At 38.0% G+C, this 57,671-nt stretch carries 43 protein-coding genes and 4 tRNA genes (2 of these 47 only partly in view); 27 read left to right on the top strand and 20 right to left on the bottom strand.

The window, feature by feature from the left end; all coding sequences use genetic code 11:
- From PKC55_RS05240 to PKC55_RS05225, 4 genes are all read left to right on the top strand, one after another.
- On the top strand, positions 1–1,075 hold the 3' portion of the coding sequence (locus PKC55_RS05240; RefSeq protein WP_291127615.1) for a Gfo/Idh/MocA family oxidoreductase. The gene continues 182 nt to the left of window position 1, outside the view; the window shows 1,075 of its 1,257 coding nt (coding positions 183–1,257); the start codon falls outside the window, past its left edge; the stop codon is at positions 1,073–1,075.
- A gap of 38 nt (positions 1,076–1,113) precedes the next feature.
- Positions 1,114–4,539 carry a DUF1080 domain-containing protein gene (locus PKC55_RS05235; protein ID WP_324372153.1) on the top strand — a complete coding sequence of 1,142 codons (3,426 nt, stop codon included), beginning with the start codon at positions 1,114–1,116 and terminating at the stop codon, positions 4,537–4,539.
- A 297-nt stretch (positions 4,540–4,836) separates the two neighbouring features.
- The gene (locus PKC55_RS05230) at positions 4,837–5,958 is read left to right on the top strand and encodes a lipid II:glycine glycyltransferase FemX (protein ID WP_291128245.1); all 1,122 of its coding nucleotides are present in this window, start codon (positions 4,837–4,839) and stop codon (positions 5,956–5,958) included.
- Positions 5,959–6,087: 129 nt separating this feature from the next.
- Positions 6,088–6,633: a DUF2179 domain-containing protein gene (locus tag PKC55_RS05225; RefSeq protein ID WP_135103712.1), complete on the top strand. Its 546-nt coding sequence runs from the start codon at positions 6,088–6,090 to the stop codon at positions 6,631–6,633.
- A gap of 73 nt (positions 6,634–6,706) precedes the next feature.
- Here PKC55_RS05225 and PKC55_RS05220 read toward each other — a convergent pair whose 3' ends face one another.
- The 11 genes from PKC55_RS05220 to eco all read right to left on the bottom strand — a co-directional run bounded on the left by PKC55_RS05220 (position 6,707) and on the right by eco (position 26,927).
- Positions 6,707–9,055, bottom strand: a complete 2,349-nt coding sequence (locus tag PKC55_RS05220) for a GH92 family glycosyl hydrolase (protein ID WP_291128248.1) — start codon at positions 9,053–9,055, stop codon at positions 6,707–6,709.
- Positions 9,056–9,169: 114 nt separating this feature from the next.
- Positions 9,170–11,497 (bottom strand): GH92 family glycosyl hydrolase, encoded by a 2,328-nt coding sequence (locus PKC55_RS05215; protein ID WP_291128250.1) that lies wholly within the window; start codon positions 11,495–11,497, stop codon positions 9,170–9,172.
- A 1-nt stretch (position 11,498) separates the two neighbouring features.
- Positions 11,499–12,620, bottom strand: a complete 1,122-nt coding sequence (locus PKC55_RS05210) for a basic secretory protein-like protein (RefSeq protein WP_291128252.1) — start codon at positions 12,618–12,620, stop codon at positions 11,499–11,501.
- Positions 12,621–12,759: 139 nt separating this feature from the next.
- A complete protein-coding gene (locus PKC55_RS05205; protein WP_291029316.1) occupies positions 12,760–14,433 on the bottom strand; it encodes a RagB/SusD family nutrient uptake outer membrane protein in 1,674 nt (557 codons plus the stop codon).
- 18 nt (positions 14,434–14,451) lie between these two features.
- Positions 14,452–17,619, bottom strand: a complete 3,168-nt coding sequence (locus PKC55_RS05200) for a SusC/RagA family TonB-linked outer membrane protein (RefSeq protein ID WP_283686201.1) — start codon at positions 17,617–17,619, stop codon at positions 14,452–14,454.
- A gap of 448 nt (positions 17,620–18,067) precedes the next feature.
- A complete protein-coding gene (locus PKC55_RS05195; RefSeq protein WP_291125044.1) occupies positions 18,068–22,081 on the bottom strand; it encodes a hybrid sensor histidine kinase/response regulator transcription factor in 4,014 nt (1,337 codons plus the stop codon).
- 540 nt (positions 22,082–22,621) lie between these two features.
- Complete coding sequence (locus tag PKC55_RS05190; RefSeq protein WP_291125040.1) at positions 22,622–23,380, bottom strand: MBL fold metallo-hydrolase; 759 nt, start codon at positions 23,378–23,380, stop codon at positions 22,622–22,624.
- A gap of 24 nt (positions 23,381–23,404) precedes the next feature.
- On the bottom strand, positions 23,405–24,205 hold the full coding sequence (locus PKC55_RS05185) for a hypothetical protein (RefSeq protein ID WP_291125037.1): 801 nt from the start codon (positions 24,203–24,205) through the stop codon (positions 23,405–23,407).
- Positions 24,206–24,372: 167 nt separating this feature from the next.
- Positions 24,373–24,891, bottom strand: coding sequence for an SPOR domain-containing protein (locus PKC55_RS05180; protein ID WP_135103720.1), 519 nt, complete (start codon positions 24,889–24,891; stop codon positions 24,373–24,375).
- A 99-nt stretch (positions 24,892–24,990) separates the two neighbouring features.
- The gene (gene serS, locus PKC55_RS05175; protein WP_324372145.1) at positions 24,991–26,262 is read right to left on the bottom strand and encodes a serine--tRNA ligase; all 1,272 of its coding nucleotides are present in this window, start codon (positions 26,260–26,262) and stop codon (positions 24,991–24,993) included.
- Between the two features lie 173 nt (positions 26,263–26,435).
- Positions 26,436–26,927, bottom strand: coding sequence for a serine protease inhibitor ecotin (gene eco / locus PKC55_RS05170; RefSeq protein WP_291125034.1), 492 nt, complete (start codon positions 26,925–26,927; stop codon positions 26,436–26,438).
- 280 nt (positions 26,928–27,207) lie between these two features.
- Between eco and PKC55_RS05165 the strand changes: the two genes are divergently transcribed.
- The 6 genes from PKC55_RS05165 (at position 27,208) to PKC55_RS05140 (ending at position 33,888) form a co-directional block, all read left to right on the top strand.
- Complete coding sequence (locus PKC55_RS05165; RefSeq protein WP_252637577.1) at positions 27,208–28,029, top strand: LiaF transmembrane domain-containing protein; 822 nt, start codon at positions 27,208–27,210, stop codon at positions 28,027–28,029.
- 40 nt (positions 28,030–28,069) lie between these two features.
- Positions 28,070–28,873, top strand: a complete 804-nt coding sequence (locus PKC55_RS05160) for a LytR/AlgR family response regulator transcription factor (RefSeq protein WP_291125031.1) — start codon at positions 28,070–28,072, stop codon at positions 28,871–28,873.
- Positions 28,874–29,073: 200 nt separating this feature from the next.
- Positions 29,074–31,116 (top strand): methionine--tRNA ligase, encoded by a 2,043-nt coding sequence (gene metG, locus PKC55_RS05155; RefSeq protein WP_324372140.1) that lies wholly within the window; start codon positions 29,074–29,076, stop codon positions 31,114–31,116.
- Positions 31,117–31,244: 128 nt separating this feature from the next.
- On the top strand, positions 31,245–31,748 hold the full coding sequence (locus PKC55_RS05150; RefSeq protein WP_135103725.1) for an RNA polymerase sigma factor: 504 nt from the start codon (positions 31,245–31,247) through the stop codon (positions 31,746–31,748).
- On the top strand, positions 31,735–32,346 hold the full coding sequence (locus tag PKC55_RS05145) for a hypothetical protein (RefSeq protein ID WP_291125023.1): 612 nt from the start codon (positions 31,735–31,737) through the stop codon (positions 32,344–32,346). The genes PKC55_RS05150 and PKC55_RS05145 overlap by 14 nt, the downstream gene beginning before the upstream one ends.
- A 159-nt stretch (positions 32,347–32,505) precedes the next feature.
- Complete coding sequence (locus PKC55_RS05140; RefSeq protein WP_291125020.1) at positions 32,506–33,888, top strand: tyrosine phenol-lyase; 1,383 nt, start codon at positions 32,506–32,508, stop codon at positions 33,886–33,888.
- Positions 33,889–33,973: 85 nt separating this feature from the next.
- On the opposite strand, the gene PKC55_RS05135 is transcribed toward PKC55_RS05140, so the two are convergent.
- A complete protein-coding gene (locus PKC55_RS05135) occupies positions 33,974–34,576 on the bottom strand; it encodes a nitroreductase family protein (protein ID WP_135103728.1) in 603 nt (200 codons plus the stop codon).
- 147 nt (positions 34,577–34,723) lie between these two features.
- Between PKC55_RS05135 and PKC55_RS05130 the strand changes: the two genes are divergently transcribed.
- From PKC55_RS05130 to PKC55_RS05090, 9 genes are all read left to right on the top strand, one after another.
- The gene (locus tag PKC55_RS05130) at positions 34,724–35,410 is read left to right on the top strand and encodes an HAD family hydrolase (protein ID WP_291125015.1); all 687 of its coding nucleotides are present in this window, start codon (positions 34,724–34,726) and stop codon (positions 35,408–35,410) included.
- A gap of 5 nt (positions 35,411–35,415) precedes the next feature.
- Entirely contained in the window at positions 35,416–36,339 is a 924-nt protein-coding gene (locus tag PKC55_RS05125; RefSeq protein WP_291125012.1) for a class I SAM-dependent methyltransferase, read from the top strand.
- A 1-nt stretch (position 36,340) separates the two neighbouring features.
- On the top strand, positions 36,341–38,866 hold the full coding sequence (locus PKC55_RS05120) for a YfhO family protein (protein ID WP_291125009.1): 2,526 nt from the start codon (positions 36,341–36,343) through the stop codon (positions 38,864–38,866).
- 1 nt (position 38,867) lies between these two features.
- Positions 38,868–39,773 carry a glycosyltransferase gene (locus PKC55_RS05115; protein WP_291125006.1) on the top strand — a complete coding sequence of 302 codons (906 nt, stop codon included), beginning with the start codon at positions 38,868–38,870 and terminating at the stop codon, positions 39,771–39,773.
- Positions 39,774–39,964: 191 nt separating this feature from the next.
- Positions 39,965–40,555 (top strand): hypothetical protein, encoded by a 591-nt coding sequence (locus tag PKC55_RS05110; RefSeq protein ID WP_324372134.1) that lies wholly within the window; start codon positions 39,965–39,967, stop codon positions 40,553–40,555.
- Position 40,556: 1 nt separating this feature from the next.
- Positions 40,557–41,492 carry a tRNA epoxyqueuosine(34) reductase QueG gene (gene queG / locus PKC55_RS05105; RefSeq protein WP_324372132.1) on the top strand — a complete coding sequence of 312 codons (936 nt, stop codon included), beginning with the start codon at positions 40,557–40,559 and terminating at the stop codon, positions 41,490–41,492.
- Positions 41,493–41,523: 31 nt separating this feature from the next.
- Entirely contained in the window at positions 41,524–42,009 is a 486-nt protein-coding gene (locus tag PKC55_RS05100) for a Rieske (2Fe-2S) protein (RefSeq protein WP_135103735.1), read from the top strand.
- Between the two features lie 105 nt (positions 42,010–42,114).
- Positions 42,115–42,187: transfer RNA gene (locus tag PKC55_RS05095), tRNA-Gly, on the top strand.
- An 8-nt stretch (positions 42,188–42,195) separates the two neighbouring features.
- Positions 42,196–42,279 (top strand) — tRNA-Leu (locus PKC55_RS05090).
- 90 nt (positions 42,280–42,369) lie between these two features.
- Here the strand turns inward: PKC55_RS05090 and PKC55_RS05085 are convergent.
- On the bottom strand, positions 42,370–42,654 hold the full coding sequence (locus PKC55_RS05085; protein WP_283686218.1) for a hypothetical protein: 285 nt from the start codon (positions 42,652–42,654) through the stop codon (positions 42,370–42,372).
- Positions 42,655–42,719: 65 nt separating this feature from the next.
- Positions 42,720–43,694 carry a type I restriction enzyme HsdR N-terminal domain-containing protein gene (locus tag PKC55_RS05080; protein WP_324372129.1) on the bottom strand — a complete coding sequence of 325 codons (975 nt, stop codon included), beginning with the start codon at positions 43,692–43,694 and terminating at the stop codon, positions 42,720–42,722.
- Between the two features lie 615 nt (positions 43,695–44,309).
- On the opposite strand from PKC55_RS05080, the gene PKC55_RS05075 reads away from it, so the two are divergent.
- Positions 44,310–44,831 (top strand): lipocalin family protein, encoded by a 522-nt coding sequence (locus tag PKC55_RS05075; protein WP_324372127.1) that lies wholly within the window; start codon positions 44,310–44,312, stop codon positions 44,829–44,831.
- A 105-nt stretch (positions 44,832–44,936) separates the two neighbouring features.
- Here PKC55_RS05075 and groL read toward each other — a convergent pair whose 3' ends face one another.
- The 3 genes from groL to PKC55_RS05060 form a co-directional block, all read right to left on the bottom strand.
- A complete protein-coding gene (gene groL, locus PKC55_RS05070; RefSeq protein WP_135103738.1) occupies positions 44,937–46,568 on the bottom strand; it encodes a chaperonin GroEL in 1,632 nt (543 codons plus the stop codon).
- A gap of 28 nt (positions 46,569–46,596) precedes the next feature.
- A complete protein-coding gene (locus PKC55_RS05065) occupies positions 46,597–46,866 on the bottom strand; it encodes a co-chaperone GroES (protein WP_006842334.1) in 270 nt (89 codons plus the stop codon).
- A gap of 163 nt (positions 46,867–47,029) precedes the next feature.
- The gene (locus tag PKC55_RS05060) at positions 47,030–48,043 is read right to left on the bottom strand and encodes a L,D-transpeptidase (RefSeq protein WP_324372124.1); all 1,014 of its coding nucleotides are present in this window, start codon (positions 48,041–48,043) and stop codon (positions 47,030–47,032) included.
- A gap of 348 nt (positions 48,044–48,391) precedes the next feature.
- On the opposite strand from PKC55_RS05060, the gene PKC55_RS05055 reads away from it, so the two are divergent.
- Both PKC55_RS05055 and PKC55_RS05050 read left to right on the top strand, forming a co-directional pair.
- Positions 48,392–49,477 (top strand): TlpA disulfide reductase family protein, encoded by a 1,086-nt coding sequence (locus tag PKC55_RS05055; RefSeq protein WP_135103740.1) that lies wholly within the window; start codon positions 48,392–48,394, stop codon positions 49,475–49,477.
- A 97-nt stretch (positions 49,478–49,574) separates the two neighbouring features.
- A complete protein-coding gene (locus tag PKC55_RS05050; protein ID WP_291126471.1) occupies positions 49,575–50,684 on the top strand; it encodes a TlpA disulfide reductase family protein in 1,110 nt (369 codons plus the stop codon).
- A 68-nt stretch (positions 50,685–50,752) separates the two neighbouring features.
- Here PKC55_RS05050 and PKC55_RS05045 read toward each other — a convergent pair whose 3' ends face one another.
- Positions 50,753–51,739, bottom strand: coding sequence for an adenosine kinase (locus tag PKC55_RS05045; protein WP_291126449.1), 987 nt, complete (start codon positions 51,737–51,739; stop codon positions 50,753–50,755).
- Between the two features lie 83 nt (positions 51,740–51,822).
- Here PKC55_RS05045 and PKC55_RS05040 point away from each other — a divergent pair.
- Both PKC55_RS05040 and PKC55_RS05035 read left to right on the top strand, forming a co-directional pair.
- Positions 51,823–51,896: transfer RNA gene (locus PKC55_RS05040), tRNA-Asn, on the top strand.
- A 32-nt stretch (positions 51,897–51,928) separates the two neighbouring features.
- A tRNA-Asn gene (locus tag PKC55_RS05035) sits at positions 51,929–52,002 on the top strand.
- Positions 52,003–52,060: 58 nt separating this feature from the next.
- Here the strand turns inward: PKC55_RS05035 and PKC55_RS05030 are convergent.
- Positions 52,061–54,433: a DUF5686 family protein gene (locus PKC55_RS05030; protein WP_324372120.1), complete on the bottom strand. Its 2,373-nt coding sequence runs from the start codon at positions 54,431–54,433 to the stop codon at positions 52,061–52,063.
- A gap of 190 nt (positions 54,434–54,623) precedes the next feature.
- Positions 54,624–55,073 carry a type I restriction enzyme HsdR N-terminal domain-containing protein gene (locus PKC55_RS05025; protein WP_291126353.1) on the bottom strand — a complete coding sequence of 150 codons (450 nt, stop codon included), beginning with the start codon at positions 55,071–55,073 and terminating at the stop codon, positions 54,624–54,626.
- 78 nt (positions 55,074–55,151) lie between these two features.
- Between PKC55_RS05025 and PKC55_RS05020 the strand changes: the two genes are divergently transcribed.
- The 3 genes in view from PKC55_RS05020 to PKC55_RS05010 are tightly spaced (at most 11 nt apart) and all read left to right on the top strand, a layout consistent with a single transcriptional unit that may run on beyond the window.
- Complete coding sequence (locus PKC55_RS05020; protein WP_135103745.1) at positions 55,152–55,931, top strand: AMP nucleosidase; 780 nt, start codon at positions 55,152–55,154, stop codon at positions 55,929–55,931.
- Complete coding sequence (gene holA / locus PKC55_RS05015; RefSeq protein ID WP_291126355.1) at positions 55,925–56,932, top strand: DNA polymerase III subunit delta; 1,008 nt, start codon at positions 55,925–55,927, stop codon at positions 56,930–56,932. Before PKC55_RS05020 ends, holA begins: the two co-directional genes overlap by 7 nt.
- An 11-nt stretch (positions 56,933–56,943) precedes the next feature.
- On the top strand, positions 56,944–57,671 hold the 5' portion of the coding sequence (locus PKC55_RS05010; protein WP_291126357.1) for an alpha/beta hydrolase. 238 nt of this gene lie beyond the right edge of the window; the window shows 728 of its 966 coding nt (coding positions 1–728); its start codon is at positions 56,944–56,946; its stop codon lies off the right edge, out of view.

Genomic DNA, 57,671 nt, shown 5'->3' with positions numbered 1-57,671 from the left:
TGTATGTGATGTGGATAAGAAACATCTGGAGTTGGGAAAACACCTTGTAACTGATAATATTGCAGCATATCACGATTTCCGCGATTTGATATTAGACAAAAATGTTGACATTGTTCATATAGCAACACCTCCCCATTGGCATGGTATAATGTCTGTGGAGGCGGCCAAGGCCGGAAAAGATATTTGGTGCGAGAAACCCATGACCCGTACCATAGGAGAAGGAAAGCGTGTGATGGAGGCCGTTAAGCAATATGGATCGAAGTTTCGTTTGAATACATGGTTTCGTTTCACTGATAATTTTTATGGATTGGGAACACCGGTTCGCCCGCTAAAGAAGTTGGTGCAGAGCGGTATGCTTGGTTGGCCATTAAAGGTTACGATCAGCAGGCATACAGGTTTCGACTGGAAATTCTACTGGGTAGGAAAAGAAAACCTTCAGCCGGAGGCTATTCCTGCCGAGCTTGATTATGATATGTGGCTTGGCCCGGCACCGTACAAGCCTTATAATAGTCATCGTGTACACCAAACGTTCCGTGGGTATTGGGATTACGACGGAGGCGGTTTGGGAGATATGGGCCAGCATTATATCGATCCTGTACAATATTTCCTTGGCAAAGATCATACCAGCCCGGTGAAAGTGGAAGTGGATGCGCCACAACAACATTCCGATGCAATAGGTACGTGGCGCTCTATCACATATACTTACGATGATGGTTGCCAGATCGTACTGTGGGGTGATGATTATGGAGATCCTAACACGCCGTATATATCAGGGCCAAACGGTAATGTTTATAAAAATTTTGTTTGTGATATACCTTATTGGGAAAAGAAACTAGCTGCCTATCCGGAGCCTGAAGAACAGGTTACAGATTTCATTGAAAGTGTGAAAACCCGCAAACAGTTTGCCCTTAACGAGCAGAATGGCTTCCGCTCGTCTACAATAGTAAATATGGGAATTGTAGCGTTGAGACTAAATCGCACGCTGCATTTTGATCCCGTAAAACTTGAGTTTGTGAATGATGATGCGGCTAACCGTTTGCTTGACCAACCAATGCGTGCCCCTTGGAATATTTAACCTGTACTATCAAAAACAAACAAGATAACAATATAATCATGAAAAAAATATACTCATTATTAGGCGTATTTCTGTTTTGTTCAGTGATGATATTTGCACAATATCCGACAAACAGAACCGCTAAAACCATTGTTGCTGATGTTTTGGCACAAATGCCGGCTCAGCAAACGGAACAATATTATGCCCAGATAAAAGATTTGGCTTCTACAGGAGAAGAAGGTGTTTTGCTGTTGGTGAAGATGATGAATCCTTTAGGTAAAGGAGCTAATTCGCAAGTAGAATTTGCATTAAGCGGACTTTCTCACTATGTTTCTGCCGAAGGGATGGGAGATAAAAGACAAGTGGTGTCAGGAGCTTATATCAAAGCCCTTGATATGGTAAGTGATCGTGAGATCAAAGCTTTTATTATCCGCCAACTAGAGCTGATAGGTAAGGATGAGGCTGTTGCTAAGCTTGCTACATATCTTGCTGATGAATCTCTCTGTGGCCCTGCTTCCGCAGCTTTATCGGCGATCAACACGCCGTTGTCACAAAAAGCGTTGTTGAATGCTTTAAGTGCTTCTGCCGACGATAAGTCTTCGGAAAGTATTATTTTGGCATTAGCTAAACTGAAAGTAACCGATGCCGAAAATTCACTAAGGCGTTTATTGGATACCAATGATACAGACAAGAAGAAAACTGTATTGTATGCATTAAGCCAGCTTGGATCAAAGGCTTCTTTGCCGGATCTAGCTCTTGCAGCCGAAAAAGACAATTATACAATGGGCAAAACTGGTGCTAACGAAGCTTATATTGCCCTCATTAAACGTGTACTGACTCAGGGAGATAAAAAAGAGGCAGAAAAAGCAGCCTCAGATCTGATGAAAAAAGCAGAAAAAGCAGGGCAAACACAGACCCGTTCAGCAGCATTACAAATACTGATGGAGGCGAAGCCTGCAAATGCCTTGCAGCAACTGCAGAGTGCACTGAAAGACGACAATCGTAATTACAGATATACTGCGTTGACATACGCTTCTGACTATGCAGATAGCAAAATGTATGCGGAGCTGATTAAATTATTGAAAAAGGCAAAACCTGATGCACAGTTGGATATTCTCAACTGGCTCGGGGAGGAATCTGAATCGCAGAATAAACGAAACGAAATAAAGCCTTTGATCATTGAACCTGCAATTGGTTTTTTGACGGCAGGTAGTGCTGATATGAAAAAATCGGCAGCAAATATACTGGCTAAGACCGCAGATCCGAAGGCGATAGCAGCTCTTGCTTATTTATTGAACGATGCCGATCCTAAAACGGTAGCAATAGCCAAAGACGCATTATCGGCTACAAATGGAGATATTGCTTCTGCCGTTGTTCCTGTAATAGCAGGAGCAAACGCAGCCGGAAAAGTAGCCGGATTACAGTTGTTGGCTGAGCGCAAATTTTCGGCTAATATAGCTACAGTGCTTGAACAAATCAATTCTACATCGCCGGATGTGCAGACTGCTGCATATACAGCTCTCAAAGATGTGGTTTCGGCAGAAAACTTAAACCAGTTGTATGCTCTTCTTGAGGCTGCTTCTTCAGAAAACGTTCCTTATGTTCAGCAGGCGATTGCAAGTGCTCTCCAGTCATATCCAAAGGAAAAACAATATGGTGTCATCATGGCTCGTATGGGGCAGGTGGGTAACGATAAACAGTATTTATATTATCCTGTGCTATCAAAGACGGGCGATGAAAAAGCATTGAGCTTCATTGTAGATCGTTTCAACAAAGAAAGCGGAGTGGCAAAGGATGCCGCTTTTCAGGCATTATCAGATTGGAAAGATATCGATGCTGCGCCTGAGTTGCTTGCTATTTGCAAAAACAGAGCGGATATCCTGTATTTCGACAGGGCAATTAACCGATATATCCAATTAGTCGCTAATCCTAAGCTTACAGGAGAAAACAGGCGTTTGCTTCTTACCGATGCTTTGGAAATAGCACGCACTGATGGGCAAAAGAATAGTATTTTGTCTCAGTTGGGTAATACAGGTTCTTATCTGGCTTTGCTATGTGCCGGACAATATTTGGATAGTAAGTCTTTGCAACAGGCTGCAGCAGATGCAGTGGCTAAAATAGCTTTAGGCAATAAAAATTATACAGGTAAGGTGGTAGAGGAACTGTTGAACAAGGTAATAGATGTATTGAGCAATGCTGACGCTGATTACCAGAAACAGGCTATCCGTAAACATCTGAATGAAATGCCGAAAGAAGAAGGCTTTGTTTCTATTTTCAACGGAAAAGACTTAGATGGATGGAAAGGCATTGTTGAAAATCCGATAGTCCGTGCGAAAATGAAACCGGCTGTGCTGGCTAAAAAGCAACAAGCAGCCGATAAGGTGGCAGCTGAACATTGGAAAGCTGAAAATGGAATCCTTGTCTTCGACGGAAAAGGAGGAGATAACCTTTGCACTGTGAAACAGTATGGCGACTTTGAAATGTATGTTGATTGGAATCTCGACCCTGTGGGGCCTGAGGCAGATGCCGGAATTTATTTGCGGGGAGTTCCTCAAGTGCAGATATGGGATGTATCACGTGTAAATGTAGGAGCACAAGTAGGATCGGGTGGATTATATAATAATGAGAAAAATCCAAAAGACCCATTGACTCTCGCCGATAATAAATTGGGCGAATGGAACACGTTTTATATTAAAATGGTAGGAGACCGTGTTACTGTAAAATTAAATGGAGTGCTGGTCGTAGATAATGTAATTCTTGAAAACTACTGGGATCGTAACCAGCCGATTTCGCCTATCGAGCAGATAGAATTGCAAGCTCATGGCAGCAAAGTATATTATCGTAATATATATGTTAAAGAATTGGAGAGGTCTAAACCTTTTGAGCTATCGGCAGACGAGAAAAAGGAAGGATTCAAGATTTTGTTTGATGGTACAAATATGCACCAATGGACAGGTAATACAACCGATTACCAATTGCAGGACGGCTGTATAGCTCTCGATCCGAAAGGTGGTCATGGCGGAAATCTTTATACAAAAGATGAGTTTGCAAACTTTATATATCGTTTCGAGTTTCAGCTTACTCCTGCGGCTAACAACGGGGTAGGTATCCGTACACCGATGGGTGTGGATGCTGCGTATGATGGCATGGAAATCCAGATCTTAGATCATGATAATCCTGTTTATAAAGATATCACACCATTGCAAGTACATGGTTCGGTGTATGGCATAATAGGGGCAAAACGTGCTAAGTTCAAACCGATGGGCGAATGGAACGAAGAGGAGATAATCGCAAATGGTAATCATATAAAGGTAACGCTTAACGGAGAGGTTATTCTGGATGGAGATATCAAAGAAGCAACCAAGAACGGAACAGCAGACGGGCATCAGCATCCCGGCTTGTTCAATCCGAAGGGGCATATAGGCTTCTTGGGGCATGGTTCGCCGGTTAAGTTTAGAAATATAAGGATTAAAGAACTGAAATAGGCTTTTTAGCAGGATAAAATAAGAGACTGCCTGAGTAGAGTTTTTCATCATCTCTCAGGCAGTCTCTTTTGTATTTAAGTTTTTCCAAATTATCTTATATAAAGGCTTTTAGGTCAGGAAGCAGATCGGGGAAAGTGACAGGTCAAAAGATCTGCTAAAAGTGTCACTTTTGTCACCTTTTAGGGGGTAAGTAATTGTAGCATAGTGTAATGTGTTTTTGTGGAGTTGTCACCTTTTATATCTTGGTTGGTTTTACATTTTTATTATGCCTATCTTTGCAGCTATTTTGAGAAAATCATGGTAATTGAAGTATTTGAAAAAGAAATAAGAGACATAAACGATACACCGATTGTACAACAAACAGCCTTTTGGTCTGAGGTGAAGAGTCATCAGGGATTGGGAACCAAAGCTTTCGACTTTAAGGTAAAGAATAGAGATATATACACAAACGTAGGGGGACACTCATATACTAATGCTGATGTACTGGTACTACAAAAGCCTTTAAACTCGGAATATAGCATGGCCTATGTACCTTATGGCCCCGAGATAGAGCCGTCTGAAGAATTTCAGGGACGTTTTTTAGAGGAGTTGTCTGAAATAATACGTTCTCATCTGCCTAAGAGTTGTATTGCTATCCGCTACGATCTCAACTGGCAATCGCACTGGTGCGACGAGAGCAACTATGATGACCAAGGAATATGGATTGGACCTCCCGAAAAAAAATATCAGGAGTTTCAGTTAAACTATGGTACAGTAGAGTGGAATCTGAGGAAGAGCAATTCAGATATCTTACCCTCTACTACTATATATCTTGATCTGAGTCTGTCGGAAGATGAGATTCTGATGCAAATGAAACCCAAGACACGGTATAATATACGCCTGGCAGAGAAAAAAGATATCCGTGTCAAGCGGGTAGGGTTGGATAAGATATCTATCTGGTACGATCTGTATAAAGAGACTGCTTTACGAAACGGACTATATATAAATGATATAGAGTATTTCTCCTCGGTGTTGACTGCAAAAGCAGATGACACTGCATCTCCGGCTCGGGTTGAACTCCTATTGGCAGAACACGAAGGAGAACCTTTGGCTGCTATATTCCTTGTTATGTCGGGGCATAGAGGGACATACCTATATGGAGCTTCATCTTCTCGCAAGAGAAACTATATGCCGACTTACGCACTCCAGTGGGAAGCTATAAAAATAGCGAAGGAATATGGTTGTACCGAGTACGATATGTTTGGCGTTTCGCCGGGACCGGATCATTCGCATCCCATGTATGGACTCTATCAGTTCAAGACCGGATTTGGTGGAGAGCTTTTTCATCATCTGGGCTGCTGGGACTATCTGCTGGATGAAGAAAACTACCGCTATCTTTTGATCAGCGAGATGAATGCACAAGGCTACTACTTGTCTTGACATTCTCTAACTATCCTTATTTAAGGGTAAAGATATCTAATATAGACTAGTTTCTTCTCATATTGTTTAATATGTGAGAAGTGATATTTTGTATCTTTATATTTATTCAAAAAATAAAAAAGGATTATTATGTTTACCATTTTTGAGACTTATCCTTGGTTGTTGCCTGTGATGATTTTCTTTGGCCGGATATGTGATGTAACGCTAGGTACATTGCGTATCATCTTTGTATCGAAAGGTGAAAAATATAAAGCACCGATTGTGGGCTTTTTTGAAGTCTTTATCTGGGTTGTTATTATTTCTCAGATATTCTCCCAAGCCAATAGTCTGGTTGCTTATGTTGCTTATGCTGCCGGTTATGCCGCTGGTAACTATGTCGGTATCTTGGTTGAGAACAGGATTGCCTTTGGGTATCAGTTGCTGCGTGTATACACCAAGAAAGAAGCTTTGGAACTTATAAAAGTGCTGAACAGCAAGGATATCGGAGCCACCTTTGTAAAAGGAGAAGGAGCTATATCTCAGGTTCATATTGTGGAGATCGTCATAGGACGCAAATCATTGAATGAAGTTATAGGTATAATCTCTGATTTTGATTCGAAGGTTTTCTATTTGGTCGAAGATATCAGGTATAAGAAAGAGGGGATATTTACATTGAAAAACTTTGCCAGGAAGTAATATAAAAAAAGCCTGCCGATAAGATAATCGACAGGCTTAGTAATGTAGTGAAAACTAAGACTCCATTACAAGTCTAATTCTTTATATAGCGAAGTGTCTCCTTCGGCTTAGATAACGACGGTGCTACAGATTCATCCGAAGTTCCCCATGATTTGTTCGGGTTGCTACCCAATACAAACTTAATGTCGGCTCCGTTCTTTATATCGTCGTAAGTAATATATGTCTTGTTATATTCTTTTCCATTGAGGAACATAGCCTGTATATAGACATTTTGCTTACTGTAATTCTCGGTGGTCATAGATATCTTCTTTCCATTTGCCAATGTAAGTTCTACAGCCTCCAGTCCCGGAGAACCTATCGCATAGATATTGCTTGACGGACATGTAGGATAGAATCCCATGCAGTTGAAGATATACCATGCCGACATTTGTCCGCAATCATCATTCCCGCTTAGGGCATCAGGCTTATTGCCATAGAACGTATCGAGTACATAGCGTATCTTTTCCTGTGCCTTCCAAGGTTGTTTGATATAGTTGTAGAGGTATATTATCTGGTGACAAGGTTCATTGCCATGCCAGTATGCACCAATTCGTCCTTGAATATCATGTGCACCCGGAATATCATCAGGCAGTTCCATTGTGAACATAGAGTCGAGACGTTGTTCAAAAACATCATTACCCATCTCGTTTATATATCCTTGTACATCCTGAGGTACATACCATGTATATTGATAGGTAAACCCTTCGGTAATATCTCCCCATCCATGAACAGATCCCGGGCCTGTATAGGCTATCGCATCGAATGGTGTTCGCCAGTTGCCATGAGAGTCGCGTCCTCTCATAAACTTGCTTTCCGGGTCTATCAGGTTTTGGTAAGATAGAGAACGATTGAGGAAATATTTATAGTCTTCTTCCTTTCCTAATTTCTTGGCAGCCATAGCTACGCAATAATCGTCATAGGCATATTCCAATGTCTTCGAAACAGACTCACGCTCTTTGTCGAAAGGTACCCAACCCATAGCAGTGTATTCCGGTAAACAATCATAATGTGGGTTCATTGCTGTCGTTTTCATTGCTTCATACGCACGCTCGTAGTCAAAGCCCTTGATGTCTTTTACTATAGCATCGGCAATAACCGAAACCCCATGATAGCCTATCATACACCACGTCTCATTTCCGTAGAAAGACCAGATAGGCAACATGTGCTCTACACTCTGGTCGTAATGAGCCAGCATGGAGTTGATCATGTTTGCATTTCTGTCAGGGTTCGTCAGGTTCAAAAGAGGGTGTTGGGCCCGGTATGTATCCCATAATGAGAACACGGTATAGTTGGTAAACTTACTATCGGTATTACGGATATTCGAATCGTGTGCCCTGTATTTACCATCTATATCTTCATATATGAAAGGATGTAGCGAGGCATGATATACAGATGTATAGAATGTTTCCAGCTGCTCTTTAGTTCCTTTTACTTTGTACTTATTTAGTTCTTTAGCCCAAAGTATTTCCCCTTTCTTTCTGAGGCTGTCAAAGTTCAGGTTGTCGAGTTCTTTCAGATTTGCAAAGGCTCCTGATGTGCCGGTGGAAGAGATCGCAACTTTTACTTCTATCTCAGCTCCTTGCGTAGCATCAAAATCAAGCCATCCCATAATTTTAGTACCATAGGCTACTTTATCGCTACGGAAGCGTTTTGTATCATAGATTACGGGCTTGCCGTCTTGCATGATTCCTGAGTGTTTGAATGGTTTGGAAAACTGTGCTACAAAATAAACATAGCGTTCGGGTCCCCATCCATTAACCAGCTTAAATCCGCAGATGGTTGAATCATTTTCTATTCTAAATTGTGACCATGCTGTTTTAAACCATTGTACATGATCCATATCTATCATCACAAAAGCACTATCTGTTTTGGGAAATGTGAATTTGAATATTCCGGATCGGATACCGGAAGTCATTTCTGCTTTCACATCATAGTCCAACAGGTCTACAGCATAATAATTGGGTGATGCCCATTCCTTATCATGGCTATATCGTGATCGGTACCCTTCGTCGGGGTTCTCGTGTGTGCCCGCAGTGTATTTCTTTGTGCCTGTACCGGGGATAAATAAGAAGTCTCCCAGATCAGGGATTCCTGTACCACTAAGATGTGTAAGGCTGAATCCCATTATTGTCATATGGTTATATTTATAGCCCGCTGCAGCATCATAATAGTCACAATCGGTATCGGGACTTATTTGTATCCCTCCAAAGGGAATCTGAGCTCCCGGGTATACGTTTCCAAATCCGGATGTTCCAACAAAAGGATTGACATAGGTATTTAAAGTCATATTTACAGCCATGTCTTCTGTTGGTGTCTTCTGACTACATGATAAGACTGTGAGATGTATAATAAGAATGGCAGCGGCCCGAAACAGTTTATTCATAATCTTCGTAATAAAGTTGAGAGTTTGTTTGCTATGGAGTTTGGATATGTATTGTCCCAAACTCCAGACCTAGCAAACGGAATAAATAGATGACTCTTATCTTAGCGTAACAAGTTATTTAGAAAGAGAATATGGCTTTTCGTCTTCATTGAAGAGCCTTTTTTTGTTTGGTGTTGACGACATTTCGAATGTAAGCTCTGCTCCATTTTTGATATCATCATAATTGATATAAGCTTTTGTATACGGTTTGCCGTTTAGCTTTACCGATTTTACATAGCGCATTTTATCGCTTACTTTATCTGCTTTTATTTCCAGGTATCGTCCTTCTCCTAAGTTTACCTTCATGTAAGGAAAATAAGGAGCTCCCAGAATATATTGGTTTGTACCCGGACAAACAGGATAGAATCCCATCGCTGAGAATATATACCAAGCTGACATCTGTCCGCAGTCATCATTGCCACATAGACCATCAATGCTATTGCGATACATACGATTCATAATTTCCCGTACCCAGTACTGTGTTTTCCAAGGCTGTGAACTCCAAGCATATAAATATGCTATGTGGTGACTTGGTTCATTTCCATGTACATAATTGCCCATAACGCCTTCGCGGGTAACATCTTCTGTTTCTGCGAAAAACTCATCAGGTAAGTGCATGGTGAAAAGTGAATCGAGACGTTGTATAAACTGTTTGTCGCCACCCATTTCTTTGATAAGCCCTTTTACATCATGCGGAACAAAGAATGAATAGTTCCATGAATTGCCTTCTATAAAACCTTCTCCATGCGTGCTCAGCAGGTTGTATGGTGTTTTCCACTCACCGTTGCTTAAACGAGCACGTACAAAACCTATTTGATGATCGAATACGTTTCTGTAATTCAAAGCCCTTTTCTGATAAGCATCTGCTACAGATTGGTTACCTATCTTTTTAGCTGTATTGTATATTGTCCAATCATCGTACGAATATTCAAGTGTGATGGACGAGCCACTTCCATTTTTGTCAACAGGGACATAGCCTAGTTTTTTGTAATACCCTGTACCATCATAGTAATCGAGGTTAGAACTGCTTATCATCGCTTCCAGCGCTTTGTCTTTGTCTATGTTCAAACCCTTATCCAAAGCATCAGCTAAAACAGATACAGAGTGATAGCCGATCATGCACCAGTTTTCGTTGCCCATATGAGACCAAACAGGTAATGCTTTGTGAACGCTTTGTTCGTAGTGAGCGATCATCGATTTTACAATGTCGGTGCTTCGCTCTCTATTGATGAGATTGAATAATGGGTGGAGGGCCCTAAAGGTATCCCATACAGAAAAGATCGTATAATTAGTAAAGCCTTTAACCTGATGTATGTTATGGTCTATACCTCTATACTGCCCATCCACGTCCATATATACTGAAGGATTGATCATCGTGTGATACAATGATGTGTAGAACATTGTTTTCTTATCAATGTCTCCTGTTATATCTACTACGTTCAATTCTTTGTTCCATTTTGCTGTTGCTTCTGCGGCTATCTGGTCAAAAGATTTTCCTTTCGTTTCAGCCTCAAGATTTTTTATTGCTCCTTCCGTACTTACTGCCGACAAAGCTACCTTTATAACAAGAGGAGCCGAAGCTTTATTATCGAATTCGAGATGAGTAACAATCTTTCGTCCGGCTATTTCAGGAAAATTATTCTGTAAGTCAAACTTTCTCCAGAATCCTGAGTATTTAGGTTTTTCTTTATCTACATACCCATATTTTTTTATTGGCTTAGATAAAGAGATCGCAAAGTAGGTATAGTTTTCTCTAGCCCAACCATTCGTGATGCGATAGCCTGTAATCAGCGTGTCGTTTTCAACTCTCAGGCTTGTCCAAAGAACTTTTCCGTCATAATTATATATTCCGTGTGTAAGATCCAATAATATTTTCTGAACCTCTCCCTCGGGGTATGTGTATTTATGTACGCCAACACGTTCTGTTGCTGTTAGCTGTGCTTTTACTTTATAGTCGTCGAGTACAACTTCATAATATCCGGGGCGCGCCTTTTCTGTATCATGCGAATAGCGTGAGCGATAGCCTGAATCTGGTTTGTCGGCAGTGCCGGGATTAAATTTGAGTGGTCCTGTTACGGGTACGATTAAAATATCTCCTAAGTCGGAATGTCCCGTCCCACTCAGGTGTGTATGACTAAACCCTACAATGGTTTTGTCGTCGTGCTGATATCCGGCACAATATTTATATGTGTCTTTCTGATATACACCGTTTATACTATGAGGTATAGTATCCGTGTCCGGGCTTAACTGTACAATGCCATGAGGAACGCAGGCACCCGGGAACGTATGTCCCATCTTTACAGTGCCAATCATGGGGTTGACATACGATGTCTTCTCTTGTCCGGATACCATACCACACAGAATGTATAAAGAAAAAGTGAGGACAATTTTGTTGAATTGCATATTATTTTTTAGCGTTATTAATTAAATATTCCTGATATTCATTCCACATGCCTTCGATATTCGCTTCGGGCCCAAAAACTTTCTTGATAGCGCCATCAAAACTCCATACATCCATATCTCTTACTGTAAGGTGAAATTTACGGATTGCATCCGGGTCTTTAGTGGTGAGCCACTGTATAAAAAATCCTGTGGTGCGGTAACCATCCATCCAGTTGCCTCCGGGTTTGCGTGTACTCATATCAAACAGTCCTGCTTCGGCTCTCACTGCATCAGCGATGCCTTCGATACATGCCCAGAAAGTTTTATTATTGCCATAGTTTCCAATGCCTTTTGGTTCAAACTGGTAACCATGCGTCAATTCGTGATAAAGAACGCCACGTGTTTCGAAATCTAATTTATGTAATGATTCTTTAGCCGACTTTTCTATATGCTGTGTACTATACACTATATTTATGTTGGGAGAACTGCCTCCTTTAGCCGAAACTCCGTTGTAATCTTTCAGTGTATAGTCTATTTCCTGTACATCTACCATTGGATCATTAGCCGTATAGTACAATATTTCTGCTACCTTCTGGGTGTGGTATTTTACATACTCGTCAGGATTCTGCACTAGCTGATGATATATCTTATTACCTTCAGTATCGGGATCGAGAGACTCAAATACTACTTTGGGATATTTAAAGTTTTCCCAACCAGCTTTTAGGTTTTTATTTGATAATACAACTTCAGCAATCTTCAGTGTGTCATTGCTGGAAGTTTTGGCCTCCAGCATATAATATTTGTATCTTGCAGGCTTTTGTACTACACATAATACCTCCTGAAAACGTGAGCAGAAAATCTGATCTTTTCTCTCATCTACTATTATCCATTTTTTTCTATCATTCGATCCTTTTATAGTCCAGTTGGTAGGATCATAAGCAGGGAGCTCCCCTGTGGAGTATATTTTATAGCTTAACACAGGCGTGGTATATTCTGTATCAAATACAATTTGATTCAGTTGCCTTTTTCCTGTGTAAGATGTTGTAAGGTCATTATCCAACAGTTCTTTCGGATTCGTTGATAATGATTGGCTTTGACAAGCTAAAAAAGGAACAAGTAGAACAGATAATATTAGCTTTTTCATTATATTCTGTCAATTGTTTTGAGAAATAAAAGAGATACTTGTTTTCGTAATTTATAGTTAAACAACCTGCAATTCCTTTATTGCAATGGGAATTGCAGGTTATTAGAATGTTAGAGACGTAAAATTCTCTTATGTTTTATTAATATCCTGGATTTTGAGATAGGCTAGGATTACGATCCAGAGCCGAATCTGAAAATGGCCATATCAACATATGCATATTGTTAGAGAAAGATTTACCATCAGATTTATTATAAATAGTGGCTGATGCAATATCTACCCATTTTAAAGACATATCACTTTGAAGCTGAGGGTACAAATGGTTACGGCGAATGTCATCCCAAACTTTTAGTTCTAATGGGAATTCATGTAAGCGCTCAGTTAATACATCATCAATAGTAATTGTTGCTGGTAATGAATACTTACTGCTCAAAACTCCATTAACAGTGAATGCACGTTTTTTTACAATTTCCAGATGAGCTTTAGCTTTAGCTTGATCAGGTGATGTTTGTTTTAGATATGCCTCAGCTGCGATCAAATGCATTTCAGACAAACGGAATACCGGAAAGTTTAGACTAGAACCTACAGTATTTACCATTGCGTAATCTTCGAACCAAAACCAGTTGTCATATTGATCGCAGTCGTAAGTTAAGCCTTCTGCTGAAGTATATGTCTGAAAGAAGAAGTTCTTTTCCATGATACGAACATCACCATCTACATAACTTTTGATAACAGCATCTTCAGCATGATACATATTTGCTAGTACACTTGTTTTGAATACATTCGTTTTACCGTCGGCTTTTTTCCATGAGGTTGCAGCATTAGTCATACAAGCATTGATGTATCCGTTTCCACGATCCAGGAGTTGTTCATATTCGATAGCATATATGATCTCTTTGGATGATTTGCTGTTTTTAATCTTATTGAATGCACTTTTTTGAGCAGCTCCATTATCATCACTGGCTTCAAGGTCATGCCCCGCACCACCAGAGATAACTGCTTCTGCCATTGCTGCTGCTTCTGCATATTTAGCTGTATTCTGTAATGGATATCCGGCCCATTGCAAATATACTGTAGCTAATAATGCTTGTGCTGCAGGCTTTGTTATACGGCATTTGTTTGCATAAAACGTAGTATTAGGTAAAGCCTTGATTGCCTCCTGAAGATCTTTCTCTATCTGAGTATATACTTCGGTAATCGAAGCTCGAGGCTTATTAATTACTGTTGGATCTGCTGTTTCTATAGGCTCTAAGATTAGAGGAACTCCTCCATTACCTCCGTCTTTGGCTTCCCCATCTTTACACCCGAATTCTTTCAACAAGAAATAATAAGACCATGCGCGGAAGAAATAAGCTTGAGCTAGAAATTCATCTTTCTGAGTTTCTGTGATTATGCCTTTTGCTACCATTCCTGGTATACGTGCAATTAATACATTACAACGTCCGATACATACATAAGGCTCACGATAAAGTTCATTTACTTCTCCAACACTTTGAAATGTAATATTCAAATCTCGAACTCGTCCTGATATATTTCCGTCACCTTTTTGATCTGTAAATAAACCCGAAAGGAGACCACTATACATAAGGCGGGTTGGTTGCCAACCATTTTCACGACCACCATAAAGATATGGTACTCCCCCGTAATAGATCATGTTTACTGCGGCCTGAGCATCAGCAGCAGAAGTCCAAAATGTTCCATCTGTCTTTTGATTTAGAGGCTCTTCATCAAGAAATCCAGAGCATGATGAAACTGTTAGTGCTAGTGCAATTATACCCACAAGAGGCTTTTGCATTAAATTTTTTATCTTTTTCATGAAGCTAATTTTTTAATATTAGAATGTTATACTTGCTCCCAATGTGAATGTACGAGCTTTTGGATAGGCAAAGAACATTACGTTTTGTCCCCATTGTGACGTACCTTTAGAAGAGGATTCAGGATCATATCCTTTAAATTCATCAGAGCACAATAAGAATACATTATTTGCAGTACCATACACTCGTAATCCTTTAAGACCAAGTTTAGCTGCTACAGATTTATCTAATGTATAACCTAACTGTATTAGACTCAAACGTAAATATGAACCATCAGCTAACCACGAAGAGTTGAAGTTCTGATCAGTGTAGCTATCACCATACTGACGGTTGAAAATCATCTGTACTTTTGTATTCTTGTTTTCTGGAGACCAAGCATCAGTTAAGATAGTAGAAAGACCTGATGTTAAAAAACGAGATTGAGTAGAGTGTAAGAAATCTTGTAAAACATCTACACCTAATGTAAATTGGAAATCGACAGTTAAATCAAAGTTCTTATAGTTGAATGTATTGGTAAAGCTACCGGTCCAATCAGGCAATCCTTTGCCTAAGATAGTTCTTTCAGTAGCAATAATACTACGTCCGATATTGTCTCCCGAATCGCTTATGCCTAGCCATTCATAACCGCCAAATGAAGATAAAGACTCACCTACTTTTAGTGTTCCCCAGTTATTCCATATTGTTTCATTATTCAATCCGATTTTTTCTACTTTATTCTTATTATAGTTCACATTCAATGTACTACTCCATGAAATATCGTTACTTCTAATCGGATAAGCTGTTACCATTAGGTCAAGACCTTGATTTGATACTTCTCCAATATTTGCAGTCATAGTAGAGAATCCTGTAGAATATGGTAATGGCCGATCATATAATAAATCACTTGTATATTTGTGATAATAAGATACATCAAATACCAAACGATCTTTGAATAAACCTAGGTTGATACCAGCATCAAATTGAGCTGTTTTTTCCCATTTTAGATCTTTGTTTGCAAGTCTGCTTAAATAAGCAGTAGTAACTTTTTCTCCACCAATTACTGTAGTTCCTTGTCCAATAGTAGCCAATGAGTTATACACGCCTATTTCGCTATTTCCTAATATACCATAACTTGAATGCAACTTCAGCATACTAATTATGCTATTATCTTTTAAGAAATCTTCGTTAGAAGCCAACCAACCTAACCCTAAAGAAGGGAAAAATGCATATTTATTATTCTTACCAAACTTTGATGATCCATCATAACGAGCTGTCACGGTTGCCATATATTTGTCTTTCATAGTATAGCCTGCACGTAAGAAATAAGAGTTCATAGCCCAGCGCTCATGACCTGAAGTTACTGATGAAGGCTTAGTTCCCGCGCCCATATTGTGATAGTCATAGAAATCATCAGCAAAAGTTTTAGCATTCGCTGTAAAATATTCGTACTCATTTTCTGTCCAAGATAAACCAGCCATTGCATTGATACGGTGATCTCCGAATACCTTTTTGTATGTTAGGTATGTCTCTTCTTGCCAATACAGATTATGGGAATTACTTTGATAAGCATTACCCTGATCTCCTTTACCAAAGTCATGTACGTCGCGAGGTCCGTATTCACGATTTGTGTTTTGATTGTTACTTACTCCAAGTTGAGTTAATAAATCCAAACCTGGCATAAGATGGAACGTGAAGGCAGCATTTCCAAATATGTGCGTACGATATTGTTTGCGAATTACGGATTTAAGGAAGTGAACAGGGTTTGCTCCATCTTCAGCAGAAAATAGTCGTTCTTGATATTCGTTCGTTACTGTTGCCGGATTGTCTAGGTATTTCACTACAGGTTTGAAAGATGCTGAATTGTTATCAGCCCATGATCCATCAGGATTCTTAATAGGATACCATGCCGGCATTTCTATCATCGTACGAAGTGCGTTTTGCCCTCCGTCTCCGTGGTCTGCATTATTACCCCATGAATGGTTTACCATCAAATTGATACCAGTAGTTAACCATTTTGTAGGATTAGCATCAAATGTCATTTTTGCGTTTACACGCTTCATGTATGAGTTAAGTAAAAGACCTTGTTGATCGGTAAAGTTTAAGAAAGCACCTACAGATGATTTTTTAGTTGATTGTTGGATACTCAACTGATGATTGTGAGAAACAGCTGTACGTGTAGCTTCTTTTTGCCAATCGGTATTATATAATGCTTTACCATTTGAGTCAAAATAACGGGAGTCGGTAAAATGGTCTGCCATATTCAATGAATAAGCCGTACCTTTATATGTATTAGCGTTTTTCAAGCCAATCATAAAGGCTTCTTGCCATTGGGATGCACTTAATGTTTCCATGTAACGTGATACATTAGCGAAGCTTACAGATCCATCATATCTTAGTGTTGTTCCTTCAGTTCCCATATCTCCACGTCTTGTAGTTACGAGTATTACCCCATTAGCTCCACGTGCTCCATATATGGCAGCCGAAGACGCATCCTTCAATACTTCAATATTTTCTATGTCATTTGGATTAAGCCTATTGAATGCATCAGCTTCCATAACCACACCGTCTACTACAAACAATGGATTTGTATTAGCTTTGATGGTACTTACCCCACGGATAATTATACGAGAAACAGCACCTGGTTGTCCGGAGTTACTGAAGATATTCACACCTGATGCTTTCCCTTTTAGTCCATCAAGGGCGTTGAATGTTTGCGCTTTAACTATGTCCGATCCTTTGGCGCTTGCAATAGATCCGGTTACATCCGATTTACGCATTGTACCGTAACCTACTACTACTACTTCTTCCAAGGCTTTAGCATCTTCTACTAAGATGACATTAATATTTGTTTTTCCTCCTACAACTATTTCTTGTGTATGGAATCCTATAAAAGAAAATACAAGAGTAGAATTAGAGTTTGGTACAGTGATAGTATATGCACCGTCCAAATCAGATATTGTTCCTGTTGTAGTACCTTTTACAACAATGCTTACGCCGCTTAATGGCTCGCCGGTTTCATCTTTTATTGTGCCTTTCACAGTGATGTTACTCTGTTCAATGCTTTTGCTTTCATTTGCATCCTTTACGGCTGCAGGAGCTGAAGCAGATGAGTACTGAAAGATCATGAGAGAAAGAAATAGAAAAAGTGCCTTTCTGACATAATCCTTGTAGTAACTTTTAGAAGTATTACTTGCAGATTTTTTTCTCATAATATGATTTTTATTAAGTTAACTTGTAATTAGTTATTTGAGACATTTGTCTCTGTTTTGAATTTAAAATGAGTTGGTTTTAATGAATGTTACATAAATTCTAGGTTTTAGAGGTTAATATTATAGGGAGTGTAATGTATTTTCCTTTGTCTTGATATACCTGAAAGTTGTTTTATAAACCTTTTACCTATCTGTAAGTCTTTAAAATTTCTAGGTTGATAATCGATGTTTTATGTCTTTCTGTTTTCCATGGGCAATTCTTATTTTGTATAATGTCTCTAAGAATCCCTCTGAGCTATTTTAATGTTTATTCCAATAAGGAACATGCAATGTTAATATTTATGTATGTTTATTTCTTTATCTTAAAAGCTGAAAAAGGTATCCTTATTTACACGGTGTAAACTAGGATACCTTTTTGGTTTTTTAGGATACTATTCAGTCTGTCTTGTTATTTTTGCTGCCTGTATTCCTTAGGGGTCATATTGTATTTTTTTGAGAACTCCCTATAGAAGTAGGATTTGTTATTTATCCCCACCTTATATATAATTTCTTGAATAGTGAGGTTTGTTGTGATTAATAATTTCGCCGCACAAGTAAATCTGTAATCTTTTATAAAATCACTCGGTGTAAGTGATGTAATTTTCTTGAATCTTCTGTACAGATTTCGTGTATTTGTACCAAGCTTTTCTGCTATTAACTCCGGTCTAAGGTTCTCCTCTTCGATATTACTGTCTATTATCGAAATAACGGACTCCATAAACTCTTTATCTTCCTGATGTATTACTTGTCCATCCGAATACTCAAGTGCACTTTCGGGTGAATAGTAATAGTCTTTTAGTTTTTTCTTCGTATTTAGGAGACGATTTATCACAGAGCGTAAAAAGAGTGGAGAAAATGGTTTTGTAAGATATGCATCTGCCCCAACATCTAGTCCTTCAGATTGATCTGCGTCACTAATCTTTGCTGAAATGATAACCAAAGGAATGTGTCTGGTTATTTTGTCCGATTTTATTTGGTTTATCAGTTCCAGCCCACTCACTTCAGGCATCATGATATCAGTGATGATCAGTTCCGGCATTTGGCTTTCTATTTGTTTAAGTGCTTCGTTTGCATTGTTAGCTCCTTTGATAATATATTCGTCTGATAAAATATCATTGATGAGCCATATTATATCCTCATTGTCATCTACAACGAGTATTATCGGTTTAGAACCCTTGCCTGAATTGTCATCCGGTAGAACATTTACAGGTTCTTGAAGAGTAGCAACAGGTACTTCTTTTAGTTCCAGTTGAGGTAGCTCCACAATAAATTCCGCATATCTATTTACTTCACTTTCTACTTTTATGCTTCCTTGTAATAGTTCAACAAGGCTTTGGCAAATAGACAGCCCTATTCCATTCCGTGACGATGTACGAGAGTATTGGTTGTCACTCCCTATTTCTTCAAGGATGCTATAGCGATCAAATATAATCGGAATTTTAGAAGCCTCAATTCCCTTCCCAGTGTTGTATACTTTTAGGGTTAAGGTATCGTTGTCTGTCATTAAGGTAACTTTGACTTCTCCACCTTCTTTTGTATATTTAAATGCATTGGATACAAGGTTGGTGTATATTCTATTGAAACATATTATATCTGTATTCCAAAGCAGCTTATCTGACACTTTCAGGTTGAATCGTATTTTATTTTGCTCGGCAATAGAAAAGAATGACTCAGACTGTTTCCTTATTTGTTGGGCAACAGGAGCATTTTTTATTATATGGAGGTTGTATTTGGATTCTTCTAATTTTCTGAAATCGAGTATTTCTTGGATAAGCTCGTTCAGATTATCGACATTGTTACGTAAGATCTCGATATACTTATGAAAGTTATTATCCATATTTGGGGTTTTCTCTATACGATCGGTCACTCCATTTATAAGAGTTAGCGGAGTACAAAACTCATGAGTAACATTTGTGAAGAAGTCTAGTTTAGCTTCTATCAACTTCTCTTTTTGTTCTTCTTCTATTTTATTCGCTAGTTGTATTTGCTTGTTTATTATTTTTTTGCGAATCATATAAATGATATATGCGCAAACAAGTAAGAATAAGCATGCATATCCAACTATTGCCCATGTGGTGAAATACCAAGGGGGTAATTTTTTTATATGGAGGGTGTAGAATCTTTCATCGGAATTGAACACATCGTTCTTATATCTAACTTTCAAAACATACTCTCCCGAAGGCAGATTGGTGAATGTTATCTCATTTGACTTTTGTAAATCTGTCCATTCATTATTGTAATCTTCCAGCATATAAGAATATTCGTAGTTTTCTCCATCGATATAGTCTACCGCTATAAATGAGAGCGTAAAGGCTGCAACATTAGCAGGGATTTCGAGATACTTAGTGCTGTTGTTAATGTAATTTGACAAAGGACGATCTTCTCCTGATATTTTTAATCCAAAGAAATAAAGATCAGGTCTATAGCTATTCTCAAAACTATATCCCGGCTCTAGCCATGTGAGTCCGTTTATGCCACCAAAGAAAAGTCGCCCTGTATATGGGCAATGCCAGTAGGCATCATCAGAAAACTCAAAAACTTTTAGATCAGGAAATGTATAGTTGTGGAAAAAGTCGTTATGCGGATTATACTTAGCCAGTCCTTTATTTGTACTTAGCCATATGCAGCCTTCTTTATCTTCGAGTATTCCGTGTATCATATCATTTATAATGCCACTTTTTCTGTCAAATTGCTTGATTGTATGATTTCCGTTTTTAAAAAACTGCATTTGAGTTAGGCCTGAGCTTGCTCCGAAATAAAACACAGAGTCTTTACTCTGATAAACACTTAATACATCACCAATAGCAGTACTTTCTGCTTTATTGATGGGAATAAATTCGTATTGTTTGTTCGTGATGTTAAATCGTGTTACTCCATAACCACCTCTATTCCCTATAAATAATGTTGATTTTCCGTCATAAGTCATAGAATGGAACTCGTTGCATGTCTTATCGTTTTTCTTCGGGAAGAAGGCATTTATCGATTTAACTTCAACTGTTGGAGCCTGATTGTCAACAACAACCTCCAATAAGCCATTTCCGGCTGTGGCCATCCATAATGTGGAATCATTTACTTCACATATTGAATGAACTTTACCTATTGTGTTCGGAGTCTTATTTATCGCTGTCTTTATTTTATTGTCTTTGTATGAATAATAAGAAAGTCCTGGGCCTTCTGTCCCTAACCAGATTATGTCTTTCTTCTTGCTTCGTAAAAAACAGAATACAAGGTTGCTGACTAACCCTTCGGTTGTTGTGTAATGGATTATTTCCGATGATGGAATTTTTAAATTATTCAACTTATCGTAATTCTTAATCAGAAAAATACCGTCACCTTTTGTGCCTACCCAAAGATTGTTGTGTTCGTCGGTATATATCGAACGAACAGGTTTTTGGCTGTCGAATGGCAAATGTTCGAGCAGTATATTCCCAAACATATCGTGATTCTGATAGAACATTTCTACACCTTTGCCATCTGTTCCAAGCCATAGTATATCTTGTTTATTATCCTTTAATAAGCAAAAAACACCTATCCCGCTAGTTATAACTTCCGGCCTATAGTGGTCTTCTATATTCAATTTTACTACGCCATTGTTTTTAAACGCGATATATACGTCATATTTGAACGATGTTATTCTTGCTATACCGCCATTTTTGGCTGTAAGTTGCGATATATCTGATAATACTATTTTTTTTGAAGCAATTATGTCATATAGGTATAGCTTTTGATCTTTATCAACGAAGTAAATCTTATTGTTCTCATAAGATGCATAATCTATATTTTTATCATGCATTGTTATTTCATGAGTTTTTAGTTTTATATCCGAATCTTGCTTCTTTAAATATTCAATATTCAGAAGTTTCCCATTGTTTGTAATCAAATAAAGTTTATCATTCTTAGTAAAGAAAATATCTTTTATACTTTCAGTGTCAGCCTCAGGGAGATGGATATCTTGGAACCTTTTCAAGTCGGAAGATGATGAATAATAGGAAATATATCCTCGTTTGCATATAACCCATGTATTGCCTTGACTATCTGCCGCTAAAAGCTTCGCTTCGGGACATTCGGGGTGAGACTCTGTTACTCGCCTGTCTTTTAACGAGAATCTGTTAAGTCCAAGAAAAGTTGATATCCACAAATGGTCAGCATCTGCTTGCGAAATTTTATGTATGATATTGCTGCAAAGTGAATATTCGTTGTCTAGTTCGAACCGATACACATAAAGGTTTTTTCCATTGTATAGATTAAGGCCATCATATGTACCAAACCACATATATCCATTTTGATCTTGGTACATACATAATACAGCGTTATTTGACAGGTCAAGGTTTCCGACTCTGTGAGCCCCATATGCAGCATATGAACTCAGAATTGAAAATACAGATAACCAGCAAATAAGAACTAAGGTGGTTGATTGTTTCATTCTCGAATTGTATGGTGGTTTTAGTGCATTACACGAATAACAAAGTATCCATGAATATGTTTCTTCATGAGTTAGAGGAACTAAATTATCTTATAGTTATATAGCCTAACAGAGTATTTGAAGAACAAAGAATTTAGAGCATTTAATTTTACAAAAATAAGAGATAATATTGTAAAAATATAGTTAAATCGTTCGAGATTTAAACTTTTATAATATTCTGAATATAAAAACGGTTGACATAAAACCCCTTAATTGTATTGTAGTAATATTAACTCGGTATTCATTTGATTGTGCATGCATTCCTGATATAAATAATTCCAATGTTTTTCTTCAGTATTTATTTTACACGTTAGGCCTAAAGATTTTCTAAATATAATAAAATCTTTAAAATAGAAGGCTATCAAATAAAAAGTTTTTAATATATATATCGATATACCCTTGTGTATTTTTAATGTCCTCGTTAAGTAATATTCTGTTCAAGAATAAAAATAAATCTAACGAGGTCTATGATACTATTAATCTTCGTTGTATAACCTTGTATTATATATTGATTTCAAGCCCGTCGTACGACAAGTATACATTTGGAGGCAATATGGCTTGTACCTTATCATGTAATCCCATTTGGTGAGACATGTGTGTCAGATAAGCTTTTTTAGGAGATATTTTCTTTATCTCTTCCAAAGCTTCTATTAGATTTAAATGAGATATATGCTTGTCGATACGTAGAGAACTAATAACTAAGGTATCCAAGTTTTTTAATTTATAGTATTCTTCTTCAGGTATATGCTTTACATCAGTGAGATAAGCGAAGTTGTTGATTCGGTAACCTAAAATAGGCAGCATGTGATGCATGATTTTTATAGGTTGTATCTCAATATCCCCTATACAAAAAGACGCTTCATGACTAACTTCGTGAAGCCTGAACGTGGGAACTCCGGGGTAGCGGTGCTCCCTGAAAGAGTAGGGGATTCTTCTTTTTAGTGCATCTAAGGTAATGGCGTTTGAGTATATATCTACATCGTCGAATCTACAGAAAGGACGTAAATCATCTAATCCGCCCACATGGTCATAATGTTCGTGGGTGAGTATTACTCCGTGAATGTGCGAAAATTCCTCATGAATAATTTGCTCCCGGAAATCAGGACCACAATCGATAAGAATTCGCTTATCACCTATATTCAATAAAACAGACGCTCGCAGGCGTCTGTCTTTTATGTTATTAGAGGTGCATACCTCACATTTGCAGCCAATTTCAGGGACTCCTGTGGATGTTCCTGTTCCTAAGAACTTTATCTTCATCCTTATCAAATATCTTTGTTTACATTATTTTCGTAGAATCCATAAATCTGTTAATGGTATTCTGTATGTTTTCAATAATTGTGCAGAAGACTTTCGTGCATTATACTGTTCTTCCACTGTCTTTATTTTATTCAAAGCTTCTTGTTCCGAGTCATACGTTCCGATAATAACATAATATATACCGGAAGTGTTTTTTACTACGATTAAAGACTCTTTCGTCCCTAACGTTTTTTTTAGGTGTTCTGATCCGTTATATTTATTCGTTAGTGAAGCTATTACTACACTATATTTTTTAAGCTTTGCTTTATCTTCTTTATTTAAGTAAGATAATTCTTCCGTTTTGAGTATTTTCTTGTCTGTATCGAGTAAGTGCGCAAAAAAAACTGAGCTTTCAGGTTCTCCAACCGATGTCTCGCTTGTTTGTCCTCCTTGCGATTGAGAATTAGCGGGTGATGTTATTGGTACTACAACAGAGGTCTTTTTCGGACAATCAGGACATTGATCGATAAGAGCCTGTCTGCGTTTTGCAGCTTCCAGATATACATCTCCATTTGCATATTCCGAATCATCATGATTTACTTTATAATGTTCATAGGTAGCTTTTACCTGAGCCATATAAGCCGATTCGGCCGTATAGTTTATTGATTCGCTACTACTTTTCGTTTCTTTACCCGAAGTATTTTTGCTTTCTTCGATTAAGAAGCTTTCTCCTTTCATCTGATTGTTTGCCTCCCGATAAAATTTAGCAATAGATTTTTCCTGTGATCCACAAGAGGATACAAACATAATAATTGATAGTAGTAAAGTTGTGTAGATTATCTTCATTCTTAGATGTTTGTTTAGTAAAACGATATCGATATTACTATGCAAAGATATAAAAAAAGACGTTTAATTAATACACTAAAAGTTAAAAGTAAAGGTGTTTAGATGGCATTTACTTTAGCTATGGAGATAAAAAAAGGAGAGCAGTTAGGCTCTCCTTTTATATTCGTTTAATATTCTCGCTGTAATATCCACCAATCGTTGAATGGAATTCCGTATTTGCTTTTTAGAGCAGATACATCTCCCATTGCATGATATTTTTCGAGGATTTCATTCTTTTTAGCTACAGCTTGTTCCTTTGAGTCGTAACTTGCTATAATAACACGGTACATTCCCTGATCGTTGCGAACCAATATTATATTGTAACCGTCGTTTCCAAATCTTTCTTTCAAAGATTCAGCTCCCGGTTTCATTGCCATTGCAGCAACAACTACACTGTAAGCTTTCAACCCATTAGCATCACTTTCGTATACCGGGGTAACTTTTTCTTTTCTAACGGTTTCGCTACTGTAGCTAGGAGTCGTAGTCGCTGGTTTCGAAACAGGAGTTGAAGATACTGAGTTCTCTTCCATTTCTCTTTCTTTCGCAGCTTCATATACCGACTTATATGCACTTTGTTTAGGTTTACAAGATCCAAATGCAATAAGGAAAGCCAGAGCTAATCCAATTCCAATTAATTTTTTATTCATATCCTTTATTTTAATATGTTAGATTTAGCATTTGACGCAAAATTAATACATTACCATTTAGTATAACGATTTTTTGTGGCAAATAGTATGATTTTCACTTTAATTAATAAATTCAAAACCTGTATATGGCACCAATACTTTCGGTATGCGAATACCTGCATCGGTCTGATTGTTTTCTAACAATGCTGCAACAATGCGGGGTAAAGCTAATGCGCTGCCGTTCAGAGTATGAGCCAGCTGTATCTTTTTGTCTGTATCCCGATAGCGGCATTTCAGACGGTTTGCCTGATAGCTTTCGAAATTGGATACCGAACTTACTTCGAGCCAACGTTTTTGTGCTGCCGAGAATACCTCAAAGTCAAATGTAAGGGCAGAAGTGAAACTCATATCCCCTCCACATAGACGAAGTATGCGCCAAGGCAATTCAAGCTCATCAACGAGTGACTGAACATGCGCAACCATTTCCTTCAAAGAGTCGTAAGAGTGCTCAGGTTTGTCGATACGAACAATTTCAACTTTGTCGAACTGGTGTAAACGATTCAATCCACGAACATCTTTCCCGTACGAACCTGCCTCGCGACGGAAACAAGCAGAATATGCCGTATTCATAATCGGCAGATCTTTTTCTTCGAGAATAACGTCACGATATATATTTGTTACAGGAACTTCGGCTGTAGGTATCAGATACAAATCATCCAACGTAGCATGATACATTTGTCCTTCCTTATCCGGCAACTGACCTGTACCATAACCCGAAGCAGCATTTACTACATAAGGTGGCTGTACTTCCAGATATCCGGATTCACGAGCTTTGTCAAGGAAATAGTTTATTAATGCACGTTGTAAGCGTGCTCCTTTTCCTTTATATACCGGAAATCCCGCTCCTGTAATCTTTACGCCAAGTTCGAAATCGATAAGATCATATTTTTTAGCCAAGTCCCAATGTGGAAGCGCATCTTCTCCCAGTTCAGGTATAATACCTCCGGTTTTTTCTACAACATTGTCTTCGGCTACTCTTCCTTCAGGAACCTCGTCCGATGGAAGGTTAGGGATAAGAACAAGCAATTCTTGTAGATCTTGTTCTGCTTGGCGAAGTGTATCTTCGAGAACTTTACTTTGTTCTTTTATTTCAGCTACTCTGTTTTTTGCAATCTCAGCTTCGGCCTTATTGCCTTCTTTCATTAGTTGTCCTATGTGTTTCGATAGATTATTGGATTCTGACAAACAAGAATCTAAAGAGGTTTGTGTTCTCTTTCTTGTCTGGTCTATTTCCAATACCTTTTCGATTATTTCTTTTCCATCGAAATGTTTTTTAGCCAGCTTTTTAATCACTAGCTCAGGATTCTCACTAATTGTTTTCAGCGTTAACATAAGTCTGATTTTTGTTTATGTTGCAAAGTTATAAATATTTTAAGAAAATGTTATTTATATACCTATACAAGTTTTATTTGTTTTAGGAAGTAACAAAAGACGATAACGACCTTTATAAAAAAGAGACAGGTCGAAATAGACTTGTCTCTCTGTTTTGACGATTATCAACAATCTTATTTTATTTCAGAGTTTTGGTCTTTGCCTGCTTTCCAAACTCGATATTTAATCTCATAACCTTTCGGAGCGTATACCACTATAGGTAGTTTGCTATTGTATCTCACAATAAGAGATTGACTTGATACAAATCTGTTTTCGTTCGGCTTATTACATGCCATCATTGTAGAGGCTGTTTTTCCATCCGATGTGAATTCGTAATAAGTATATCCCCATCCCTGTAAATCTTTCTCTTCCAATTTACCCATCAGGGTATGCACATTGCAATCCACGCTCATTACTTTTCCGGGAACTATTTCTATCTTGAATTTAGATTCATCCGACTTTTTACTTAGATAAATCACATGTCTCACCATTCCTTCTTTTGCTGCCGGATAGGGTTCTAGTATTTTGGTTCTTTCTTGTTTGCTTTGTGCATTTGCTACCGAAGCAAAAGATAAGCACATCATCATAAGCAGTGTTAACGCTGCGAGTGTAGTTCGTTTCATCATGTTATTGTTTTAATTGTTTATATTTAATTTGTTTCTAATATTGTTTTGCAATTATTATGACTAAGCAAAAAGATAAAGGTTTAAGATACTTGTTTGGTGTTAAATCTTTACTTTTATATTCGAATATAACAAGTGCCTGTAGTAAAGGTTCATATCCGATTCTTTTGTTTACAAGTTTTTATCTTTCGTTTGTCGGGAAATAGAATTCGTTCATCGATTATTACTTGTTTATATATGCCGGTCGGATTAATTTTACATCATAACATTAAATAAGTTTATTATGAGACGAAATTTAGAAGATAGACATTTTTTTAAAAGAGCTAGAAGAGATAAATCAAATAAAGACGGTATCGGTTTTGCCGTTTTGCTAATTCTAGTCGGAGGTTTTTTCTTATTCTTTAATATGGGAATTCTTCCCGATGTATTAAGACCAATATTTATATCGTGGCAGATGTTATTGATCGGAGTTGGGGTATGGTCTCTTGTTGTAAAACGAAAACTAGGACAGGGACTTTTGGCAATTGGTTTTGGATTATTTTTTATCTACCCCAAATTGAGTTCTGCATTTCCCACTATTTTCATTGATCTCGATATCGATTTCAGAACATACTGGCCAATAATACCGATAACAGTGGGTACCGTTTTAGTATTAAACTGGTTGAGATCATCTGATAATAAAAAAGGTGAGCGATGGAATAAAGTATATAATGCAGAGACTGATGAGTGGCACGAGTCTGCTCAGGCAATACATAATAAATCCGATTTTTTCGAAAAGAATATGATTTTCGGAGGCTCTGAGCAGATCATATTATCTCAAAACTTTAAAGGAGGAGAGGCTAATGTAATTTTCGGGGAGTTGATCTTAGATTTGCGTAAGGCTCAGTTGGGTGAAAATATAGCATACTTAGAGTTGAATGCGATATTTGGCAGCTTGGTTGTATATATCCCCTCAGAATGGACATTAAAGGTGGATAGTTCTACTGTTTTAGGTGCTTTCCAAGATAGACGTTTGTATAAAGACGAATCTTTGGAGAATGAAAATGGCGCACGGGTTATAATGGAGGCAAATAGTATATTTGGCAATATAGAAATCCGAAATTAAACAGATAGCCGTTAGGATGAAGAGTCGCTTGATAATCATAATGTACATTTTTATAGCATTGCTGACTACTGCTATTATATATGGCTGTATGAAGCCTTTGGCGATGGTTCCCTTGCCTGTATTGTGGGCTGACGCTTGTGTCTCGGGGATTGTTTTGTCTATACTTTTATTTTTATTGTATGAGATTGTAAAATATACTCGCTTTGCTACTTTGCCTTTTAAGCAACAGGTCGTTAATTATACGGCATTAGCTATATTGTTCGTGTTTTTATGGTTGGGAGCAGATCTTTTGGCTTTGTATACACTTTTTCCTCAAGAGGAATGGATCGGATTGTTGCCGATCTCTACAACTCGGATTGTTTTAAGCTTGCTGGTATATGTGTCTGCAATACTTTTTTACAATAATATATATAAGTCTAATGTACAGAGTTCAGATGAAAATACGGATGAGTTTCCTATTGCAGAAGATGATAATATAGAGAATCTCGTGACTGAAGAAATAAAACCAAATGAAGAATTGGAGCGTGTCGCTGTAAAAAATGGGCAAAGAATAGAGGTAATCCCTGTCTCCAATATAATTTATATACAGGCAGAGGGAGATTATGTAATGATATACTCGGATAAAGGTAAATTCCTCAAAGAGCAAACGATGAAGTCCTTCGAAAGCCTCTTACCTTCTAATAAATTTGTGCGTGTACATCGTTCCAGTATCGTAAATGTCGATTTTATAGCGCAAATAGAGTTGTATAATAAACAAAGCCAATTGCTAAAGCTCAAAGATGGTTCGCAGGTGAGGATTAGTATGAATGGGTATAGGCTCTTAAAGCAAACGCTCGGTTTGTAAGGTTAAGAGTTTCAATTTTAATGAAAGTAATCTCCGCTTCTTTTTTACCACAGAGTAAAAAGAGTAAAGCGGAGTTTTTGATCATAAAACAAAACCCCAAACAAAAATCATAAAGGACTGTATTTTTTGTCTCTAAGTTCCTATCTTTGCACCACGAAAATGCATCTTACGGGAACTAAATATAAAATAACTTACTATATATGACCAAGAAATACAACAGAACCCTTGTTACATCGGCCCTTCCTTATGCCAATGGTCCTGTACATATCGGACATCTTGCCGGAGTTTATATTCCTGCCGATATTTACGTGCGCTACCTTAGGCTTAAAGGTGAAGATGTAATACATATAGGTGGTTCTGATGAGCATGGTGTGCCTATCACCATCCGAGCAAAGAAAGAGGGAGTTACACCTCAGGATATTGTTGATAAGTATCATGGAATTATCAAGAAATCTTTTGAAGATTTCGGAATAGCTTTTGATATTTATTCCCGTACAAGCTCTGATATTCATAAAAAGACAGCTTCTGACTTTTTCCTTAGGTTGCATAATAAGGGAGCGTTTGAAGAAAAAACAAGTGAACAATATTATGATGCGGAAGCTCAGATGTTTCTCGCCGACCGTTATATTATGGGCGAATGCCCTCACTGTGGCAATCCGAATGCTTACGGAGACCAGTGTGAGTCGTGCGGAACGTCGCTTAGCCCTACCGATCTGAAAAATCCTCGCTCTACAATATCAGGTTCTACTCCTGTGATGCGTGAAACGAAACACTGGTACCTGCCTCTTGACAAGCACGAGTCGTGGCTTCGTCAGTGGATACTCGAAGGTCATAAAGAGTGGAAATCGAATGTTTACGGACAGTGTAAGTCATGGCTGGATATGGGGTTACAACCTCGTGCCGTAAGTCGCGACCTCGATTGGGGTGTGCCTATTCCACTGCCCGATGCAAAAGGAAAAGTGCTTTATGTGTGGTTCGATGCTCCTATCGGATATATTTCTAATACAATAGAATTGCTGCCTGATAGCTGGGAGAAATGGTGGAAATCGGAAGATACGAAATTGGTACACTTTATCGGGAAAGATAATATTGTTTTCCACTGTATCGTTTTTCCTGCCATGTTGAAGGCTGAAGGTTCTTTCATTTTACCTGAAAATGTTCCGGCAAATGAATTTCTGAATCTGGAGGGAGATAAAATATCTACTTCACGAAACTGGGCTGTGTGGTTGCACGAATATCTCGAAGATTTTCCGGGACAACAAGATATACTTCGTTATGTGCTCACGTCTAATGCTCCCGAAACGAAGGATAATGACTTTATGTGGAAAGATTTTCAGGCTCGCAACAACAATGAGCTTGTTGCTATTTTGGGGAACTTTATCAATCGCGCATTAGTACTTACTCAAAAATATTTTGATAATAAAGTACCGCAGTTGAATGAACTGACAGACTATGATAAGGAAACCCTTAAAGAGTTTGCAGACGTAAAGGCTGTAGTCGAATCTTATCTCGATACATACCGTTTCCGCGATGCGCTTAAAGAAGCCATGAACCTGGCACGTATCGGTAACAAATATCTGGCAGATACAGAGCCTTGGAAAGTCGTTAAAACAGATATGGCACGTGTAGAAACAATATTGAATATATCTCTACAGATTACTGCCAATCTCGCAATTGCTTTCGAGCCGTTCTTGCCATTCAGCGTGAAAAAGATACGCCGGTTTATCAATGTTGATAACCTGACATGGGATCAACTAGGACGCATTGATCTGCTGCCTGTAGGGCATCCGTTGAATGAGTCGGAATTGCTGTTCTCTAAAATAGAAGATGAAACGATAGAAAAACAAATACAGAAACTTTTGGATACTAAAAAAGCAAATGAACAGGCCGTGGAAGTAAAAATTGCTCCGCAGAAACCAAACGTTGCTTTTGATGATTTTTCGAAGCTCGATCTTCGTGTTGGAAAAGTATTGGAGTGTGTAAAAGTACCTAAAGCTGATAAATTGTTGCAATTCTTAATTGATGATGGCATGGGTAAACGTACCATTATTTCGGGAATAGCAGCTTGGTACAAGCCTGAAGATTTAGTCGGTAAACAGGTGTGTTTTATTGCAAATCTCGAACCACGGAAACTAAAAGGAATAGAGTCGCAAGGGATGATTCTTTCTGTAGAAGATGGGCAGGGTAATTTATCGCTTATCACACCTTCTAAAGATGTAGAACCGGGTTGTCAGATAGGATAAAGAAGAATATATTTTTCTATAAGCCGATATACCTCAAGAGGTGTGTCGGTTTTTTTATTTATAAAAAATAGTTTTCTTGTAATAAAATTCAAGTAACTTCTACTATATAGTAAAAGGACAATAATGATATGGATGATCTGAGAGAGAACTTTCTACAAATGTTGGAAAAATATCAATCCATTCTGCATAAGGTGAGTCTTATCTACTTTAGGCATGAAGATGAACGGAAAGATAATTTTCAGGAAATTGTTTATCAGATGTGGAAGGCATACGCATCTTTACGAAATAGAGAGAACGTTGTATCATGGATATACTCAATATCTATCAATACTTCTATATCACGAATTAGAAAAGATTCCCGGATGCAGTACCGCGAAGAATTGCCCGATGAGGCTTATGTTGATATGGCTAAGCAATGGGCTGTAGATGAAGATATGAGTATGCTGTTGACAGCTATTTATGATTTGAATGATATCGACAAATCTATCATACTACTTTATTTGGAGGAGAAAAGCTATGAAGAAATCTCAGAAATCATAGGGATCAGTAAATCCAATGTCGGCACTAGGATAAACCGAGCAAAAAATGTTTTGAAGGACAACTTAATTAAGATGGGTTATGAAAAGGGATAATTTACAAGATATATGGCACAAAGGAAGCTCTAATATAGAGGCTCAGTCTGCTGAAGACCTCAAAAAGCTGCTAGAAAAGAAGGTTGTCAAAGTGATGAGAAAACATTCTTTTATCGATTATATTTCCATATCGGTAGGAATTACACTTTTTGTGTTACTGGTATATGCCGGAATAAAAAGAGCGAATGATACCTATTATCTAATAAACAATATAGTGCTATGCTTTGTAGTAGCTGTCTTTGTTGTATCGGGCATCCGATCGCACTATAAGATAAATTATAATACGATGAGTCTTCCTCTCAGAGATTGGTTGAGGTATCGGATAAATGAGATATCAAAAGCGCAAAAGATGTATCCGGTTCGTTACTTTTTTGCGATCTTGATGATTTTACCATGCTATCTGTCTTTTTTCGTATATTCAATAAACAGGTCTTTTCTTGATGTTGTTACGAATCAAGCCTTCTTTCCTGCTTTTCTTATTGTATTTATTAGTGGTTCTTTCTCTTCTTTATTGGCTATGAGGAATATAAGCCTATATAAAAAGAAAATATTGAAGAGTCTTAAAAAAATGTATGATCAACTTTGCGAACAAGATTGATGTCTGTTATTTTGTAAGTAAATAAGGGTTGATTCTATTTTCTTTTTGATGTTTTTATTTTATATTTGTAGTGTAGTGCTATTTGATTTGTCAAATAGTTAGTTAACCTTGCTTTATTTTCTTTTCAATAAATAATCTTTTAACCAAAAATCTACGAATATGGCATTCTCAAAGAAACCATGGGCAGAGCCCTATCGCATCAAAGTAGTAGAACCCCTGAAAACCACAACAAGGGAGCATCGTTTGAAATGTATGAAAGAAGCGGGATGGAATACTTTTTTACTCCATGCCGATGATGTCTATATCGATTTGTTGACGGATAGCGGAACGAATGCGATGAGTGATATGCAATGGTCGAGAATGATGATTGGAGATGAGGCCTATGCCGGGAGCCGTAGTTTCTACTATTTGGAAGAAGTTTGTAAAAAATATTATGGTTACAAATATATTCTGCCTACTCATCAAGGTCGTGGAGCCGAAAACTTACTAAGCAAATGTATGATTACTCCGGGACAGTATGTAGCAGGTAATATGTATTTTACGACTACACGTCAGCATCAGGAGATTGCAGGAGGAACATTTGTGGATGTGATTATCGATGAGGCGCACAGAAGTCAGTCCACACATCCTTTTAAGGGAAACATAGACCTCGAAAAATATGAGAGGCTGATTAACGAAAAAGGCGCAAAAAATATAGCCTACATTACTGTCGGTGCCCCTGTGAATATGGCGGGAGGGCAGCCTGTGAGTATGGCGAACATGAAGGCCGTATCGGAACTGTCTCACAAGCATGGCATCAAAGTTGTGTTGGATGCTACACGCAATATAGAGAATGCGTATTTTATTCAACAGCGCGAAGAGGGTTACAAGAATCGCAGTGTAGAGGATATAAATCGTGAATTTTGCTCCTATAGCGACGCTGCGACAGTCAGTGCCAAAAAAGACCTGTATGTAAATATCGGAGGATTGGTTATGTGTAACGATCCCGATCTTTACGATGATTTACGAAGCCTGATCGTTGTATACGAAGGAATGCCAACATACGGAGGTCTTGCCGGAAGGGATATGGAAGCGATGGCTCAGGGGTTGATCGAAGCTGTACAGGATGATATGATCGCCTCACGTGTTCGTCAGGTCGAATATTTCGGTAATCTGTTGCATGAAGCAGGTATCCCGATTGTGTTGCCTATCGGAGGACACGGTGTATTTATTGATGCGAAGAAATTTTACTCACATATACCTCAAGATCAATTTCCTGCGCAGAAATTGGCTGCGGATATTTATGTAGAATCAGGAGTGAGAGGTATGGAGCGGGGAATTGTATCGGCAGGAAGAAATAAACAGACAGGAGATCACTATTATCCGGAGCTGGAATTAGTAAGATTGACTGTTCCTCGTCGTGTATATACACAGGCTCATTTCGATGTAGCAGCTTGGAGTATAATAGAGATGTTTAAAGATCGGGATAAAGCCCGGGGCTTGAGGATGGTGTACGAGCCTAAATTCCTTCGTTTCTTCCAAGGGCGATTTGAAGAATTATAATAAACAGATTTTGATCTTAAGCTATATAAACAAAAGGAGCAGTTTTTACTGCTCCTTCTGTTTGATAAAGAATGAATTTATCCTTTTATTTAAATACTACGACTCTGCTTTCTAGCGGTTGGAATTCCTTTGGTCCTGCTTCGCTTGTTGGTGTGCCAAACGGCATTTGAGCTATCAGTTTCCATTTAGGGCTGATGTTGAATGCTTTTGCTACTTCTTCATCAATTATCGGATTGTAATGTTGCAGTGATGCGCCTAGTCCTGCTTCTTCGAGCATTGTCCAGATTGCAAACTGGTGCATTGCCGATGTGTGCTGAGACCACACTGGGAAGTTTTCGCTGTATGCCGGGAATGCATCTTGCAAACCTTTTACAACGTCTGTATCTTCATAGAAAAGAATTGTTCCATGACCTGCAGCGAACGCACCGTCTATCTTCGCTTCTGTAGCCGGAAAAGCTTCAGGTGAAACAAGCTTCTTCAATACTGATTTTACGATATCCCACAGTTTTTTGTGATTATCATTCAACAGGAGAACTACTCTTGTAGATTGCGAGTTGAATGATGATGGAACATGCAAAACAGCGAAGTCTATAATTTCTTTTATCTGATCATCTGAAATAGGGCTCTTGTCATTGATAGCGTAATATGTTCTACGACCTTCTATTGCTTCTTTAAGATTCTTTTTCATTGTTTACTTTATTTAATTAGTGTCTAAATACTATAGTTAGCTTTGTTACTCTAACGTCAAAGTTAAAGCAAATGTTTTGATGAATTGTATAAAAATAATAATAGTTATCTCTTCAAATATCTATATATCTAAGTATTTCGTACATTTGTGGCTGAATTCTTAACAAATGGTATAATGCATTTTTCGGGAGTAATATTTGATTTTAACGGAACATTATTTTGGGATACTAAGCTGCATAATAAAGCATGGGATATATTTCTGACTAAACATGGTTTGTTTTTATCCGATGAGGACAAGTTTAAGAAGATGCATGGTAAAAACAATAAAGATTTGTTTGTTGAATTATTTAATAAGCCCTTGTCTGACGTTGAAATTCAAAAATATGTGCTTGAAAAAGAAGGACTGTATCAGGATTTATGTTTGCAAACCGATATGCAATTAGCTCCCGGAGCTTCTGATTTTCTAGATTTCCTGAAAGATAAAAAGATACCATTTACCATCGCCACTGCCTCAGGGAAAGAGAATCTCGATTTTTATTTCGAGCATCTTCCTCTTACACGATGGTTCGAATACGATAAGGTTGTTTATAACAACGGAAAGATAAAAGGAAAACCCGATCCTCAGATATATCAGAATGCTTTGGCTATTATCGGCAAACAACCTGAGGATGTCATTATATTCGAAGATGCTGTAGCCGGATTGCAATCTGCACGAAATGCAAAAGCCGGAAAAATAATTGTCGTAAACTCAAATGATGACGATTATACAGACTGGTCGGATTGCCAGATAATTAAAAATTTTGACGAAGTAGATAGAACGCAATTTGTATTATAAAGAAAATGGAGAGCTCTATAAAGAAAGTTCATACTGTAATTTGTCCTGTCTGCGGAAGTCGTGGAATTGACCCTTTTCTATCCTGTAAAGATTATCTTACAACACAGGAAGTCTTTGAAATCAATAAATGTAATGGATGTGGTTTTGCTTTTACTCAGGATTTTCCTGTCGAAAATGAAATCGGAAAATATTACGAAGCACCTGAATATATTTCACACTCGGATACAAACCGGGGGATAATAAACAGTCTGTACCATCTGGCTCGCAAGATAGCTTTGAAATCGAAGTCGAAGCTGGTTACCAAGTATGCGGGCAGTAAAAAAGGGATGTTGCTCGATATAGGTTCAGGAACCGGTTACTTTCTAAATCGGATGAAAGAACTGAAATGGATTGTAACAGGCATCGAGAAATCGGCATCGGCCAGAAAGTATGCAAAACAAAAATTCGGCATAGATTGTCAGGATTCCGAATATCTTTACGAGATCCCCTGCCAGACAAAAGATGTGATTACGATGTGGCATGTGCTGGAGCATCTCGAACATCTGAACAGTGTACTGGACTATCTCCAAAAAATATTGAAAGATGACGGTACTCTCGTTATAGCCTTGCCCAATAAAGAATCGTTTGATGCAAGATACTATAAAGAATATTGGGCTGCCTACGATGTGCCCCGCCACCTATGGCATTTCTCTTCTTCCGATTTTCAGCGCATTGCAAACAGGCATCAGTTCGAAATTATAGAAATCAAGCCGATGTATTTCGATGCTTTCTATATATCTATGCTGAGTGAGAAAAATATGGGACATTCGTTTGCCAGTTTGCGAGGATTGATTCGGGGTGGAGTTTATTTCCTACGTACCTTGAGGAATAAAAATGGCAGTAGTTCGTTGATTTATATATTAAAGAAGAAAATAACAAACACAAAATAAGATGATAAAAAAAGAGCAGTCTTTGGTGAAGATGTTGTTGCCACATATTATTGCAGTGGTTGCATTTTTATTTATAACAATGGCATATTTTAGCCCTATGTTGCAAGGTAAAGTGTTGTCGCAGCACGACGTAACACAATATCAGGGTTCAGCAAAGGAAATTAGTGACTATTACTATAATGAGGGTAAGACTTCGGCATGGACAGGCTCGATGTTCTCCGGTATGCCTGCGTATCAGATAGGGGTGCATGGAGGCAGTCCAAATTTTCTTGACTATCTCGAAGCTCCTGTAAAAGCATTGGGCAACACCACGGCAGGACCTGTTTTTGCAGGTATGCTCATGGCTTATATCTTATTTTGCTTGATGGGATTCAGTCCGGCAGTCGCTATTTTGGGGGCTGTTGCATATTCGCTGTCATCTTATAATATTGTTATACTCAATGCCGGGCACGTGACTAAAGCATGGGCGTTGGCATATATGCCGCTGATAGTGGCAGGCTTTATGTCGTTGTTCAAGAATAAGATCTTGCTTGGTAGTGTGTTGGTGGGTTTGGGGTTGGCTCTACAAATAAAAAGTAATCACTTGCAGGTAACTTATTATACCGGTTTACTCAGTGTTATACTCTTCATTACATATGCAGTTGAGGTGCTCTCAAAAAAGAATTATAAGTCATTCCTTATGTCCTGTGGTGCCATGATTATCGCTGTGGCTTTGGCTGTGTTGGCTAATCTGGGGAATATATACGGTAATATGGAAATGGCACGAGAAAGTACCCGTGGAAAGTCTGAACTGACTTCGCCAAAGTCCGAGTCGGAAAAGCAATCGACAGGACTTGACAAAGATTATGCTTTTGGGTGGAGTTATGGTAAAGCCGAAACATTCACATTCCTTGTTCCTAATCTTTACGGGGGAGAATCGAAACCTTATGATAAAGATGCTCAGAGTATAAAAGTATTGACACAGAAGGTGCAATCGGGAGAAATTCCTGCCGAATTTGCCAATCAGGTGTCACGCATTCCTCAGTATTGGGGCGACCAGCCTTTTACTCAGGGGACTGTATATCTGGGAGCAATCGTTTGTTTCTTGTTCCTGTTGGGTATGATTATTATAAGAAGCAATGTAAAATGGGGTTTGCTCGTGGCTACTATCTTTTTCATATTGCTGGCTTGGGGTAAAAATCTGGAATGGTTCAACGACTGGTTTTTCTATCACTTCCCGCTCTATAGTAAATTCAGGGCAGTATCTACAGCTTTGGTAGTGCCTGCACTCACTATTGTTATGGTTGCCGTGTGGGGAATAAAAGAATTCTTCTCGGGAGAAATAGATAAAAAGAAACTAAAAAAAGCACTTTATATATCGTTAGGCGTAGTTGGTGGTCTTTGTCTTATCCTTTGGATAGCGCCGGGAGCATTCTTCAATTTCACTTCGGGTGCAGATGCACAATGGAAAGCACAGGTTCCTGAATGGTATTATAATGCATTGCTGACCGATCGTCAAGACCTGATGTCGTCCGATGCTTTACGCTCTTTGGTGTTTGTTTTATTGGGCGGAGCAATTTTGTATTTTTCTCTTCGGACGAAGGTTGATACAAAGAAAATGACAATATACGGTTCGTTGGGACTTGCCGTTTTAGTCTTGATCGATTTGTGGGGAATTGATAAACGCTATTTGAATGAGAATAACTTTGTGGCTAAAAGTACTTACAAAACAGAAACGTTTTCTCCGTCGGTAGCCGATCAGGCTATCTTGAAAGATCAACATCCTTCCTACAGGGTTTTGAATCTGAATAATCCGTTTGCCGAAACAACGACTTCTTATTATCATAAATCTATTGGAGGCTATCATGCAGCCAAGCTGAAACGTTATCAGGAATTGATCGATAATCGTCTGGATGGTGAAGTTAATCAGATCATCGGTACATTCAGTTCACAAAATATAGATACAATCATGGCATCGTTTAATAAAACGAAAGCACTGAATATGTTGAATGCAAAATACGTAATATATCATCCTGAGCAACCACCATTGGTAAATCCGAATGCAATGGGCAACGCTTGGTTTGTAAATGAATACAAGTTGGTAAATAATGCTGACGAAGAAATAGCTGCGATCAATACTTTAGATCCGCACACAACAGCCGTTGTAGATAAGCGTTTCGAAAGCGAACTGTCGGGATTGAAAATTACCCCCGACTCTACAGCTACAATAGAATTGGTATCATATAAGCCGGATGTGTTGACTTACAAAACCAAAGCTGCCTCAGAGCAACTAGCCGTACTTTCTGAGATTTATTTCTCGAATGGTTGGCAGGCTTATGTTGATGGAAAGGAAGTGCCTCACTTCCGTGCCGATTGGACATTGCGGGCAATGCGTGTTCCGGCAGGAGAGCATGAAATTGTTTTCAAGTTCGAGCCTCAAGGATATTATAACAGCCGCCATGTGGCAACAGCTTCTTCGGCAGTACTTGTTTTGTTGTTGATCGGCATAATTATAAGACCTTTTGTTTTGAAGAGAAAGGAAAAATAAAATGAAGCTATCTGTTATTTTCTGTACATACAATAGGGAGAAATATCTGTACAATGCGTTGAAAAGTATTTCGCAGCAGAATATTCCATATCACGACTATGAAATAGTTATGGTGAATAACAACAGTACAGATTCTACAGAAAGTATTTGTAAGCAGTTTCGATATGATTATCCTGGAGTTAATTTCCGATATTTTCTTGAAACGCAACAGGGACTTTCGTATGCACGCAACAGAGGTGTGCAGGAGAGTAGGGGAGATATCCTTGTTTTTGTAGATGATGATGCTACTGCATTCGAATCGTATCTTTCGTCTATAAAATCATTCTTTGAATCTCACCCCACCGTATCGGCATGTGGCGGGCCTATTGTGCCTGTGTATGAGGTGGAGAAACCGAAATGGTTGTCTCATTATACCGAGCAGCTTATTGGTGGAGCCCTGTACGAAGGAGATAAGATAAAACCTTTCAGCAACGGTAAATATCCCGGAGGAGGAAATTCGGCATTCAGAAAAGAAGTGTTTGATAAATACGGATTGTTTAATGTAGAACTGGGACGCAAGGGAACAGGGTTGATCGGCGCTGAAGAGAAAGACCTTTATGACAGACTAACAAGAGGTGGTGAGAAATTTTATTACCTCCCACAAATGGGTATCCATCATTATATACCCGAAAAGAAACTTACAGAATCTCACTTCAGGGAACTAACTTACTCTATCGGAAAAAGCGAACGTATTCGTACTAAATCGATATCACCGAATGCCTACCAAAACAGAATCTTTGCTGAATGTAAAAAATGGGCGGGCTCTATTGTTTTGTTTTTTACTTATATATTGAGGCTCTCTCCCGACAAGGGCTGGAAGCTGATACAATTCAGATGGTATGTAAGTAAAGGGCTGCTGGGGAAGTAGATTTTTCTGTATAGACCTCATATATAATAAAATAATTGTACTTTTATCTATTAAAGAGGATGATGCATGACAAAAAAAGGTAACAAATAAAAGTGCTTTGAAAAGTGTCACTTTTGTCACCTTTTGCTTGTAATGTGTTGTCGTGTAGGTTTTTGTTTTATGTGACGTTGTCACTTTTTGGTGATTAAAATATGAAAAAGAAGACTAATAGTAATTTATTGAAAGTTGTTGCCGCTATTGTGGTTGTTATCGTATTACTCTTTTTGTTTAGAGGAAACATTTACCGCATGGCTGTAAAATATGAAGATGGCGGAAGCCGTAAGTCTTATGATATAAAAGAAGGTGATTTGGCAACATTCATCAATCAGAATCTACCCAACGATGAGGCATTAGATGCTACTATAAGCATTGAGCAGATTATCGACTTATCTCAGGAGATAACTACAAAAGTATTGGACTTTTCTTCTGATGCTCAGGAGAGTGATCCGCAGAAGCTTTTTGTTACCACAGAGGCTAGTTATACCGGCTATGCTGCCTTTACATCTGCTGTAGGTACTTACCTGATAAAGAGGTTTGGAATGGATAAGGAGTGGGAAGCTAAGCCGAAGAAAGGCAAGCTGTACCTCTTTGGGAACAACATGTATAAGAATGCTCAGAACGGATGGTTTAAGGATCATGACTTTGTTGTGTTCAGAAATAAGAATACAAAAGAGGAAATCTACGTTGACCCTACTGTGGATGAATATCTTGGGCTGAAGCGAGTTGATAGATATCAAAAGTAAAATGTTCGCAAACGAAGATATCTCCCGGCAAATAAAAGACTATGCATATAGTCTGGGATTTGATGCTTGCGGGATTTGTAAGGCTGAGCCGATAGAGGTAGAGGAACAACAGCATTTTAAAGACTGGATTAGTCATTCATATCATGCAGATATGGATTATATGGCTGGGAATACAGAGAAACGATGCGACCCTACTTTATTGGTTGAAGGTTCCTGTTCGGTAATCAGTGTCGCATTAAACTATTATCCCGAAGCAAAGCAACCGCAAGAAAACCCTCAATTTGCTTATTACGCCTATGGCAAAGACTATCACGATGTGGTGAAGAGTAAGTTGCAAATGCTGCTAGATTACATTAAGAGCTTAGAGCCGGCGGCCGAAGGACGGGCTTTTGTTGATACAGCACCAATCTTAGAACGTTATTGGGCAGCTAAGGCCGGATTGGGATTTATTGGAAAAAATTCATTGCTGATCATCCCGAAGAAGGGCTCTTATTTCTTTCTGGGCGAATTGATCATCAATCTTGAGCTGACATACGACACTCCATTGAATTTATCGTGTGGAAACTGTACTCGCTGCCTCGATGCATGCCCTACATCGGCCATTGTAAAGCCGAGAGTGGTGAATGCGAGTAAGTGTATTTCGTATCAGACGATCGAAAATCGTGGCGAGATTGATGAACAAGTGATTCCGAAGATGAATAATCGTTTTTATGGTTGTGATATTTGCCAGCAAGTTTGTCCTTGGAACAGATATTCACGACCGCATCAGACGGCAGAGTTTAACCCCTCTCAGTCTTTTTTAGACTTGTCTTTTGACCGTCTTGATAATCTGTCGGTTGAAGACTACCAGAGGATATTTAAAGGTTCGGCCGTGAAGCGTGCTAAATTTACAGGGTTGAAAAGAAATCTGGAAGCATTGAGGCAGAATTTGAAATAATATTAAGTCGTTGATAACGTTTTATAAGAAGATGAAAAAGATAAAATATATAGTGTTGATAGTTGTGTTGGTGTTTGTAACTTTCTCTTGCGGAAGTGATGAAAGTTTGAATACTATTCCTATTGAACCCGTAAGATTTGAAGTTAACTTAATAAAATCTCCGGACAAGAATCTGCGAACACCCGGGAATATTGTGACATTTACTCAGCCAAGGCTGGCTACGGATATGATTGGATACTCAGGACTGCTTATTGTTTGTAGTGCTGTACCTATAACTAGCAGTGTCTATCAATTGTATGCATACGATCTTTGTTGCCCCTACGAAAAACAACGACCGATAAAAGTTGTGCCACAGAGTGATGGAACTGTAAAGTGTTCCCATTGCGGTAGTGTCTTTGAGATATTTAATGGTGTAGGAAATGTAAAGTCGGGACCGGCTAAAGATAATCTTCAGACTTACTATGCTCGATTTTCTAATACAGGAGATGGAATTTTTCAAATTACACGTAGAAATTAATCCTGATAAACTTTGTAGAAAGGAAAACATTTTTTACATTTGCACTCGCTAAACGGAAAAGGCTTCCAAAATGTTGGGATTATAGCCTTGGATATAGCAGTAATTGCGAAAGTAGCTCAGTTGGTAGAGCACGACCTTGCCAAGGTCGGGGTCGCGGGTTCGAATCCCGTCTTTCGCTCATAGGCTGCTCGGATGGTGGAATGGTAGACACGCAAGACTTAAAATCTTGTGACCATTACGGTTGTGCGGGTTCAAGTCCCGCTCCGAGTACAATTTATGTTTTTAAACGCTTGATTATCAGTAGATTTTCAAGCGTTTTTGTTTTTAGGGTAATGCTAGGGGCAACGAACGATGAGATTTTTATTTATCCTCATCAAAAAGAAGTTCCCTTTCTTTAAGTTGTTTATTCAGAAGTGCATTTTCAGCAATAGTGGCTATTGCATAACCCAATCCAAATAAAAAGAACCCGAAAAACAAAATTATCAAGGAAAGTGCAATCATATCCCAATGGATAATTGCATTGTATGCTTTATCTGTCCACCATGAAGGAATAAGCATAAGTGCTACCAAAACACTAACACCAAGAAAAATGCCACTTGAAGCCCTTAGTGTCTTTATACCGGAATTGCTGTAATTTAATTGCATAGTATTATTTTAATTTTTCTAACATTACTTTTATCACCTCTCGATCTTCTAACATGATTTGTAAACTATATCAGCTCCGCATAGAAGTCTTTCAGTCGATCTCTGCTGATGAGGTTGTAGAGTTCCACAAACCGCTCTTTCAGTTCTGCACGTTGACATTCGAATAAGACTTTGTAGCTGCCGAAATTTGGCATAATGTCGAGTACTTGGATTATACGGCTGTCTGTTATCAATCCGAACTTACAGCCCGTCCAAATAGCATAGCTGCGAGCTTGTCTTTGAGCCTTCTCTATCTCTACTTGCTTAGTTAGCCTATGTTCTTTCTTTGCCTCAACGATAAGCAAAGGCTGAGTAGATAACTCTTCTGCATTACTCGCAAACAGGACGAAGTCGGTCTCTAACGATATTTTCTTAGAGCCTTCCGCCCCTTCTACTATCATGCCGTCGTAGCGGTCGTCTTCGCTGTAACCTAACCGAGTAAGTAAGGGTAGTATAAATTTGTTTTCTACTTCTTTCTCTGTGCGGAACTCTCTATTTTGAAGCTTGTCGAACCATCCGTCAGCGTTCCAGTCATGCGATGGGGTATAGTCATAGTAAATGGGTGTTATAGAGGTTTTTGTTGCGCTCTCTAGTTCTACCTTTTCTTCGGCATAACCTGTCCTGATTGTTTCCTCTTTTGCTTGTATTAGCCTCCCTGTAGAGACTTTTCCGTTTTGTTTATACTCTTTGGCAATAGTTTGTAAATCTGATAAGGTTGTATTTTTTTCCGAGTAAGGCAATTTTTCCATTATCCGGTTGTAGTTCTCCTCATTGACTTCATCCGCTCTCAGTAGTCGCTTTACGTCAAAAGAGTAGGAAGCATTAAACTGTTGAGTAGCACTAACTAGTGCAATCGTATTCTCGCTCTTATTAGCGATTAGGTATACTTTGGGGGAGGTTAAGTAACAGACCAAATCACCGACATTTGCCTGCCAAATAGATATGTGCTCAAATCCGTCTTTCGTCAACTTCGTGTTCTTCCTTTCTGCTGTTTTTGCCATAGTGATATACAGTTGTATTTGCGCCTTCTGTTCCTCAAAAGCCGATTAGTATTTAGTTAAAACAAAAAGCTGAGACTTAACTTCTTAGCATTTGGGGTGTGTTCAAATTCCACATACACAGCGCAAAATAACTTAGCACCATGACGTAGGAATCTACTTCTTATTCCCGTGTATGTTCGTTTAATTGGTCGTTTTCCGAATCATAGAATAAAAGCTAACTCTTTTATATTTTTTTCAATAATATTCTAGTGTAAAGATAATGATATTTTGGAACAAAGGATAAAATTATGCTGAATACCAATTAAGGGGGGTAGAAATAAAATTACGTTTCTTGCTGGCTCGATGAAACTTCTATTTGCTGATATAAGAAGGCAACTCTTTGTGACTTATTTAAGTTTGTGCACTCTTGTGTGTTGTTCTCGTTGCCTATGGCATTTTGTTGATAATTATGATTGTGTGGGTTTAACTCTCACTTTGAGTATTTGTTGAGTGTTAATTGTTTGTTTAAAAGGTGGCTAGTATTGTTTTTTCTTTTACTAGTTTGCACAACATTTCTCTTTCAAAAACAATTATTGTATATCTGTTGTTTTTATAGATAGGTTATAAGTATGAATTATGAATCTCAAATTTCCGTTTATTGCAATCATTATGATTAGTTTATTTGCATCGTGTACTGGTATTCCTAAAAATGCAACAGCAGTTAAAAATTTTGAAGTTGAAAAGTATATGGGACGGTGGTACGAGATAGCTCGGTTCGATTTTCGGTTTGAACGAAACTTAGATAACACCACAGCTGAATACACCTTGAATGAAAATCAAACAGTCGGGGTGCTAAATCAAGGGCACGATTACATCAAGGATACTTGGAAATCGGCAAAAGGAATAGCTAAATTTATCGGTACTAAAGATGAAGGCAGGCTTAAGGTTTCTTTCTTCGGCCCGTTTTATGCATCGTATAATATAATCGCTTTGGATAAGGATTATAAATATGCGCTTGTTGTGGGCAAAAACAAAAAATATATGTGGATTCTTTCACGAACTAAAACTATCCCAGATGATGTAAAAAACAACTATCTTGATTTGGCTAAAAAGCTAGACCTTGATATTGATAAGTTGGTTTGGGTAAATCACGATTGAGCATAGGAAGCAGTATATAAAAAAGAACCGATGGATCAAGATCCATCGGTTCTTTTTTATATAAGTCCTGTCAACCTTTGTCAGTTGAGGCAATCGAATGATTAATTACATCATTCCGCCCATTCCGCCACCCATTGGAGGCATTGGAGCAGGGTTTTCTTCTTTCTTGTCAGCGATGATGCACTCTGTAGTTAAGAACATACCTGCAATAGAAGCTGCGTTTTCAAGAGCTACACGAACTACTTTAGCTGGGTCGATAACTCCGGCTGCATTCAGATTCTCGTAAACATCTGCACGAGCGTTGTAGCCGAAATCAGCTTTTCCTTCACGTACTTTCTGTACTACAACAGCACCTTCTTTACCGCTGTTAGCTACAATCTGACGAAGAGGTTCTTCGATAGCACGCTTAACGATTTCGATACCGGTAGTTTCGTCTTCATTTTCACCTTTTAGGTCTTCTAGAGTGCTAATAGCACGAATGTAAGCTACACCACCTCCGGGAACTGTACCTTCTTCGATAGCTGCACGAGTTGCAGAAAGAGCATCGTCAACACGGTCTTTCTTTTCTTTCATTTCTACCTCTGACGGAGCTCCTACATAAAGAACAGCTACACCACCTGCCAATTTAGCAAGACGTTCCTGTAGTTTTTCTTTATCGTAGTCTGATGTTGTTTTTTCCATTTGTGCTCTGATTTGAGATACACGAGCAGCAATAGCATCTTTCTCGCCTGCACCGTTTACTATAGTGGTATTATCTTTATTGATAGTTACCTTGTCAGCGGTACCAAGCATATCTATAGTAGCAGCCTCAAGTTTGATGCCTCTCTCTTCTGAGATTACGATACCACCTGTAAGGATAGCGATGTCTTCAAGCATTTCTTTACGACGATCACCAAATCCTGGAGCCTTAACCGCAGCAATCTTCAAGCCTGCGCGAAGACGGTTAACTACGAGTGTAGTCAATGCTTCTGAGTCGATATCTTCTGCAATGATTAGCAATGAGCGACCTGACTTAAGAGCAGATTCAAGAATAGGAAGAATGTCTTTCAATACTGAAATCTTCTTGTCGTGAATCAAGATATATGGGTTTTCAAGATCAGCTTCCATTTTCTCTGTATCTGTTACAAAGTATGGAGAAATATAACCTCTGTCAAATTGCATACCTTCTACTACATCCACATAAGTTTCTGTACCTTTTGCTTCTTCAACAGTGATAACTCCTTCTTTCTTTACTTTGCCCATAGCTTCAGCGATCAGCTTACCTATCGTTTCGTCGCCGTTTGCAGATATCTTAGCTACGTGCTCTATCTTCTGTAGGTCATCACCTACAGCTACAGCCTGAGACTTGATGTTTTCTACTACTTTTGCTACAGCTTTATCGATACCACGTTTCAAATCCATTGGATTTGCTCCAGCTGTAACGTTCTTAAGACCAACGCTAACGATAGACTGTGCCAATACTGTGGCAGTAGTAGTACCATCACCCGCATCGTCGTTTGTTTTAGAAGCTACTTCTTTTACAAGTTGAGCTCCCATATTCTGGAATGCTTCTTCCAGTTCTATTTCTTTTGCTACTGTTACACCGTCTTTTGTGATGTGAGGTGCTCCAAATTTCTTTTCGATGATTACGTTGCGACCTTTTGGTCCAAGGGTTACTTTTACTGCATTAGCTAATGCATCAACACCTTTTTTTAGCTCGTCGCGAGCATCTATGTTAAACTTAATCTCTTTAGCCATAATGTTATGTTAATTAAAACTGTTAGTATTAAATAATTGCAAGAATATCAGATTGACGCATAATAAGGAAAACTTCACCATCAAGTTCTACTTCTGTTCCGGCGTATTTGCCATAAAGAACCTGATCTTTTGGTTTTACTATCATATCTTCGTCTTTTGTTCCGTTGCCTACTGCAATAACTTCACCTTTTAGAGGTTTTTCTTTAGCTGTATCCGGAATAATGATACCTCCCACGCTTTTTTCTTCGGCTGCAGCCGGCTTAACAAGCACTCTGTCTGCTAATGGTTTAATACTCATGATTCTTAAATTTTTAATAGTTATATATTAATTTATTTTATGTATTCTGTTTAGATATTAGCGAAATGCGTGCCAAAATGTATTTCTGTCAAAACAGCAGAATCATAGAAATGACAAACTGACAAGTAGTCATTCTCGCTAGAGTGTTTTATTAAAATAGAAATTATTCTATAACAAAGATGATGGTTTCTTCTGTCGGCGCCCAGTCATATACAAATTTTGCATGCGATGTCGCATTGCGTACACACATGTGTGAGCGGGGGGTAGTACCCAGCGAAGGGCTGTATTCTATGAATGTGGTACTTGGTGCATTCACCGGAATACCGTGTATATATCCACCATTTGTAAAGCGATTGGCATAAGGAGCAAAGCCTCCTGTTTCTGTTGTGCCATCGACAAGGAAAAACATCTTTACTTTTTTCTCTTGGAGTACAAATAGCCCCAGTGGGGTTTCTTGCTGATATGGCGGTTTATGTAAACCTGTTGTGGCAGGATTCATACTTCTTACAATCCATTTTTTATCTACTTTCTCGAGAGTGACAATATTCTCATTGTTGCGATCAACAAATATTGCATGTTTAAATTGTACGGTATCATGAATTGGTTTTACATATTTCTGAGGAACAAGCCATAACTCTTTGGAGTCCGTTGTAGTTATTTTTCTAAAACTCCCGACATTGTCTTTGAATAGTTTTACCAAGGCACCGTCTCTGCCATAACGTTCTCCTGTAACAGTATCCGTGGGAAGAAAGAGAGGAATCCCTTGAAATCGTTCTACCCCTAATGTGTCGGCAATGCGTTTGTATTCATTCCTTTTATATTTCTTTACTAGAGGAGCTTCACCATTGTTATTCCGATAATTTTGTAAAATCCCCCAAGCGAAAAATTCTTGTTGGAAATTTTCTAGAATAGCCAAGCCTTGTTTGATCTTCTCCCATTGGAACTGCCGTGTTGTGTCACGATATGGGTATGTGTCTTGCAGGGTGTATTGGTCGTAAATAAAGTCCTTTTCTATGGTAATATCTTTGGCTTTTATCCTCTGCATTTTTTGAGCATTCTTCATCAAGAGAGAATCCTGACGTAATTGGCTGAGAAATGAGTCTTGTCCGGTTTTTTCGGAACAAGAATTAAATATAAATAAACAAACGAAAAATAAAGAAATTGTTGTCGCTTTCATCAAAACGTAAAATGTTTCTTGAAGTTTATATGATATAATTTAAATACCGACATTTCATTTTTGTCACATATGATACAAACAATAAAAATGCCTGATTGTTCGATGTTTATATCTACACGTAAAACAAAAAGTAACAAAGGTAACACTTATTTGCTGAATTTAGAGTGTCACTGTTTTTATATCGAACCATCTCTTTATGAGATAATTTTAATCGGTCAAAATACAAAATAAATGAAAGCTAAAAGTTGCAGTATCACATCTTTCGCTTTTAAGTATTAAGTGTTAAATAAGCAAGATTATGAACTATTTACTTATCTTTGCTTGATATTTACTTAATACCTCTTATTAATGAAAAAAATCATATTTCTCTTTTTATCAACCCTTGCAATCTTATTCGTTTCTTGTCAGGGCAATTCTTATTCCATAGAAGGAAAGTTTTCAGATAATTCATTCGACACCAAAGTTGCATATTTACAAAAAATAGATAGTATCAACTCTCAGAAAGCAACAGTAATCGACTCCGCAACCATCTCTGATGGAAAATTCAGTTTTAAAGGAACAGCCGATGAGCCTATGATGGGATTTGTATCTGTCGGCAAACTAGAGAATGCAGATAATGACACACCGATAGGAACACTGATATTAGAACCGGGTAATATCAAAATTACATTTGATAAAACAAACGTAACTCTTGGAGGAACACCCAAGAATGACGAGTTTAATAATATACACAAGGTAATGAACACTCTTACCGATAAGATATCTAAAATTACGCCTCAGGATGCGAACAACCCTGCAATAAGAGCCGAAGTAGATACTTTGCAAAAACAATTACAGATGTCGACTTTCAATTTTGCAAAGGCAAATATTTCGAATAAAGCCGGTGAGTTTTTATTTTATTCATCAGCAAAATCATTTAGCAAAGATCAGCTAAAAGAATTGATAGCAGCCAGCGACAGTACATTCCGAAACAGAGATGAGATCAAGGCATTGGTAAAAGAATTGGACAGAGTGAAACCTGAAGTAGGTAATCCATACAGCGATGCTCAATTGATAGATCAAAGCGGACAAATGGTATCCTTGTCTGACTATGTAGGCAAAAATAAATTAGTCTTGATCGATTTCTGGGCTTCATGGTGCCAGCCATGTATTCAGGAAATACCAAATCTTATAAAAACTTATAATGCATACAAATCTAAAGGTCTTGAAATAGTTGGTATATCAGTTGATGATGATAAAAATAAATGGACTGCAGCTGTCCAAAACTATAAAATGACTTGGGTTCAATTGGCAGATGCAACAACAATGGCATCGCAATTATACGGAGTGCAAAGCATCCCGCATACATTACTTATAGATCAAAATGGCGTTGTTATAGCCACCGATTTAAGGGGTAAAGAATTGGAAGATAAAATAGCTGAAATCCTAAAATAATCTTTAAGGTATAAACAATAAGAGTTTTGTCTTTGTTTTAAACGTAACTCTTAAAAAATTAAGATATACTATTTATTAACCACTATTTTGATTTAGAATGAAGAAAATAATTTTGTTTCTTGCAGCAATTGCGATATTTGCTACATCTTGTGTAGAGAAAGATGCTTTTACCATTAAAGGTAAATTACCGAATGGTACGTATGACGGACAACAAGTATATCTAAAGACTTTAGATGAGAATTGGAAAGACCTTGTGGCTGTTGACACAGTAGATGTTGTTGACGGAGAATTTGTTTTCAAAGGACTAGCCAAAGACGGTGCAAAAATACATTTCATCTCATTGGATGATGCACCTGACAATATGAACAGACCTGTTTTGGTGATAGTGGAACCCGGACAGATAGAAGTTTCTCTGGATAGCATTTCTACAGTAAAAGGTACTCCTTTGAATAATGCTTGCCAAGCGTTTAATACAAAGAGCCAGGCTATAGAAAATGAAATGATGTCTATCTCTTCCAAGTTGAGGGATGATTCAACGAATACAGCCAATAAAGCTGAACTTGAAAAACAGTATGAAGACAAATATAATGTTTGGACAAAAGAGACTTTCGACTTTGTAAAGGAAAATATACAAAACCAACTTGGAGTTTATTTCTTATCTCGCAACTTTTATCGCTTCTCTGCCGAACAGCTTAATGAGCTTATTCCGTCTATTAAGCCTGAATATAAGTCTATAGCCAGAATACAAAAGGTAGAGAAAGTAGCCAAAGCTCTTGATGCAACGTCTGTAGGGAAAACTTTTACCGATATAAAAGGTAAAACTCCGGAAGGAAAAGATATAGCATTAGCAGATTTTGCAGGTAAAGGAAAATATGTCTTGGTAGATTTCTGGGCTTCATGGTGTCCTCCATGCCGTGCCGAAATGCCAAAACTTGTAGAACTTTATAAGCAATATGGTGCCAAAGGAGTTGAGATCGTAGGTATTTCTTTAGATAAAACAAATGAAGACTGGGTGAAAGGAATCAAGAACCTGAATATTACATGGCCTCAAATTTCAGATCTTAAATTCTGGGATAGTGAAGGTGCTGCAATTTATGGTGTGTCTTCTATTCCTCACTTGATGTTGTTAGACAAAGATGGTAAGATATTAGCCAGAGGTCTGAATGCTGAAGAAGCAACTAAAAAGATAGAAGAACTCTTGAAATAATAAAAGAGCCGATCATAAATAAAAAAGCCTGTTTGCAAAAACAGGCTTTTTTGTTACTCAATAGTATTTTATAATACGCTCTTTATTTTTTCGATCTCGTCATCTATATCATTCCACTCGTTGTCGCCCACTTTAGCCCCTATCTTTTGAATTACATATGCGGCTAGTAGAGTTCCTATTTGCCCACTGATAAAAAGTGAATGGTTTTGTATCAGTCCATATATAAATCCGGCTGCATATAGATCTCCTGCTCCCGTTGTATCTACACAGTTTACTTTGTATGCGGGAACAAATATCTTTTCGTCTCCTTGTTGTATCCACGATCCTTTGTCTCCAACTTTCACTATAGCTATATCTGTTTGTTTAGCTAATAAAGAGACGGCTTCTTCGGCTTCTACATTCAATAGGGCTTTTGCTTCCTCTTCGTTCGCAAAGACGATGTCTGTGTACGTAGGGATGATGTCTAGAAGAAATTGACGGTTTGCTTCCACTACATTATAACTGGCAAGGTCAAGTACAACTTTTGCTCCTGCTTCTCTGGCTAATTCAATTGCTCTGCGGATCAGTGCATGACTTTGTACCAGATATCCCTCAATGTAGAAATACTTGTAACCTTCAAAATCGGCTGTTTTAAGCTCTTCTGCATCCAATAGGGCAGCAGCACCTAAGTATGTACCAAAAGTACGCTCTCCGTCCTTAGAAATGAACGTAGATGCAACACCCGAAGGTTCATCAACCTCGGTCAGGTGAGATTTGATCTTGTATTTATTTAAGTCTTCTTTAAAGAAGTTTCCATAAAAGTCTTTTCCTACCTTTCCCAGAAAGCCGGTTTCTATTCCCAAACGGGATAAACCTACAATTGTATTCGATGCAGAACCGCCTGATATAATATTCTTTTTTAATTTATTTATTTCACCCGATAATATTTCAAACTTCTTGTCATCTATAAGCTGCATGCTACCTTTCGGTAGTTCAAGGAGTTCTAACATCTTATCGTCTTCTATAATTGCCAAAACATCCACTAAGGCATTACCCATTCCTAATACTTTTGCCATTCTTCTTCGTTTTTTTTTGCAAAGATATTGCATAATTCAGAAATAAGGTCTATTTTTGCGTCACTTTTGAGAGAAACAAACACTCTTCCTTAGCTCAGTCGGTTAGAGCATCTGACTGTTAATCAGAGGGTCCTTGGTTCAAGTCCAAGAGGAAGAGCAAAATAAACAAGATTTCTTCCAAAAGTACATTCTTCCTTAGCTCAGTCGGTTAGAGCATCTGACTGTTAATCAGAGGGTCCTTGGTTCAAGTCCAAGAGGAAGAGCAAAAAGAGTTACATGAAAATGTAACTCTTTTGTTTTTTATATAGATACCTGAAATGATTAATCTTTCAATAGCAGAAGAGACTGAAGATTTAAAGAGAATCTGACTCCTGCCGTTTTGTAATCGAAGTTGTTGAAAGAAGAAAATACACCCATCCCAAACAGTCTTGTAATATTTATTGAATACCCGATCTCTGAATAAAACTTTATGTCGGGAGTATACAATGTCTTAAAGTGTAGTCCTTCAAAAAACGGTTTCCCTTGTAGAAACGAGAGGCGTTTGAGTAAAAAATATTGACTGGCATAATTGAATGAGAGTGTAACCCAGTAATGGTTTGCCTGCAATTCATAATTATCGAGCAAAAGAAATGAGTCGAACAACGAGCCCAGGTTGAAAACAAGGTCGGGTGCACCATAAAACTGGTAATCGGCAAAGTGCAAGTTTTTTCTAGGACCCACAAAAGCTCCTGCTTCAAACTTATAGTCTAGTTTATCGAAATAATTCAATCGGATATTTTGCACAGCTCCGCCTTTTATTTTTCGATATTGTGAATTGTTCGTTTGCCAAGAAGAGAAACCCTCTTCATACTGAAGATGAAAAACAAGGGGCGATTCATTATTCTGGATTGTATAGTTTGCAAACGGAACATAAGAGAGTCCCACAGAATAATATGTTCTGTCGAAACGCTTATCGGGGTTTATATTCGGTGTGATATTGTCTCTTTCTATAATCGTAAAATCTGTATTGTTATTTAATCCTGCCCGTCTTTCAACTCCAAGCCCGACTGTTAGCTTTAGCTTCTTTGTCAGATCTATATCATTATTTACTGAGACATAATCTTTCTGATAGAAAGAATTGTAGTTTTTACCTAGAAACAAAGAACTGAAATAGTTATTATATCGCGTTATGCTTAAGCTATTGAAATCGGCAGTATGGGAACCGATGGAGAACTTTAGTTTTCCTGCTCTTTCGGGCAAGTAGTTATACGTAAAGTCGCTTCCCCCTATAAGCCGATGTCTTGCTGTCGTATAGTATATGTAAGGGCTGATTTCGAGTTGTTGATCTTTGTCTATTTGCGATTTGAGATAAAAGCGATTTCCGAGCCAGAAACCATCCACATAGTTATAATCTCTGAATATCATTTTCACACCACCATATCTCAACGACCACTTGCTAGAGTCATTTCCTAAAAAATAATCTCCCAGCAAAGCTTTTCCATACCAAGGCTTAGATGCTATTCTTTCTTTTAACCTGAAGTGATCGAGAATCTCCAATCGTTCTGTATTTACAGGAAACATTCTTATACTGTCCCAAAATGTTGAATCTTGAGTATAAGCATCTTTGTTAAATGTTATTTTGTCATTGATTTTTGGTCGTTCATCTCCTCTGCTTATAACACCTTTTGCTTCTCCGCCATTATCTATCTTCTTATATTTTAGAGATGTCAGATATGTAACGTTTCCCTTATTTCCTAATATATTGATGCTTATATCAGTTTGATATGTAATCGGAAGGTTAGGGTGGCCATCAATTGTCTGATATGTGATTTGATTAACAGTTTCCAGACCTTGGAATTTTCTATACAACTTAGCACAGGTTATATTACCGTCATCTGTAATGTACAAGTCGCCGTTCAGTAATTTGTAATCATCATATCGTGGAACAACCTCTATCTTGTTGATGACTTTGCCATCTTCCAAGTAATAGCCTTTATATTTGAATTTATAATAAGACGATACTCTCCTCCCTAAAGGAGAAATACTGCCATTGAACCAATCGGAGAATAAAGATTCACTGAGAAGCCCTATCGCTCCTCTTGTATTCATCGCATCAGCGATATTTCCAGTGTATCCATTTACTTGAATTTTGTAGCTATCGGGTGCTGTATATTTTACTGTACAGTTGATTTCCTGATGTATGATCTTATTCTCGAGATCAGACACATTTAAATTCTCTATTTTCTTTACGACTGTATTTGTGAGCTCTGTTATTCTGGTTAATGTTAAGTTACCTTTGATGTAGGCATCAGCATCGTACGATGTGTAAGATGCCGCTTTTCTTGTTACTTTGTTTAGTATATCGTTTCCTGTCAGTTCTATTTTCCTATCGGTATTTTGATATTCATAGAATGGATATGGTATGAGTGTAATCTCTACTTCACACGCTTTATCCTTTTGAATAGAAATAGACTGTTTCTGCGCTTTATATCCTATCTGTCTATAAACAAAAGTGTAGTTTCCCGGTGGAAGATTGATCTGGAATAATCCCTCATTGTTGGTCATCAATCCCTTTTTTTCTTCTTCTATATAGATAGAAGTATATGGGACAGCGACTCCTGAGGAATTTTTGACAAAACCTTTAAGGTATTGAGAAAAGACCTCACATGGGTATAAAAATAACACAAAAACAACTAAAGCAAGGGTAAGCTTCATCCTTTGATTTCCATAATAAACTATCACCCTTCAAAATTAATATTATTGTAGAATCAAAGAACTTTGCTTATTGTCAAACTTAGTCAACAAGAGAAATTATAACATTTTATCACATTTTTGTGACAATAAGAGATGAATACGACTTGCTTTAAAACTAGTAGTATTGTTTTAAAATGTAGTCTGGTGTTTATTATAAATCAGTGTAGTTAGGGATATCCGATAGGTATTTGAATGACTGTTTATCATAGTTCATTATGCAGCAATAATGATTCAGACCATTGGACACGATCAGATATTTAACTTTCAATACAATGTTATACCTTACAATCTGATCAAAGACTTGTTGTGTGATATCTACATCCGGTGCCTTATATTCTATAATCATCAGGGGGGATAAATCACGATTATACACTACCGAATCGCAGCGTCTTTTTAGCTTGTTAAGATCTATCTGAACTTCGTTTGCAATTAGGGCTGCGGGATAGCCTTTTTCTTTTAACAAAAAGTTCACAAAATGTTGCCTGACCCACTCTTCGGGTGTCAATGCTACAAACTTACGCCGTAAAGGGTCTAAGATAGAGAGTTTTCCACCTATCTTTTTTACATTTATATCGAAGGACGGTAAATTTAACTCTAACATTTGCTACCTTTGTTAAATCCGCATATCAAATAATAAGGGATAGTGCTTGTTTATTAGACGAACAAAAGTAGAATTTATATGAAAACAAAACAAGAAATTGTAGCAAATTGGCTGCCACGCTATACGAAAAGACCACTCGAGCAATTTACAAAATATATATTATTAACCAACTTTGCCAAATACGTAGAAGTTTTTGCTCATCACTTTAATGTCCCTATTTTAGGATTGGATGGTAATATGCCAAATGCCTCGGCAGAAGGAATTACAATTATAAATTTTGGAATGGGTAGCGCCAATGCTGCTACTATAATGGATCTGTTGAGTGCAGTAGAGCCCGAAGCTGTACTTTTTCTTGGAAAGTGTGGAGGGCTGAAAAAGCATAATAATTTAGGGGATTATATATTACCGATAGCGGCTATCAGAGGAGAAGGAACATCGAATGATTATCTTCCACCCGAAGTGCCGTCTTTACCTGCTTTCAGCCTTTTGAGATCGGTATCCTCTACGATACGTAACCATAATAAGGATTATTGGACAGGAACGGTATACACCACAAACCGGCGTGTCTGGGAACATGATGACAAGTTTAAGGAATATCTTCTTCAGATACGAACGATGGCTGTAGATATGGAAACTGCAACACTGTTTACTTGCGGCTTTGCAAATCAGATACCCACAGGGGCATTACTCTTAGTGTCGGATCAGCCAATGATTTCTGATGGTGTAAAAACGGAGAAAAGTGATAACGTTGTCACAAAGAATTTTGTAGAAGAGCATGTCATAGTGGGTATCGAATCGCTAATGACTTTAATTAATAACGGAGAAACAGTAAAACACCTACGCTTCGAAACATGGTAACATTTGAGCAGATAGTTACAGAGATTAAAGCACGAAAGTACAGACCCGTATATCTTTTTATGGGTGATGAGTCTTACTATATAGATGAGCTTACAAATATGCTGACCGAAACCGTTTTGCCTGAAGAGGAACGCGATTTTAATCAGAGTATACTGTATGGGATGGAAACGAATGTTACAGCCGTGATAACAATGGCTCGCAGTTATCCGATGATGTCAGATCATCAACTCATTGTAATCAAAGAAGCTCAAAACCTAAGTAAAATAGAGGAGCTCGAAGTATACGTAAAGAACCCGTTAAAATCTACTATACTTGTTCTTAATTATAAAGGAGGCTCTCTTGATAAACGCAAAAAGCTATATGCCGAGATAGACAAAAACGGAGCCATTTTTGAGTCGAAGAAAATACCGGAGTATAAGATTCCGGCATTTATTACTTCCTATATATTATCAAAAGGTTTGAGCATCGATCAGAAATCTGCACAGATGTTGTCTGACTATCTGGGGAATGATCTGAGTAAGCTGACAAATGAGATCGCAAAACTGTTAATAGCTATACCGCCCGGGCAGATGCGTATTACGGCAGACCTTATTGAAGAAAATATAGGCATCAGTAAAGATTTCAATAATTTTGAATTGCTAAATGCGATTATAAATAAAAACATATTTAAGGTAAATCAGATTGCCGACTATTTCGAGAAGAATCCGAAGAACAATCCGATGATTATGACCATGTCGGTACTCTTTAACTTTTTCAGCAACCTGATGATTTGTTATTGGGCAAAAAATAAAACAGAGCAAGGGCTTGCAACCGAACTTGGACTTAGAAATCCCTATCAGGCTAAAGACTACGTTATTGCCTTGAAGAATTATAATGCGTTTAAGTGCATGGAAATTATTGGTCTCTTACGTATATACGATGCCAAATCAAAAGGCGTTGATAACAACTCTGCCCCTGACGGGGAATTACTGAAAGAATTACTATATAAAATAACTCACTGAATTTGTACATTATGGGAAAGAGAATAATAACATCATTGCTTGTTTCGCTATTTGTCTCTATTTCATTGTTTGCTGATGGATATATTGACAAGCAGACGTACGTGTATTCTGTAAAAGATGGTAGCTCACTGAAGCTGGATAGATACTATCTTAAAGATGAGGAAGCAGTAACTGTAAAGGTTACTCCTTGTATTGTTTTTATGTTTGGAGGTGGTTTTGCTGCCGGTGAACGTGATGGAGAACAGTATGTGGATTATTTTCACAAGCTGGTAGAAAGAGGATATCAGGTTGTATCTATCGATTATCGGCTCGGAATGAAAAATATAGGTGATGGCTCGCAGATAGATCCGATGCGTTTTGCAGCACTATTGACCAATAGTATAACGATGGCTGTAGAGGATCTTTTTGATGCAACGACCTTTGTTTATAATCATGCTGAGGATTGGAATATCCAAAAAGATGAGATTATTACAAATGGTTCGAGTGCCGGAGCTGTTGCCGTTCTGCACGGAGAATATGCAATATGTAATAACAGTAAGCTTGCAGAGAGACTCCCTCAAGGGTTTAATTATGCAGGGACAATTGCTTTTGCCGGAGCTATCTTTAGTACAAGTGGAGATTTGAAATGGCAAACAGCACCCTCGCCTATACAGATGTTTCACGGAGATGCCGACAGGAATGTTCCATTTGATAAGACTGAAATGCTTCAGGTTGGGCTGTATGGATCGAAACATATTGC

Origin of the sequence: Dysgonomonas sp., assembly GCF_035323175.1 — a bacterium.
Taxonomy (GTDB): Bacteria; Bacteroidota; Bacteroidia; order Bacteroidales; family Dysgonomonadaceae; genus Dysgonomonas.
The sequence above is the reverse complement of the archived record's forward strand: the minus strand, read 5'-3'. Positions and strand labels throughout refer to the sequence as shown.

Coding starts and splice junctions, on each gene's coding strand:
- PKC55_RS05115 (WP_291125006.1), top strand. CDS start 38,868: ATGAAGCTATCTGTTATTTTCTGTACATACAATAGGGAGAAATATCTG.
- queG (WP_324372132.1), top strand. CDS start 40,557: ATGTTCGCAAACGAAGATATCTCCCGGCAAATAAAAGACTATGCATAT.
- PKC55_RS05160 (WP_291125031.1), top strand. CDS start 28,070: ATGTACATTTTTATAGCATTGCTGACTACTGCTATTATATATGGCTGT.
- PKC55_RS05085 (WP_283686218.1), bottom strand. CDS start 42,654: ATGCAATTAAATTACAGCAATTCCGGTATAAAGACACTAAGGGCTTCA.
- PKC55_RS05210 (WP_291128252.1), bottom strand. CDS start 12,620: ATGAAAAAGCTAATATTATCTGTTCTACTTGTTCCTTTTTTAGCTTGT.
- eco (WP_291125034.1), bottom strand. CDS start 26,927: ATGATGAAACGAACTACACTCGCAGCGTTAACACTGCTTATGATGATG.
- PKC55_RS05235 (WP_324372153.1), top strand. CDS start 1,114: ATGAAAAAAATATACTCATTATTAGGCGTATTTCTGTTTTGTTCAGTG.
- PKC55_RS05165 (WP_252637577.1), top strand. CDS start 27,208: ATGAGACGAAATTTAGAAGATAGACATTTTTTTAAAAGAGCTAGAAGA.
- serS (WP_324372145.1), bottom strand. CDS start 26,262: ATGTTAACGCTGAAAACAATTAGTGAGAATCCTGAGCTAGTGATTAAA.
- PKC55_RS05140 (WP_291125020.1), top strand. CDS start 32,506: ATGGCATTCTCAAAGAAACCATGGGCAGAGCCCTATCGCATCAAAGTA.
- PKC55_RS05055 (WP_135103740.1), top strand. CDS start 48,392: ATGAAAAAAATCATATTTCTCTTTTTATCAACCCTTGCAATCTTATTC.
- PKC55_RS05230 (WP_291128245.1), top strand. CDS start 4,837: ATGGTAATTGAAGTATTTGAAAAAGAAATAAGAGACATAAACGATACA.
- PKC55_RS05215 (WP_291128250.1), bottom strand. CDS start 11,497: ATGCAATTCAACAAAATTGTCCTCACTTTTTCTTTATACATTCTGTGT.
- PKC55_RS05065 (WP_006842334.1), bottom strand. CDS start 46,866: ATGAGTATTAAACCATTAGCAGACAGAGTGCTTGTTAAGCCGGCTGCA.
- PKC55_RS05025 (WP_291126353.1), bottom strand. CDS start 55,073: ATGTTAGAGTTAAATTTACCGTCCTTCGATATAAATGTAAAAAAGATA.
- PKC55_RS05050 (WP_291126471.1), top strand. CDS start 49,575: ATGAAGAAAATAATTTTGTTTCTTGCAGCAATTGCGATATTTGCTACA.
- PKC55_RS05200 (WP_283686201.1), bottom strand. CDS start 17,619: ATGAGAAAAAAATCTGCAAGTAATACTTCTAAAAGTTACTACAAGGAT.
- metG (WP_324372140.1), top strand. CDS start 29,074: ATGACCAAGAAATACAACAGAACCCTTGTTACATCGGCCCTTCCTTAT.
- PKC55_RS05030 (WP_324372120.1), bottom strand. CDS start 54,433: ATGAAGCTTACCCTTGCTTTAGTTGTTTTTGTGTTATTTTTATACCCA.
- PKC55_RS05100 (WP_135103735.1), top strand. CDS start 41,524: ATGAAAAAGATAAAATATATAGTGTTGATAGTTGTGTTGGTGTTTGTA.
- PKC55_RS05145 (WP_291125023.1), top strand. CDS start 31,735: ATGAAAAGGGATAATTTACAAGATATATGGCACAAAGGAAGCTCTAAT.
- PKC55_RS05150 (WP_135103725.1), top strand. CDS start 31,245: ATGGATGATCTGAGAGAGAACTTTCTACAAATGTTGGAAAAATATCAA.
- PKC55_RS05110 (WP_324372134.1), top strand. CDS start 39,965: ATGAAAAAGAAGACTAATAGTAATTTATTGAAAGTTGTTGCCGCTATT.
- groL (WP_135103738.1), bottom strand. CDS start 46,568: ATGGCTAAAGAGATTAAGTTTAACATAGATGCTCGCGACGAGCTAAAA.
- PKC55_RS05180 (WP_135103720.1), bottom strand. CDS start 24,891: ATGAATAAAAAATTAATTGGAATTGGATTAGCTCTGGCTTTCCTTATT.
- PKC55_RS05060 (WP_324372124.1), bottom strand. CDS start 48,043: ATGAAAGCGACAACAATTTCTTTATTTTTCGTTTGTTTATTTATATTT.
- PKC55_RS05045 (WP_291126449.1), bottom strand. CDS start 51,739: ATGGCAAAAGTATTAGGAATGGGTAATGCCTTAGTGGATGTTTTGGCA.
- PKC55_RS05075 (WP_324372127.1), top strand. CDS start 44,310: ATGAATCTCAAATTTCCGTTTATTGCAATCATTATGATTAGTTTATTT.
- PKC55_RS05205 (WP_291029316.1), bottom strand. CDS start 14,433: ATGAAAAAGATAAAAAATTTAATGCAAAAGCCTCTTGTGGGTATAATT.
- PKC55_RS05185 (WP_291125037.1), bottom strand. CDS start 24,205: ATGAAGATAATCTACACAACTTTACTACTATCAATTATTATGTTTGTA.
- PKC55_RS05220 (WP_291128248.1), bottom strand. CDS start 9,055: ATGAATAAACTGTTTCGGGCCGCTGCCATTCTTATTATACATCTCACA.
- PKC55_RS05020 (WP_135103745.1), top strand. CDS start 55,152: ATGAAAACAAAACAAGAAATTGTAGCAAATTGGCTGCCACGCTATACG.
- PKC55_RS05195 (WP_291125044.1), bottom strand. CDS start 22,081: ATGAAACAATCAACCACCTTAGTTCTTATTTGCTGGTTATCTGTATTT.
- PKC55_RS05190 (WP_291125040.1), bottom strand. CDS start 23,380: ATGAAGATAAAGTTCTTAGGAACAGGAACATCCACAGGAGTCCCTGAA.
- PKC55_RS05120 (WP_291125009.1), top strand. CDS start 36,341: ATGATAAAAAAAGAGCAGTCTTTGGTGAAGATGTTGTTGCCACATATT.
- PKC55_RS05225 (WP_135103712.1), top strand. CDS start 6,088: ATGTTTACCATTTTTGAGACTTATCCTTGGTTGTTGCCTGTGATGATT.
- PKC55_RS05080 (WP_324372129.1), bottom strand. CDS start 43,694: ATGGCAAAAACAGCAGAAAGGAAGAACACGAAGTTGACGAAAGACGGA.
- PKC55_RS05125 (WP_291125012.1), top strand. CDS start 35,416: ATGGAGAGCTCTATAAAGAAAGTTCATACTGTAATTTGTCCTGTCTGC.
- holA (WP_291126355.1), top strand. CDS start 55,925: ATGGTAACATTTGAGCAGATAGTTACAGAGATTAAAGCACGAAAGTAC.
- PKC55_RS05135 (WP_135103728.1), bottom strand. CDS start 34,576: ATGAAAAAGAATCTTAAAGAAGCAATAGAAGGTCGTAGAACATATTAC.